The 57,671-nt window shown below is 35.0% G+C and carries 43 protein-coding genes (2 of these 43 running past the window's edge); 11 read left to right on the top strand and 32 right to left on the bottom strand.

What is annotated here, in order from left to right:
- The 4 genes in view from hutI to LNQ81_RS13830 are tightly spaced (at most 52 nt apart) and all read left to right on the top strand, a layout consistent with a single transcriptional unit that may run on beyond the window.
- Positions 1-294: the final stretch of an imidazolonepropionase gene (gene hutI / locus LNQ81_RS13845; protein ID WP_229947712.1), read on the top strand. It extends 951 nt beyond the left edge of the window; 294 of the gene's 1,245 nt are visible here — the last part of the coding sequence; its start codon lies off the left edge, out of view; the stop codon is at positions 292-294.
- 52 nt (positions 295-346) lie between these two features.
- Positions 347-1,390 carry a formimidoylglutamase gene (locus tag LNQ81_RS13840; RefSeq protein WP_229947710.1) on the top strand — a complete coding sequence of 348 codons (1,044 nt, stop codon included), beginning with the start codon at positions 347-349 and terminating at the stop codon, positions 1,388-1,390.
- A 2-nt stretch (positions 1,391-1,392) separates the two neighbouring features.
- Positions 1,393-2,067, top strand: coding sequence for a response regulator transcription factor (locus LNQ81_RS13835; RefSeq protein WP_229947708.1), 675 nt, complete (start codon positions 1,393-1,395; stop codon positions 2,065-2,067).
- A gap of 3 nt (positions 2,068-2,070) precedes the next feature.
- Positions 2,071-3,420, top strand: a complete 1,350-nt coding sequence (locus tag LNQ81_RS13830; RefSeq protein ID WP_229947706.1) for a HAMP domain-containing sensor histidine kinase — start codon at positions 2,071-2,073, stop codon at positions 3,418-3,420.
- A gap of 107 nt (positions 3,421-3,527) precedes the next feature.
- Here LNQ81_RS13830 and aroC read toward each other — a convergent pair whose 3' ends face one another.
- Positions 3,528-4,589, bottom strand: a complete 1,062-nt coding sequence (gene aroC, locus LNQ81_RS13825; RefSeq protein ID WP_229947704.1) for a chorismate synthase — start codon at positions 4,587-4,589, stop codon at positions 3,528-3,530.
- A gap of 165 nt (positions 4,590-4,754) precedes the next feature.
- Here aroC and LNQ81_RS13820 point away from each other — a divergent pair, with 165 nt between their 5' ends.
- The gene (locus LNQ81_RS13820; RefSeq protein ID WP_229947702.1) at positions 4,755-5,258 is read left to right on the top strand and encodes a GNAT family N-acetyltransferase; all 504 of its coding nucleotides are present in this window, start codon (positions 4,755-4,757) and stop codon (positions 5,256-5,258) included.
- A 358-nt stretch (positions 5,259-5,616) separates the two neighbouring features.
- Entirely contained in the window at positions 5,617-6,480 is an 864-nt protein-coding gene (locus LNQ81_RS13815; RefSeq protein WP_229947700.1) for a hypothetical protein, read from the top strand.
- Between the two features lie 90 nt (positions 6,481-6,570).
- Here the strand turns inward: LNQ81_RS13815 and LNQ81_RS13810 are convergent, their stop codons facing one another.
- The 10 genes from LNQ81_RS13810 to LNQ81_RS13765 all read right to left on the bottom strand — a co-directional run bounded on the left by LNQ81_RS13810 (position 6,571) and on the right by LNQ81_RS13765 (position 27,003).
- Positions 6,571-8,349, bottom strand: a complete 1,779-nt coding sequence (locus LNQ81_RS13810) for an aminopeptidase P family protein (RefSeq protein WP_229947698.1) — start codon at positions 8,347-8,349, stop codon at positions 6,571-6,573.
- Between the two features lie 223 nt (positions 8,350-8,572).
- Complete coding sequence (locus tag LNQ81_RS13805; RefSeq protein ID WP_229947696.1) at positions 8,573-9,700, bottom strand: hypothetical protein; 1,128 nt, start codon at positions 9,698-9,700, stop codon at positions 8,573-8,575.
- 431 nt (positions 9,701-10,131) lie between these two features.
- Positions 10,132-10,842 carry a sterol desaturase family protein gene (locus LNQ81_RS13800; protein WP_229947695.1) on the bottom strand — a complete coding sequence of 237 codons (711 nt, stop codon included), beginning with the start codon at positions 10,840-10,842 and terminating at the stop codon, positions 10,132-10,134.
- Between the two features lie 48 nt (positions 10,843-10,890).
- Positions 10,891-12,399, bottom strand: coding sequence for a S41 family peptidase (locus tag LNQ81_RS13795; protein WP_229947693.1), 1,509 nt, complete (start codon positions 12,397-12,399; stop codon positions 10,891-10,893).
- Between the two features lie 995 nt (positions 12,400-13,394).
- Positions 13,395-14,900 carry a calcineurin-like phosphoesterase C-terminal domain-containing protein gene (locus tag LNQ81_RS13790; protein ID WP_229947692.1) on the bottom strand — a complete coding sequence of 502 codons (1,506 nt, stop codon included), beginning with the start codon at positions 14,898-14,900 and terminating at the stop codon, positions 13,395-13,397.
- A 3-nt stretch (positions 14,901-14,903) separates the two neighbouring features.
- Positions 14,904-16,697: an alkaline phosphatase gene (locus LNQ81_RS13785; RefSeq protein WP_229947691.1), complete on the bottom strand. Its 1,794-nt coding sequence runs from the start codon at positions 16,695-16,697 to the stop codon at positions 14,904-14,906.
- Between the two features lie 59 nt (positions 16,698-16,756).
- Positions 16,757-18,346: a RagB/SusD family nutrient uptake outer membrane protein gene (locus LNQ81_RS13780; RefSeq protein ID WP_229947689.1), complete on the bottom strand. Its 1,590-nt coding sequence runs from the start codon at positions 18,344-18,346 to the stop codon at positions 16,757-16,759.
- A gap of 12 nt (positions 18,347-18,358) precedes the next feature.
- Positions 18,359-21,427, bottom strand: coding sequence for a SusC/RagA family TonB-linked outer membrane protein (locus tag LNQ81_RS13775; RefSeq protein ID WP_229947687.1), 3,069 nt, complete (start codon positions 21,425-21,427; stop codon positions 18,359-18,361).
- Positions 21,428-21,851: 424 nt separating this feature from the next.
- Positions 21,852-25,604, bottom strand: a complete 3,753-nt coding sequence (locus LNQ81_RS13770; protein ID WP_229947685.1) for an AraC family transcriptional regulator — start codon at positions 25,602-25,604, stop codon at positions 21,852-21,854.
- Positions 25,605-26,025: 421 nt separating this feature from the next.
- Positions 26,026-27,003, bottom strand: coding sequence for a deoxyhypusine synthase family protein (locus LNQ81_RS13765; protein ID WP_229947683.1), 978 nt, complete (start codon positions 27,001-27,003; stop codon positions 26,026-26,028).
- Between the two features lie 506 nt (positions 27,004-27,509).
- Between LNQ81_RS13765 and LNQ81_RS13760 the strand changes: the two genes are divergently transcribed.
- Positions 27,510-27,962: a PaaI family thioesterase gene (locus LNQ81_RS13760; RefSeq protein WP_229947680.1), complete on the top strand. Its 453-nt coding sequence runs from the start codon at positions 27,510-27,512 to the stop codon at positions 27,960-27,962.
- A gap of 465 nt (positions 27,963-28,427) precedes the next feature.
- Here the strand turns inward: LNQ81_RS13760 and LNQ81_RS13755 are convergent, their stop codons facing one another.
- From LNQ81_RS13755 to LNQ81_RS13745, 3 genes are all read right to left on the bottom strand, one after another.
- Complete coding sequence (locus LNQ81_RS13755; RefSeq protein WP_229947675.1) at positions 28,428-29,186, bottom strand: LytR/AlgR family response regulator transcription factor; 759 nt, start codon at positions 29,184-29,186, stop codon at positions 28,428-28,430.
- Complete coding sequence (locus tag LNQ81_RS13750) at positions 29,158-30,243, bottom strand: sensor histidine kinase (protein ID WP_229947673.1); 1,086 nt, start codon at positions 30,241-30,243, stop codon at positions 29,158-29,160. Before LNQ81_RS13750 ends, LNQ81_RS13755 begins: the two co-directional genes overlap by 29 nt.
- Positions 30,244-30,338: 95 nt before the next feature.
- Positions 30,339-30,923 carry a GNAT family N-acetyltransferase gene (locus LNQ81_RS13745; protein WP_229947672.1) on the bottom strand — a complete coding sequence of 195 codons (585 nt, stop codon included), beginning with the start codon at positions 30,921-30,923 and terminating at the stop codon, positions 30,339-30,341.
- A gap of 248 nt (positions 30,924-31,171) precedes the next feature.
- Between LNQ81_RS13745 and LNQ81_RS13740 the strand changes: the two genes are divergently transcribed.
- A complete protein-coding gene (locus LNQ81_RS13740) occupies positions 31,172-33,574 on the top strand; it encodes an outer membrane beta-barrel family protein (RefSeq protein WP_229947671.1) in 2,403 nt (800 codons plus the stop codon).
- A gap of 208 nt (positions 33,575-33,782) precedes the next feature.
- On the opposite strand, the gene LNQ81_RS13735 is transcribed toward LNQ81_RS13740, so the two are convergent.
- From LNQ81_RS13735 to LNQ81_RS13720, 4 genes are all read right to left on the bottom strand, one after another.
- Positions 33,783-34,175: a (deoxy)nucleoside triphosphate pyrophosphohydrolase gene (locus LNQ81_RS13735; RefSeq protein WP_229947670.1), complete on the bottom strand. Its 393-nt coding sequence runs from the start codon at positions 34,173-34,175 to the stop codon at positions 33,783-33,785.
- A 412-nt stretch (positions 34,176-34,587) separates the two neighbouring features.
- The gene (locus tag LNQ81_RS13730; protein WP_229947668.1) at positions 34,588-35,145 is read right to left on the bottom strand and encodes a hypothetical protein; all 558 of its coding nucleotides are present in this window, start codon (positions 35,143-35,145) and stop codon (positions 34,588-34,590) included.
- 249 nt (positions 35,146-35,394) lie between these two features.
- Positions 35,395-36,792 carry a S41 family peptidase gene (locus LNQ81_RS13725; RefSeq protein ID WP_229947666.1) on the bottom strand — a complete coding sequence of 466 codons (1,398 nt, stop codon included), beginning with the start codon at positions 36,790-36,792 and terminating at the stop codon, positions 35,395-35,397.
- A 145-nt stretch (positions 36,793-36,937) separates the two neighbouring features.
- Positions 36,938-37,201: a (2Fe-2S) ferredoxin domain-containing protein gene (locus LNQ81_RS13720; RefSeq protein ID WP_229947664.1), complete on the bottom strand. Its 264-nt coding sequence runs from the start codon at positions 37,199-37,201 to the stop codon at positions 36,938-36,940.
- A gap of 74 nt (positions 37,202-37,275) precedes the next feature.
- Between LNQ81_RS13720 and LNQ81_RS13715 the strand changes: the two genes are divergently transcribed.
- Positions 37,276-38,343 (top strand): DUF3810 domain-containing protein, encoded by a 1,068-nt coding sequence (locus LNQ81_RS13715; RefSeq protein ID WP_229947662.1) that lies wholly within the window; start codon positions 37,276-37,278, stop codon positions 38,341-38,343.
- A 76-nt stretch (positions 38,344-38,419) separates the two neighbouring features.
- Here the strand turns inward: LNQ81_RS13715 and LNQ81_RS13710 are convergent, their stop codons facing one another.
- The 4 genes from LNQ81_RS13710 to guaA form a co-directional block, all read right to left on the bottom strand.
- The gene (locus tag LNQ81_RS13710) at positions 38,420-39,709 is read right to left on the bottom strand and encodes an NAD(P)/FAD-dependent oxidoreductase (protein ID WP_229947660.1); all 1,290 of its coding nucleotides are present in this window, start codon (positions 39,707-39,709) and stop codon (positions 38,420-38,422) included.
- Between the two features lie 362 nt (positions 39,710-40,071).
- Complete coding sequence (locus LNQ81_RS13705; RefSeq protein WP_229947658.1) at positions 40,072-40,296, bottom strand: DUF3820 family protein; 225 nt, start codon at positions 40,294-40,296, stop codon at positions 40,072-40,074.
- A 1-nt stretch (position 40,297) separates the two neighbouring features.
- On the bottom strand, positions 40,298-42,340 hold the full coding sequence (locus tag LNQ81_RS13700; RefSeq protein WP_229947657.1) for a LysM peptidoglycan-binding domain-containing protein: 2,043 nt from the start codon (positions 42,338-42,340) through the stop codon (positions 40,298-40,300).
- A gap of 67 nt (positions 42,341-42,407) precedes the next feature.
- Complete coding sequence (gene guaA / locus LNQ81_RS13695) at positions 42,408-43,934, bottom strand: glutamine-hydrolyzing GMP synthase (RefSeq protein ID WP_229947655.1); 1,527 nt, start codon at positions 43,932-43,934, stop codon at positions 42,408-42,410.
- A 250-nt stretch (positions 43,935-44,184) separates the two neighbouring features.
- On the opposite strand from guaA, the gene gltS reads away from it, so the two are divergent.
- Positions 44,185-45,393: a sodium/glutamate symporter gene (gltS, locus tag LNQ81_RS13690; protein ID WP_229947653.1), complete on the top strand. Its 1,209-nt coding sequence runs from the start codon at positions 44,185-44,187 to the stop codon at positions 45,391-45,393.
- 123 nt (positions 45,394-45,516) lie between these two features.
- Here gltS and LNQ81_RS13685 read toward each other — a convergent pair whose 3' ends face one another.
- Together LNQ81_RS13685 and ettA are read right to left on the bottom strand one after the other, a co-directional pair.
- Positions 45,517-46,248 (bottom strand): MBL fold metallo-hydrolase, encoded by a 732-nt coding sequence (locus tag LNQ81_RS13685; RefSeq protein ID WP_229947651.1) that lies wholly within the window; start codon positions 46,246-46,248, stop codon positions 45,517-45,519.
- 257 nt (positions 46,249-46,505) lie between these two features.
- Positions 46,506-48,194, bottom strand: a complete 1,689-nt coding sequence (gene ettA / locus LNQ81_RS13680; RefSeq protein ID WP_229947649.1) for an energy-dependent translational throttle protein EttA — start codon at positions 48,192-48,194, stop codon at positions 46,506-46,508.
- 429 nt (positions 48,195-48,623) lie between these two features.
- On the opposite strand from ettA, the gene LNQ81_RS13675 reads away from it, so the two are divergent.
- The gene (locus LNQ81_RS13675) at positions 48,624-48,803 is read left to right on the top strand and encodes a hypothetical protein (protein ID WP_229947648.1); all 180 of its coding nucleotides are present in this window, start codon (positions 48,624-48,626) and stop codon (positions 48,801-48,803) included.
- 146 nt (positions 48,804-48,949) lie between these two features.
- Here the strand turns inward: LNQ81_RS13675 and LNQ81_RS13670 are convergent, their stop codons facing one another.
- The 8 genes from LNQ81_RS13670 to LNQ81_RS13635 form a co-directional block, all read right to left on the bottom strand.
- Positions 48,950-49,744, bottom strand: a complete 795-nt coding sequence (locus LNQ81_RS13670; protein ID WP_229947646.1) for a YoaK family protein — start codon at positions 49,742-49,744, stop codon at positions 48,950-48,952.
- A 126-nt stretch (positions 49,745-49,870) separates the two neighbouring features.
- Positions 49,871-50,041, bottom strand: a complete 171-nt coding sequence (locus LNQ81_RS13665) for a hypothetical protein (RefSeq protein WP_229947645.1) — start codon at positions 50,039-50,041, stop codon at positions 49,871-49,873.
- A 71-nt stretch (positions 50,042-50,112) separates the two neighbouring features.
- On the bottom strand, positions 50,113-51,378 hold the full coding sequence (locus LNQ81_RS13660) for an McrC family protein (RefSeq protein ID WP_229947643.1): 1,266 nt from the start codon (positions 51,376-51,378) through the stop codon (positions 50,113-50,115).
- 4 nt (positions 51,379-51,382) lie between these two features.
- Positions 51,383-54,142, bottom strand: coding sequence for an McrB family protein (locus LNQ81_RS13655; RefSeq protein ID WP_229947641.1), 2,760 nt, complete (start codon positions 54,140-54,142; stop codon positions 51,383-51,385).
- A gap of 6 nt (positions 54,143-54,148) precedes the next feature.
- Complete coding sequence (locus tag LNQ81_RS13650) at positions 54,149-55,261, bottom strand: PDDEXK-like family protein (RefSeq protein ID WP_229947639.1); 1,113 nt, start codon at positions 55,259-55,261, stop codon at positions 54,149-54,151.
- Between the two features lie 2 nt (positions 55,262-55,263).
- Positions 55,264-55,812, bottom strand: a complete 549-nt coding sequence (locus LNQ81_RS13645) for a hypothetical protein (protein ID WP_229947638.1) — start codon at positions 55,810-55,812, stop codon at positions 55,264-55,266.
- Between the two features lie 5 nt (positions 55,813-55,817).
- Positions 55,818-57,005, bottom strand: a complete 1,188-nt coding sequence (locus LNQ81_RS13640) for a hypothetical protein (protein ID WP_229947637.1) — start codon at positions 57,003-57,005, stop codon at positions 55,818-55,820.
- A protein-coding gene (locus LNQ81_RS13635) for a putative phage abortive infection protein (RefSeq protein ID WP_229947636.1) crosses the window boundary here: on the bottom strand, positions 57,005-57,671 show its 3' portion. It continues 524 nt past the right edge of the window; the window shows 667 of its 1,191 coding nt (coding positions 525-1,191); the start codon falls outside the window, past its right edge; it ends in the stop codon at positions 57,005-57,007. The genes LNQ81_RS13640 and LNQ81_RS13635 overlap by 1 nt, the downstream gene beginning before the upstream one ends.

Genomic DNA, 57,671 nt, shown 5'->3' with positions numbered 1-57,671 from the left:
CTAGCTTTAGCTTCTGATTCTAATCCGGGGACTACTCCTTCAGGTAATATGAACTTCGTAGTAGCGACAGCGTGTATTAAAATGAAAATGACTCCTGAAGAGGCTATTAATGCTGCTACAATCAATGGCGCGTATGCTATGGGAGTACAAAAAGAGTATGGAAGTATAACTAAAGGCAAAAAAGCAAGTATAATTATAACAAAACCATTACATTCGTTCTATGAACTACCTTACGCATTCGGTACTAATAATATCGATCAGGTAATTCTAAATGGAAAAGTACAAAATATATAAGACTATCATTAAAGCGACAACATAAGTAAAACAGCACAATACTCTACTGATTATGACTAAACAAAAACTCAAACTATTCAAAAAAAGTGACCTTGCTTCACTAACTAAATTTAGAAGTGGTGAAATCAAGTTTGGAGAGCGAGTACATATATTAGAATCTGATGACAACTGGCAGAATGAACTAACTACTTTAGACGCGCGTTATGTCGTAGTAGGTATTCCTGAAGATATTGGCGTTAAAGCTAACCTAGGCCGCACTGGAGCTTCGTCTGCATGGCAGTCTTTTTTAAATAGCTTTTTAAATATTCAACATAACCGCTTTTGCAAAGGAAGTTGGGTTACCCTATTAGGGCATCTTGACTTTAGTGAAGAACAAGAAGAAGCAAATAAGCTAGATCCAAACAATAGAGAGGATCGCAAAAGATTATTTGAACTTGTCTCTCTTATAGATAAGGAAGTATCACATACGATAGCAAATATCGTTAAGGCAGGTAAAATTCCTATTATAATCGGCGGTGGACATAACAACTCTTATGGCAATATCAAAGGAGTTGCTCTAGCAAAGGGCAAACCTATTAACGTAGTTAACTTTGATGCACATACAGACTTCAGACCACTAGAGGGACGTCATAGTGGAAATGGATTCTCTTACGCTTTTGAAGAAGGGTTCTTAAAGAACTACTTTATCTTCGGGCTACATGAAAACTATACTTCTAAGACAGTCTTTAGTGAAATAAAGTTAAATGCAGATCGAGTAAAGTATAATACATACGAGCAGATACGCATCCGAAAAGAGAAGTCTTTTGATACGGAATTAATTACTGCTCAAAAACACATAGACAACAATACGTACGGAATCGAAATAGATCTAGACGCAGTGCCATTAGTAGCAAGTAGCGCAATAACTCCTACAGGGTTCTCAGCAGAAAGATTGAGACAGTTTATTCACTACTTTGCCAAATCTAGATATGCAGGATATATCCACATTTGTGAAGGTGCGCCTTCTCTAGATGCAGAACAGAATACAGCATTAGTAGGTAAACTAATTGCGTACTTAGTAACCGATTTTATGAAATCAAATACAGAAAGAATTTAGCCTTGAATATATTACTTGTGGAAGACGATTCGCGTATTAGCGACTTTATCGTCAAGGGTTTAGAAGAGAACGGAATGCAAGTAGAACTTGCTTCAACTGGAGAAGAAGCCAGAGAATTAGTCTTAAATAATGATTGGGACCTTATTCTTATGGATATTATGCTACCTGGTATAGATGGTATACAGTTGACTAAAATGATCCGTTTTAAGAAGAACTATACTCCTATCTTAATGTTAAGTGCGCTTAGTGAAACATCGGATAAAATATCTGCACTAGACAGTGGTGCAGATGATTATCTGACTAAACCTTTTCACTTTAGTGAACTACTATCTCGTATTAATGCACTGACAAGACGAACTAAGTTTAATTACGAAAAGAAAGAACAAGTATATATCTGTCGCAACCTGAAAGTAGACCCTGAGAAACACTTGGTCACTCAGAATGATAAACAGATAGATCTCTCTCCACGTGAATATAAACTACTCTTATTCTTACTGGAGAATAAAGACCGCGTAGTCTCTCGTATGCAGATACTAGAGCGTGTATGGGGTATTCAGTTTGACACTAATACAAATGTGGTAGACGTCTATATCTCTTATCTGAGAAATAAGATTAATGAATCAGATGGTAAACTAATCCACACCATTAAAGGAACGGGTTATATGCTACAAGAATAACTTATGAATTTACGAACTCGTCTTACCACCTATAGCACGATTGCCTTTGGTATTGTATTTTTGGTTGCTTCTTTATTGATTTTCTTTGCCTACTTCTCGAAGACGCAAGACTCGATTAATAGATCACTTAAAAACACTACCCTGCTATCAGCTATCTATTACTTAGAACAAGACGAGTTGTCTCAAAGTGAACACTCTGTAATCAAAGAAGAATTTAGAGCTGCTATACAGTCTAAGAACGTCGCTGTCTATAACGATAATGGCGAACTAGCTTATGGCGCTTTGACAGAAGATCCCATCTTAACGAGAGAAGAATTAAATAAGGTACGAACGCTTAAGAGTTACCATTTTAAGAATAAAGAGCACTTCTATTACGGAATATATTACCCCGATAATCAAGGAGATTTTGTAGTCTTTACGAGAGAATCTACAGTTGATTTTACAGGGCAAATGAGAACCTTAATTCTTATCCTATCTGCAGTATTAATCGGAGGTTTATTAGCGATATACTTCCTGAGTAGATACATCTCTAACATCGCTTACAAGCCAATTAAAAACATCGTAAAACAGGTCAATCAAGTCAATTATTCTAACCTAGAACAGGGTATAGAGGTACCTAAATCAAATGATGAACTAGAAGAGCTTATCTCTACCTATAACAACCTCTTAACTCGCTTATCTGAGACATTCCTAATACAGAAAAACTTTATTAATTATGTCTCTCATGAGTTTAAAACACCGCTGACTGCTATCAGCGGGAACCTTGAAGTTTTTGCACAGAAAGAACGCACTCCTGAGGAGTATCAGCAGGTAGCACATGACGCTTTAGAGAACGTCTATAAAATAGAAAATATTCTAAGTAATCTATTGCTCTTATCAGGGTTAAAGAACGCGGAGAAAGACCACGGGTTGATTAGAATAGATGAACTAATTTGGAATATCTATGAAGCACTTCAAGAGAAGCTAATCGAGTTTAAAACCACGATACAAATAGATATACAAGTAGAGGATTTCTCTAAACTAGAATTTAGAGCAAATGAGACACTTATTCACTTGGCACTCTATAATATCATTGAGAACGCTGTAAAGTACTCTAATAATAACCCTATCGCTATTACTTTAACTGTCAGAGATAATCGACTACAGGTAATCGTCGCTGATAACGGAAAGGGCATCGCAGAGGACGAACTTGCGTTTATTAAGCAGACATTCTACCGAGGTAAGAATGTAGGTACGATTAAAGGCAGTGGTATAGGGCTATCCCTAGCTACGATTATCTTCGAACAACATCATATCGACTTTGATATCTCTTCTAATTTACAGTTGGGAACGGTTATTACTTTGAGTTTTTAACTCAAGAATATTCATTCTTAATCAGGGTGTTAATAACCCTACTATAAATATAAAAAAGAGTTGAAGTAAAGGCAATCAATAACCTTCATTTCAACTCTTCTTTTATATTACTTCCTTCCGAATTGTTCTATATAAAAATCTAGTAACGTGATTGCAGTCATCGCTTCCACAATAGGCACTGCACGAGGTAATACACAGGCGTCGTGTCTTCCCTTTCCTTGTACAGTTACTACTTCGTGTGCTGTATTAATAGACTGTTGATCTTTCATTAAAGTGGCTGTTGGTTTAAAGGCAACTCTAAAGTAAATATCCATACCGTTGCTAATACCCCCTACTATACCCCCTGCATTATTTGTTGTAGTACTGCCATCAGGTAAGATAGAGTCATTATGCTCGCTCCCTCTCATCTTCGTTCCTTCAAATCCTCTACCAAACTCTACTCCTTTTACAGCATTAATCCCTAGCATAGCTTTTGCCAAATCAGCATCTAAACGATCAAATACAGGTTCTCCTAACCCTACAGGCACGTTCTGTACCACACAGATAATAGTCCCTCCTATAGAATCACCATCTTTCTTTATGTCTTTAATTAGCTCCTCCATTTGCACTGCCTTTACAGGATCAGCACAGCGTACAGGGTTCAACTCTATTTGATTAAAATCTAGCTCTTGGTAAGGCTTATCTACTGTGATATCTCCTACAGAAGCTACATAAGCCGTTATATTCAAGTCTTTCAATACTTGTTTTGCGATAGCACCTGCCACTACTCTACTTGCCGTTTCACGAGCAGAGCTACGTCCTCCACCTCTGTGATCACGGTGACCGTACTTCTCATCATATACATAATCCGCATGGCTAGGGCGATAAATATCTTTAATATGGTCGTAATCCTTAGACTTCGAATTTGTATTTTCTATCATAAAGCCTATCGGAGTACCTGTTGTCTTCCCTTCAAATATCCCTGAAAGAAACTTTACTTCATCAGCTTCTTTGCGCTGTGTTACTATCTTAGACTGCCCAGGTTTACGTCTATCTAGTTCCTGTTGGATAGCCTCTAAATCTAACGTTACACCTGCTGGACAGCCGTCTATAATACCACCTATCGCTACACCGTGTGACTCACCGAATGTAGTTACTCTAAACCTATTGCCATAAGTATTACCTGCCATATTATTGTATTTTATACAAGTTTACCACTTTTCTATTTTATCCATGCCTTTATTTAGGTGTTTTTTATCTTAAAATCACAATTCCTTCAGTTAAACAAACCATTATAAACTATATTGCCATCCAATCTTATTAATTAATATCTTTGTTTTACTTAATAAGAATTTATGATAAAACTAGAACCATTTACTACTAATGACATTCCTGTTATGCTTAATTGGAATTTCTCTGATGATGAATTAGTCCAATTCGGAGGAACTGCATTCACTCATCCTTTAACAGAGCAACAAATAGTATCTTTCTTAAATACAGATAACTCAATGTTCTTTAAAGCGATAGACACAGAGAATAATGTCGTCATCGGTGTAGGTGAAATAGTACTCATGGATGATAACATAGCTAAATTAGCACGTATCGTGATAGGCGATAGAGAGAGTCGTGGTAAAGGTTACGGTCAACGCATGATGATATCTTTTGTACGATATGCTCATAAAGAACTATTGAGAGAGAATATAATACTAAACGTATTCGATTGGAATGAAGGAGCAATTAAATGCTATGAGAAGATTGGCTTCACCTTTGCAGATGTTCCCCCTCGTAGTTTCGATTTACCCAATGGCAAACTATGGTTTACCAAACAAATGAATTTTACAGGTTTTAAAAAGTATTAATTTTTAAAAGCCGATTGCTCACGTAATCGGCTTTTTTGTTTGTTTTTCTCTGTCACAAATAGGCAATAACCGCTTTCAAATGTTAAATATTTAGATGTAACAGACACTTCCTAATCCTTGCAAATTACTTCTATTTACAACCTTTCCTACTTATACCATACCCTTCTTAAAACGTGGTATTGCTGACTTTAGCACACTATCCTTATTTTAACTATAATGCAATAGAATTAAAGAATTTTATTGCTATGTATAATTTTTACATCAATACGAATAAAAGAATTAAAAAAAACTTGTTTGTTTTTATTAAAAAATTATATAAATTTCCAAAACAAAACCTAACTAATCAAACGACTTAATTATGACACTTGAATTATTTGAAGAACTCACCGATGTGTTTGGAGAGTTCATAGAGAAATTCGCAAAACTTAACATTAGTGCTAACAAGCATTCTTTAGCTTGGCAAAGATTTCATTACAACTATTTTGATTCTATGACCACCACGTTATTCGAATCGTTAATGCATATCAACTATGCTACAATTAAAGAGCATCAGCAAAATATACAATATGCTCAATCTTTCTCTTTGATCTTAGATGACAACTTTAATCAGATAAGAGAAGTTAACTTCGAGAAGATTACTCCTGACGTTAAAGAACAAATAAAGAAGGTACTATCTAGCGACTTACCTAACTTGTTCAAAAATCTAAGTAGCGATCAATACCATTATATCAAATTCAACTGCTTAAACAGACAGAATAGATTATGTGGACTAGGAGGAACATTTTTTAAAGATTCTAAACGAGGAGAGATAGTACTTAATTTGTTTTATCTAAATCTTAGCAATGAACACATTGATTCTTTATTAGATATAGACTTTTACATGAAAGATAAGGCTAAATATGTAACCTTATATAAAGAGTTAGCAGCTAATAGAGTTAATAACAAAGAGAGTTTAGTTCTTGCTTTATCAGCAAAAGGATTAACACATGAGAGCTTTAATAATGACTTCGTATATTTCTTTGGGGAAGAATATTTATCTTTCCACGAAAAGAGAAAATATATACAAAGTTTAGAAATGGTATTCTTTACAAAAAACTCATTTAAGGAGATAGCTGATACTTGTGGGTATCAATCTTCAGACTTTTTAATTAAGCAGTATCAGACATTCGAGAGCAATGGGCATGCACCTATTATTCGCTATTCAAATGTTATACACACATAATTGTTTTTTAAATTTAGTAATAAAAAAGGTTGGCTCTTAATGAACCAACCTTTTTTTATAATCTAAAGATAGAATTACAATGTAATAGCACTAAATTGCCTTTGTTTTCTCTTTTAACCACGCTGCTTCTACAGGTGATAATTTAGATTCTAACGATTCATATACCCATTGGTTATAGTTATTTAACCAGTCAATATGTACTTGCTCTAATAGAGATTTATCTACTAAATCAGTTGCAATATAACAGATTGTAATGGTCTCAAAGTCCATAAAGTCTCCGAACTGATTAGAGCTAATATCTCTAGATACCACCAAGTTTTCAATACGGATACCGTGCTTACCTTCTCTATATAGACCCGGCTCGATAGAACTCACCATACCTGTCTCAATAGCGATATCTACTGCTGCTCCATTAAAAGTATGTGGTCCTTCATGCACATTAAGAAAGAATCCTACCCCATGTCCTGTACCATGTCCATAGTTACGCATAGACGCCCAGATAGGGCGACGAGTGATAGCATCTATCTGATATCCTCTAGTTCCTTTAGTGAAGATCGCCATTGACCCTTCTATTGTACCTTTTAGCACATAAGTATAGTCTTCTTTTTCTTCTTGAGTTAGTTGACCTAAAGAGATTACACGAGTGATATCTGTAGTACCAGTCTCATACTGTCCTCCCGAATCTACTAATAATAATCCTTTTGCTTCTAATATGTAATTGCTATCTAACTCTGCTTTGTAATGAGGTAATGCTCCATGGTCTTTATACCCTGCAATAGTGTCAAAGCTGATATCTTTAAACCCTGGTTGAGCTGCACGCAAATCTCTTAAGTGATCTGCTATACTCATCTCTGATAACTGTCCTGAAGCAACATTCTCTTCAATCCATTTGAAGAACTTCGTTAAAGCTACACCATCGTTCACCATTGCCTGTCTCTCGTGGTTAAGCTCTACTTCATTCTTAACAGCTTTAAGCATCGTAGACGGATTCATATCTTCTAATATTTTTACATTAGTAGGTACTGAGTCATACGTAGCAAAACAAGTGCGCTTAGGATCTAACAAAATTGTCTCACTTGCGCTTAATGATTTAAGGTAATTTCTTACCTCTTCATAAGGCTTGATAAGAATACCATAACCTTGTAACTCTTCAGCTGTTCCTTTATCTAACTTTTTAGAGTCAATAAACAAGATTGATTTATCTTGACTAATAAAAACAAATCCAAGTGTAACAGGGTTGCACTTCACATCTGTTCCTCTTATATTTAATACCCAAGCAAGATCATCTAATGAAGAGATCAAATGCGATGTGGCTCTTTTTTCTTTTAATACTTTGCGTACAGCTGCTATTTTATCAGGAGTAGATTGTCCCGTAATAGATATTGGAAGCGTATAAGCAAGCTCTGTAGGTAGTCCAGGTCTATCTTTCCAAATCAAATCTAACAAATCTACATGTCCATCTATCTTAATATTAAGAGGCTCTAAGATTGTTTTTACCGAATTAGCTACAGCTAGTGACGCTAAGTTACCGTCAAATGCTACTGTACTCCCAGCAGATAATTTATCTCCTAACCAATTAACATACTCCGGTGCATGTTGTACTTTTAACCTTACTAGCTCAAAACCTGATCCTTTTAACTGTCCAGGCCCTTGTACGAAATAACGAGAATCTGTCCATAATCCAGCGAAGTCTTGTGTAATAACTAATGTTCCTGCAGAACCTCTAAAACCAGATGTCCAAGATATACACTTGTAATAATCTGGTAAGTATTCACTAATATGAGGATCTGACGAAGGAATAATATATCCATCTATACCCTTGCTCTTCATTAAAGAACGTATCTCTGATAGTTTTTCTAAATATGTCATTTTTGCTAATAAATTTTTCAAGCTAAAGATACAAAATGGCACTTACTACCAAAAGATAAATCTGTTAAAATAGCAAGCTCCTTTCTTTCCTCTTATTTACTATAAAAGAATGCCTTAACGCTAATCACAAATAGATATTTACAATCCCTTAGTATCCTAAACGAATAAAGCCTGCTAAATAGCAGGCTTTATTACCTTAAATGTTATCAGCAGATTTAAGGTACTATTCTAATATGTACAGTGCCTTTACAGAGGTATTAAGTACTATAATCTTTTTGTTTAATAGCTGTTCATAAGAGAAATCCTTTAAGTGTACATCTCTTCTAAATAATTCTGGATTATTCGCTAATGCCACGATAAAATCAAAGAAGATTGTATCAGGAGTGATACTCTTATCTAATACCACTCTAGCACGCGTATCTTTCTTATCTGATTTTCTCTTGTAATCAAAGATATATTGATTCGGTTTTTTCCATTCTCTCTTACCGAAAGTTTCAAAGTAGATGTCCGAGATACTCTTTCCTTTCTCTGTCTTCGTTGTTATACGCTTTTTATCAAAACCTACATTAATCATAGAAGCAGTATTCAGTGGTAATGGTACTAGTTTATCTCCTTCTTTTCTAAAAGATTGTTCATACACAGTCGTTATCCCTTTTGCTTTCTCGATGAAGACATAAGACAGTACATTGTCCTTGTCTAGTATTTTCCACATCATTCTCTCCTTATTCTCATCTAAAGAACTGTATAAAGTAGCAGCAGTAGATAATCCATCTATATTCACTTGACTCACTGTCAGATCACCATTCCACGATGTCCATTTGCCATCTACATAATCTTGTTTATATGGAAGCAACTCTCCTTCTTCTAGATTGTCAAACTGATCCCTTAGCCCATCATTTTTTTCTATTTCACTACTCGCATACATATAGAAGTGATAGTCACTATTGGTTGTATATCTAGTCACAGGTTTAAAATCTGTGTAATGCACCACTGCTAAATCCTCTGCTCCATTATCTTCTACCACTACCCCATTCTCTAACTCTCCTTTGATATACTTAGACACAAGTACTATACTATCTTTTTTACTATCTAAACTAATAAATGGCTTAAATCCTTCGTCAGTACTAGCTATATATTTTAGGCGGTTATTTAGCGGTGTATGTATGGCAGGCATTGCACTTCTCTTTTCTACAATATCTAGAGAATCATTAAGAACATATGTATCTAAAACATAAGTGACATCCCTTAGTTTCAATGTGTCTTTTGTAGAAAGATCACGTAATGCAATAGAATCTTGAGCGTAGATAACTCCGCCGATTCCTAACATCAATACAACAATACTCTTTTTCATAATAGCATTTTAATTATAATCACATTACAATAATACTATATAGTAAGGCGTGACTATCAAATTTACACATTTCAATTGATTATTTACCTATTTTTCGTTTCCAACATGCATAAAACAAGCTATATTATCTAACCATTCTAACACTTTGTTTATCATTAACTACTACATTCCAACAACTTATAGTAATACAACCAAGGATATAAAGGAGGGAAATTAAAAATAACAGTTACTTAAAAAAAAGTTTACAGCTATAAATCAACAACTTACAAGCGTATATTATTTTAAATCCGGAAACAACACTTAAAAGAGCATCAATTATACAAAACAAAGTGAAGTCAGTGTCTCAAGCAAGCTATAAAAGAGGTTTTAAAAACTCCTCAATATGATAAAAGCTAGTATCTATTGTAAATGGAAATTACTAATTTATGGTATTACTCTTTTCGGTATGTTTTAAAGCATTTATCCCAAAATAAAGTATAAAAACCGTAGTTGCTATGGGGATCTTGGTGGTGAATATTGTGAAATACCGTTAGACACAGAACATCGCGGCTGATGCGCTCAAATAAAGTTCCCTTAAAGATATCCTTATCGATATGTCCTATTGTACCCCATAATAAATTAACAATTAGGTATAATACAATAGCAATCACATCAAATGGAAATAGATATAACAACACCACTATCAAAAGACCAAAACCAATAGCTTCGATCGGATGTAGAACAAATAGACTAATTGCATTCACACTACTGTGTTCATGATGTCTTATGTGTGCTAAAGAATAAAAAAAAGGGATATGTGCTAAGCGATGAAATACATACATCAGGAAGTCCATACCTATAATTAATCCAATAGTTTGTAGGATGATAATCAATATCGTATTATCCTCACTGACATTAATGATCTCATTCTTATAAAGCCATATACCTAACAAAAACACAAGGGCATTACACACAATAGTAAACAGAGACAAACGAATATCTCTACTTGTGATAGCCTGCTGCTCTTCTTGTATATAAGTACTACACGTGTACTTTTGTAGTAGGAGATATAAACCTATAGAAAGCCCATAGAGAAAGAGGTTTAGCAATAAGCTAAAGGCAATCAATTCACTAATAGATAATGTGATAATTCTTTCTAACATATTTATATTCTCAAAGCATTTGGTGTAGACAGCACCCTCTATTCTAGTTTAATTAACGTCTATACTCTTTAACTCTACGTTCTGTGCTTGTCTTCTTAGTAAATCTAAGGCAAAGGTCAGCTCTGGATCTTGCTCATTGATTAAACTTTTATAAAATGCCTTTTCATCTACACTATAATCAGGTAGCACTCCTCGACACCCCTGTTTAGTACTAATCAAATTATTAAAGAATACTTCTGAACGAGGCAAATCTACCACTGTCTGTGTATTAGGTAATTTATAGTTAATAAACCAAGAAGCCGTTGTGAAGTTACTACATGTACGAGTCTCTTGACCAATAATAGCTCCTCTGTTATTCTCCTTAAATAGAGAAGCAAAGTATGCCGCAGCTGACACCGTATTATTATCTATTAATAACATTGTATTTCCTTCAAAGAAATAACGATCACGAGGATAATTCTCCACATAAGACTCATCTAGGCGATTATTACCATAGTAATACTCATCCCCCTCTACCGTACTCTTGTCATAACGTTGGAACATAAAGTTATTCATGTTTTTGATGTCCATATCAGAATACTGTCTACCACTAGCATCGATTAAGTTCTCACGCACATTAATTTCCACTACTTTAGTAGCATAGCGATAGCTATTCTTAAATACTTTGTCCTTAGATATAAAGGAGTAAAATAAAGGAATATTGCTCAGAAAACCTCCTCCATTGCCTCTGATATCGATGATTAAGTTCTTTACTCCATCAGCATTTAGCTTTTCAAAGAAAGTACTCAACTTCTGATAGGCAAACTCTTCTGAGAAAGCAAATGTCTTAATTGTTAAATAATAAGTCTCATCTGTAATCTTGCGTCCATAAATCCCATAAGAATAACTAATAACATCTACAGGTAATATTGCCTTCTGCACATTATAGTAATTACGAGAATAGTCAACAGACTTCATTACTACTTCCTTGTGCTCTGGAGCATTCAATGTATCTTGATAAGCAATCTTAAACTCCTCTACACCTGGGTTCATAAGTGATACATAGAATGAGAAATCCTTCGCATCATTGGCAACTATCTGCCCATCTGTAGTCACATTTATTTTATCTAAATAGGCTTTAGATTTAATATCATTAACAGCTGTAATAACACTACCAGCAGGTAGAACAGGGTTATGTTGATTCACAAATACCTTACCATCATACACAATTGTATTCACTGGAAAGAATGTAGACTCTTTAGTAAAATCCTCAAATATCGTACTATCTGTACTTAGAGAAGAATGAGCATCGTGAATTAGCGGAATAGGATTAGACAACAAAAAGTTCCCATAAGAAGGATTCTTCTCAAGGTTACTTCTAATCTCAGCCACCTTCTTGTCAAATTCTTTCGCAGTAATACTACGGAATGGATTAGGGTGTTGGTTTTTTATAATATTTATAAGAATATCAAAATCATGTAAATAATCTTCTTTCGTTAGTTCTGAGTACTTCTTCTGTCCTATAACAACGGAGCTACTCAATAGTAAGGCAATTAATAATAAACCTCTTTTAATCATTCCTTTTCTCGATTTAATTATTTTAAAAATAAAGAATCTTTAGCATTAAAAAACATAAAACTAAAACATATTCTCTAATGAAACCTTATTTTTCAGTCTACAAAGATAAAACATAGCTCTCATCTTCACAACCATTCACTAGTATGTATATTATAACACATAAAAAGATATTTTATTATTTTGAAAGCGTTAAACTTGCAAAATAATTACCTACACTATTGACAAGGCGAAATTCAAATCTTTTTATACTCCTTTATCTTCAGTTTATTAACTGTGGTTCTGCAGATAATAACACGCTCTAGTACAGCTAAAAACATCAGTAAAAACAGACCTACTCACAGGATGTAAATACTGAAATTTTACAAACTAACAGGAAAAAAAACAAACATTGGACAATTATAACACTTAATAAACAACTTCCCGAGAACTATACCCTTACTTTTTCTTCCAAAATACAAGAGAGTAGGATTCTCCAGCAATGGTCAAGCCACTATCAAGTACCTAAATATCATTCCCCTTAAAGAAAAGTCCCCTGCCTACCCAGTAAACTTTAAAAGCAAACCAGTCGTACTACCATTTTTCTTATTCTCTGAGTAAGTTAAGAGTAGTAGTCATTAACAGTAATCCATAAGATAAAATTCATAAACCACGTCCAAAAGTCACATCTAACACAGTACGGGTAGGTTAGAGCGTTAAAAAAGTGTCCTATGGATAGTTTTAGCCAATGGGACAGGCAACGAAAGGCTAAATACGCCCCGCAATACTGGCACACAATCCTAATCCACACTGTACCGACAGAACCTGATTAGTATTATCTATTAATCTTACGAACTCTGCTTAACCAAAATTATCCAATCCATTTTTAAAATATTTCCCTTTTAATCTTTCAATAAAAATACAGCGTCTTAAAAACAGAAAGGTAGCCCACGATGGGCTACCTCTCAATACAAACACTACTAATCTAAAAAGTTGACACCTCAACTCCTTATATAAAGCTAATTTGGGGTCCACAGGACACGGTTCTCCACATGATTAAGACCGTATCGTATGTCAATAGCTTTTACTTTAATCAACTCAGGTCCTTCTTGAAGCCCCTCAGGAATTGGCATACGCCATAAATGTTTACTTACTCTTTTGGCATCGACGGCAGAAGAGGTATTCATATTTTTAAATCTACCTTGTTTTTGTAACTCAATTAATCTTGTATAATGAGGATCTACTCCCTGATAATAATCCATCGATTGCCACGTAGTACCATCAAAACTGATTTGCACTTTAGTATCTTGATCCCCTGCGAAGACGTTTGCGTAGATATAGCCATCATTTAGATGCTCTAGACTCTTGTCCCACTCTTTTACCTCAGGTGCCCAAACTTGTATCTGTTTATCGGCAGCTCTACCTGACACTTTGTATGATAACGTATAATCTTTGGGAGATGAGTTCAAATGCCAATATCCCTTCCAAGTACCATCGTACATCATCGCAAATGGTATTCCCTCGATATCGTGAGGTCCTTGCCACCAAGCTCCACATACTGCTCCTGCTACTAACTCGTGAATAGGCGCATTAGTCTTTCTAGAGTAATGATTGTGATATTGGGTGTGAGTATGCCCTACCCCAACAAATACTTGCTTATAACTGTCAAATAAGCTTACAAACTCCTGCTTATCCTTCATAAATTCGATAGGAATATGCATCATTACTTTTACCTTTTGATGCGTGGGTGCATAATGACTTAGAATATTCTTTAGAAAGATTTTTTGTACCTCATCTATCTTGCCGATATATCCCTTCTCATCAATAGGCAAGATATTATTAAGCACGATAATTAGCTCATCTCCATACTCTAAGGCATAATACGAAGGCCCAAAGACCTTCTTATAACTAATATCTCTGTCCTTAACCTTCTTGTCCTTACCGAAGTCTAGATCGTGATTTCCAACCACATAATATATCGGGCTTCCAATCAATCCCAATGATTTAGACAAAGGGTCAAATACTTCCAATCGATCAAATACCAAATCCCCTAAAGGAAAGATTAGATCAGGCGGTGTCTTTGACAATTCGCTGACTACTAACTTCTCTACGTGATGAATATCATCTAATACATCAGACTGTAAATCACCTAGAAGTACTGCATTTAAAGGCTTTGACTCGTCTTGTTTATACAAGGCAAAATCATATGTACTCACTTTTCCTAAATCAGCATAAGGCAGGTAAAAGTTCACCTTATTCTCTTTAGACAAAGAAGACTGATAACCATTAGGCTTTACAATAAACACCTGCATATCTGCCATCGTATTTATCTTATATTCTCCTTTTTGATTTGTCTTTACAAGGTCTTGACCATTGCTGATCAAAACATTTTTTAGCAGCGGTTCTCCTTTATCGTATTGCCCATTTTTATTGACATCTTCAAATACCTTACCGCTAATATTTTTATTTTGGGCATAAAGACTAGTCCCCATTACAGCCATCAGATAGACTACTAATCGCTTCATGGTTTACTTCTTTAGATTTAAAAGCTTAACTATCTTATGGAATACTTCATTATTCTCATACACTCCTCTAAACTCGCCTGATTTAGGCCCGTAAGCGAAGATAGGAATCATCGTTCCTGTATGGTCATTAGAGATAAAATCTCCCTCTATTATTCCCTTCTTAACATCCCCTTGTGGTATTGCAAAACCACTTGTCTCGTGGTCCGCAGTGATAATCACTAATGTCTGCCCATCCTTATCTGCAAACTTCAATGCTTCTGTAATCGCTCTATCAAAGTCAATACCTTCAGTCACGATACCTCCCGTATTATTAAAGTGACCATAAGAGTCTATTTTCGCACCTTCGACCATTAAGAAAAAAGGTTGTTTATCTTTAGATAGGAAGTCTAAACTATGCTTAGTTGCCTGAGCTAACACATCATCTCTACCATCTATAATTCCCTTTAATCCTCCGTCAGCTAAGAACATTCCTACCTTAGATTCTTTTGAATTACCAAGCTCTTTTAGGTCGTTAACTAATGTAAACTTTTTCTTTAAGTCAATGTCGTTAAATGTCTTTTTACCAGCAGCTACAAACAATGACAAATTACTACTTAGCAAATCCTTTGCTATTAATTTATCATCATCTCTATCTAACTGATGTGCGTAAAATGAAGAAGGCGTTGCCCCAGTCAATTCATCTGTACTGATCACTCCTGTTTTATATTTAAAGGGTGCTAGATACTCTGTGATATTCATTAATGGCGTTCTTTGCATACTCATCCCGATAGAGCGATTATACGTCTTCTCACCTGTTGCTAAAGCTGTACCACCTGCCGCAGAATCCGTCGTAAAATCATCTCCTGCTTGTGTCTTTAAGAACCCTACACTTTTTAATTGCAGCAAACTTAAATCACCGCCATTTGCCAATGCAGCAGCAGATATTTGTGACAATCCATTACCATCTCCTATTAGCAGAATAACGTTCTTAATAGGTATATTTTTATCATCATTTGCAAAGGTTGGTTTATATACCTTAGACACTTCTTTATTGGTATAAACAGTCTTGTGTAGATTTGACAAATACGCATTAGCCAAATAAGGATTGTCAGTATTAATAACATCTATTCCCATATCTGCAAAAGCCTTAAAAGCAGTCTTCCCATCAGGAGTTCCCCAGAATCGAATAGCCTTCCCTTGGCTGTGAACTAGATCAATCACTTGCTGCAACTTCACTTTCTCAGCTTCCACGATACGCCCTTTACCATTCCAAACAGAATACTCTCTAAAGTTTAGACTAACCATCGCAACTCTACTCCAAACTGCTTGATCTGCAATAGGTGTAAGTGATTGATGATCTAGCTGTATGTAAGCAGGACACTTCTTAAATGTCGCATCATCAGGCTTGTTACCTGAGATAACGAAGATTACTTGTTGTTCTTTAATTAGCTGCTCATATTTCTTTAGCACAGGTAATAGCAATTCTAATGACTGATTTGCATTCGACTTTAGGTCAAGTAAGAAGTTAAGCCCTTTGGGCTGTCCTATATTTAGTTTAACCGCTTGGGCTAATGGGTCTAGATACAAGCTCTCAATTGTTTTGTTTTTATCAATACTCTTTTGCTCGTGCGCTACGTATAACGCCCCTTTATCAAGTACTAAGTCTATCTCAATAGACTGACTCGCATTAGTATACGCTGTCCAGAATGGCGTAGCTTGCTGATAGTCGTTATGAGAGTGTATTTTATATGTTTTTGATTGCGCATTAGCAGTGAATACACTTGCTAGCAGTGCTATCGATAGAAAGAATCTTTTCATGTTTTGTGTGTAAAAAGAGGGGCATAGAGCTTACGCCCCTCTGAATCTTGAAAATAATATTACCAACCTACATTTTGTTTGATACCTGATGATTGTACTGCTCTATTAGGAATAGGCCATACGTGCATTTTACTTGTATCAAAGTTTCTTGCCTTCCATACTTCTGATACTGTGTATGGTGAATCAGGGTTAGAACGGTCCTTGTGAACACGTCCATAAAGTGGCTTGCCATAAGCCTCCTTAGCATCACCCCATCTCACTAAGTCAAAGTGCCTATTTGCAAACTCCCCTGCTAACTCTACTCGTCTTTCGTGTTTTAAATCAGCCATAGTAGCTCCAGTTTTAGTTGGTAGCCCTGCACGTACACGCACTTGGTTTAACGCATCATCCCCACTCTGTCCAGACATAATCTGTGCTTCTGCCTTTATTAATAAGATCTCCGCATAACGCATTAAAGGCACATTATACGTCGTTGTTGGTTTATCCCCATTGGTATTGATAAACTTCCCTAGAGCATCTTCTGTAGCATACTCTGCCATATACTTATTAAACTGAAGTCCTGATAATGAATTCTCTGATGCATATCTTCTTGTTTTTCCAAAGTAAGAAAACTCATCTCCGAAAGTCAATAAAGTTACCTTTCTACGTGCATCCCCTTTCTCAAATTCTTGGAATAACCCTTCTGTTGGTGTATAATATCCCCAACCGTTATAAGCACCCCATCCTTTATTCTCAAGCATACATCCTGGCAAGATACTTCCTCCTTCGATACCTGAGTTCACAGACCAGATATACTCACTTTTCCAGTTGTTTTTATAACTGTGCAGTTCTCTGTAATCTTTCGCAGGATTACCTGTATTCACTAAAGCTCTATTAGATCCAGAATTAGTAACTGCATCTGCATACTTAATTACTTCAGCATATCTAGATTTGTCATACTGTGCCCAGTATAAGTTAGTCTTAGCGATATAAGCAAGGGCTGCATCTTTATGTGCTCTACCATAATTATCAGCAGAATAAGACGTAAACAATGGCAATAATTCCGCTGCTTTAGTCAAGTCCTTAACGATATGATCATAGTTCTCCACTACACTAGCAGGTCTTTTAAAACTACCCGCAGGCTGAGACATATTAGCCTCTGTAATAATAGGCACTCCACCATTCTGTCCATTATCTCCATAAGTGTGCGCTAACCAGAAATAAAAGAACCCTCTCATAAAATACGCTTCCCCTAGAATCCTAGTTTTAAGAGACTCACTTATTTTCATCCCAGGAACATTCACGATAATGTCATTCGCTCTGCGGATTACTTTATATGCATTCTGATAAATACCATTGACATAGTTTTCATCCCCATTCATATTAAAGTTCTTGATATTATCAGCAGTTGCATTTAGACGTCCTGTCACCATATCATCAGAAGCATTAATATACCAGAAGAACCCTCTACCGAACATTTCGTCCTGATTCATCATTTGGTATAAGCTATTGGCTGCTTCTACTGCATCTTGCTCACTTTTCCAATAGTTCTCATACGATGTACTTCCCTTTGGATCTAATTCTGTAAAATCAGAACTACACGCGCCTAGTGATAAAATAGTCGAAAAACCTAATACTAGACTATATTTAGATAAGTTGTATTTTTTCATAATTGTCTTGGATTAAAAAGTAAATAAGAAACCACCTGATATGGTACGAGAGATAGGATATGTTGCTACATCTAGACCTATTCCACCTACTTCAGGATCTAAACCTTTATATCCTGTAATAGTAAATAAGTTATCTCCTGACATAAAGATTCTCAAGCTAGACTTAGTAGATAAGGCATTCATAATACTCTTTGGTAAAGTGTATCCTATCGTTAAGTTCTTTAAGCGCAAATATGACGCATCCTCTAAATACCAGCTAGAAGTAGTACCGTAGTTTTGGTTGTCATCTTTAGTAGATAATCTAGCGATATTCGTATTTGTATTCTCAGGTGTCCATGCATTCTGTACTCTACTATCTAAGTTGTACCCTTGTAATGACGCGTTATAAGCAGTGAACTTATATCCGTTAAATACCTTCACATCACCTACACCTTGGAAGAACATACTCACATCCCAATTCTTATACTCTAGGTTTAAACCAAAGCTATAAGTGATCTTAGGCATATAAGCGTCCATAAACTCTTTATCATTATTATCTATCTTACCATCCCCATTAGAATCAGCAAACTTGAAGTCACCTGGTTTAGCGTTAGGTTGGATTAAATTACCGTTCTTTCCTCTGTAAGCGTCTACTTCAGCTTGTGATTGGAAGATTCCTAAATACGGAACCAAGTGAGTTGAATAAAGTGATTTGCCCACTACTGAACGATAAGGGTTAAGTATACCTCTTACGTTATCTGTGTGTGCGATATAATCAATTCCACTCTGATTATATCCGTTCAAATTCACTAATTCGTTCTTTAAGAAACTCACGTTACCAAACAACTTATAGTTAAGATCACCGATATTATCATTATAACTTAATGACAACTCTAATCCTTTATTTAATACTTCTCCACCGTTAACATCTGCTGCTGCAGTACCGTGGTGCGCGTCTTCTAATCCAGGAATAATCATCCCTTTTGTACGCTTACTAAAGTAATCCGCTACCAAGTTTAAACGCCCGTTAAAGAATGCCGCATCTACTCCGATATCCACAGACTCTGATGTTTCCCATTTAAGGTTAGGGTTAGACTGTCTATTAATATAAGTTCCCTTACCTGTTAGCATACCATCTTCTCCCATAATGATATCTGTAGTACTCAATGGCACGTCAAAAGAGTAATACCCCACTGAGTTAACGTTACCTATCTGTCCCCAAGACGCTCTTAGTTTTAACTCACTAATCGCAGGTACATTAAAGAAATTCTCTTGTGAAATTCTCCATCCCACAGAAGCAGAAGGAAATACTTCAGACTGATTATTCTTAGCTAAACGAGAAGTAGTATCTTTACGCAAACTCCCTGATACGAAGTATTTATCGTCAAAGTTATACATCACACGTCCGATGATAGAAGTCAATGCGTCTTCGTATGTTTCTGTAACAGGCTTACGCATAATAGAGGCGTTCCCCATATATTGATTAAAAGACTCTTCACTACTAAAGCCTTCCCCTTGTATAGAATAGAAGTCATAGTTCGTTTTTTGAGCAGAGTGAATAGCTGTAGCATTAATGTCGTGCTTGCCAAAAGTCTTGTGATACGTTATTTGGTTATCCCAAATCCAATGTGTCTTCTCGTAATTACTTTCAAATAAGTAGTTGTTTAAGTTTGTTCTTCCTAACTCAGGTGCTTTAGGTGTAAACTTCTTGTATTTGTTACTTGTATAATCAAAGCTATAAGATGTTTTGAACGATAGTCCATCTACGATTTCGTAGTTTAAATATACATTGGCATTTAGGAAATTAGTAGGATTAGACGTTGTAGGTCTTAATAACAACGCAACCGGATTAAATACATCTCCATATGCTCCTGCGAACTGAGCTAACTCGTGAGGTACTACCCCTCCAAACTTTCCATCTGCATCATATACAGGCGCTGCAGAAGGCATATATAAAGCGCTAATCACACTTCCTGAGTAAGAACTACTTGTATTAGTCCCTATGGCATTGGTATTAGAGTAATATACATTCTCTCCTATTGTGACTTTATCTGTAAGTTTCGTATCTGTCTTTACTCTGAAATTATAACGCTCTGCGAAAGTCCCTATCAGTGTTCCCTCTTTCTTATTATAACCAAATGATACTAAGTAATTACTTTTATCTGTAGCTCCAGAGATACTAGCATCAGCGTTATACATTGCCGCTGTTCTAAATATTTCATCCATCCAATTGGTTCTAGTTTCTTGACCCCAAGGATTAAGTGCTGCGTTATGAGCAGACTGTCTAGGTGCACCAGAGTTGTCAGCAGCGGTATTATACGCCCAAGCCTGACCTTTAGCATCTAATGGTGTAGGTAGATTAGTAGCATTAGAGAAACCTGTATACATATTCAATGTAACACTAGGGTCACCCTTTACTCCTTTCTTAGTTGTAATCACGATTACCCCAGAAGCAGCTTGTGCTCCATAGATAGCAGCTGCAGCTGCATCTTTTAAGATCGATACAGACTCTATATCATTTGGGCTAATCGCAGGACCATAATAAGGAACCCCATCTACTACAGTAAGCGGCGTCTCATTAGCTAATGAACCTGAACCACGAATAACCATCTTACTTGTACCTGATGGATCTCCACCTTGTTGTGTAACGGTCACCCCTGCTACTTGTCCTTGTAAGAAATCACTTAAATTAGACACAGGTCTAGAAGCTAGCTTATCGATATTATCCACTGTAGCGATAGATGTGGTAATGTCTTTCTTCTTAGAAGCTCCATAACCGATTAGTACTACCTCATCTAAGATATTGCTATCTTGCTCAAGTACGATACTTACTAGTTGTGCACCTTTATAGTTAATTGTTTTAGGCTGATATCCTAAATACTCTACAGCTAAGGTACCTGCATCAGCTTTTAGCTCTAACATAAAATTACCATCGGCATCTGTTGTTGCCCAAGTAGAATTATCCTTATTAGCGATTACTGTAGCAAAAGAAACTGGTAAGCCATCGCTTTTACCTGTTACTTTTCCTTTTACTATTACTTGTGCATGTAGGAATGTGCTGCCTCCTATACATAGCATCCAGACTAAGAAATGTCTTTTCATAAGTTTAATTACATTGATATTTCACTTTCGAAAGTACTTCCACTTGATAAAAACTAGGGGTGTTAATCTTTCAGAGAAGTAGACATTTCTTTCATTTATCCCCTAATCTTGTATCAGAATAGTGTCTATTTTGTACAATAACCTTTAGTTAACACTGGCGTGATGTTGTAATGTTATTTTTTTTGTGATTTTGTGGAGTTGTGATGTTGTTTGTTTGTGATGTCGTGAAGTCGTTAAGCAAATTAGCTTCTAAAAGACTATTTTCTCTAATAAAAGCAGAATACTCTTCACCTCATGCCTGAAAGACAAAACAAAAAACCGAAAAACCAAAATCACAAAAAAACCAGTCAGTGCGTCTGTACCTTATATCGATTGCGAAATAGATATCCCCCTAATGCCGAAGGCACAGATTCCTAATTCCTAATTATAGCTCAGTGCCTTCACTTCTAAAATAAGAAGGACTGCACTCATAGCGTTTCTTGAACGATTTACTAAAGTACTTAGGGTCGTTAAATCCACATTCAAAACCAACCTCTGATATCGTCAAGTCTCCTTTTTCTATAAGTAAGCGGGCTTTCTGTAATCGCATTTCGATTAATATTTCTAACGGTGATTGGTCTAAGAACTCCTTAAATAATCTATAGCACTTCATTTTTGAAATTCCCAAATCAGAGGTCAACTGCTCGATGCCAAAACTCGCATCACTAAACTGTGCATTCATAATTTCCATCCCCTTTCTAAACAGTTTCTCATTAGGAGATAGATGTGCAGCGATATCGTCAGATAAATTTGTCTTCCACAAGACAGTATTGCTCTCTTTGTTTTGTTTATCGTATCCAATGCGTTTATATATCTTATTCTCTAGAGTAGATTTGCTCACAGGTAGATGGATAAAATCACTTACTCCTAGTTGACTTAGTTGCTCTTGAAGGAAATAATCTACCTCTTCAGCTATATAGAAGATAATCAGACGTTGCTTATGAGCATACTTCTTAATCTGTGAGAACAGAGATAAAGAGCGATCTGACAAAGAAGTGTTATACAGCACTAGTGCATCATACTTATAATGCTCTATATTCCCTACTACCCTACTAACACTGTGATTATACACGATATTAGCCTCTTGATTAAACCCTATTAATTGTTTAACGATAGGCTTATCTTCTTCTTTCGAATACACTAATATGTTCATTTTGTCTTTTGGCAAGACTTGAAGTTCTTCTAAAAACTCGTTCCAATTTGCCTCTTTACCCTGCTTGCTTTCATTAGAAGAACACAGCACAGGTATCGTCAGCCCAAGATCAAAAGTATCTACCTCATTCCCTTCAATAGTTCCTTTTAGACTTTGCAATAGAGAATCAAAGGCTCTGTAATAAGGACTAAAGCTTCTGTTATCATTCCAGAACGTCAATAGTGTCTTACTATCAGACTGAATATCTATACATACTAGGCTTTCTCTGATAGAGAATCGCACATTTATTACCTGATTTATATCCATATATTTACAGCATTCAAATAGCAAATAGCGCAATAGTAACTTAATGCGTAGTAGATCTACCTCTACCCATTTAGATACTAAGTCATTCTCTATATTTAAGGTAATACCAAACTTCTCCCTCACTGTAGACCACTCTTCTTTTAGATATTCTATAAAGACAAACAAATCAACACTTACTAGCTCACCGCTATCAAAGTCGTTAACCTGCTCGATATAATCCCATTCTCTTACTAGATCATAGACTTTAACCAATTCCTCTTTCTTACTCGCATCTACATTTAGCTCTTCTAAAGTGGCAAGTGTATTGACAATGGGTTTCTTAATACGAGAAAGCAAAAATATCCTGAAGTTCTCCATCTCGATATCTTCATTCTTTAGCTTGCTGTGTAATGCTAACAATTCCTCTTGCTGTTGTTTAATCGCTTGATTTAACTCGCTTAATTGGCTATTCTTATTGGCTAAGTTAGTCTTCTGCGCTTCTACCTCACGGGTGCGATCTCGAACTTGCTTCTTTAACTCCACCTCACGTTTGCGCATTGCTCGTTGTTTCACACGCACACGCCATAGAATAAGGAGCCCTAATAAGACTACAAAAGCAATAATAAAGTAAGGTTGTAAGAAATAAGGCTTCTCTATGTCAAAAGACAAGGTATAAATAACCTTATTCTCACTATCTACAGTATCCCTTATCTCTATTCGGTAAAACTTGTGATCCAAATCATCTAGGTGAATATCCTTCTGTGGTAAAGCTCTCCAATCATCAAATAGACCAACAATTCTATACTCAAACTGATTAATCGGATATTGATTAAAACCAATGGGATATAAAGCCAATTGTAATTTATTCTCTTCGGGATTAAAGCGAACGATATGCTCGTTAGACACACTCATCCCATTAAATAATACCTTAAACTGTGGGATGTTATCATACTGATTGATTTGTGTAGGGTCAATGATATTCAATCCCTTGTTCCCTCCATAAAGTAGCAAGCCTGCCTTGTTTTGACTATATGCCCCTTCAGAGAACTCTAATCCTTGCCAACCTATATAATTACTATAGTTGAGCACATCAAAGGTCTTCTTATTTATTGTCGCAATTCCCTTCGTGGTACTAATCCAAATATCTTCTCTAAAGGGAGTCAAACTATAAATCAAATGGCTTGGCAAACCATCTTGTTCTTTAATCTGTTGTTTTAACTTATTATCTGTGTCAAATACCGATATCCCACCTAATGTCGCTACCCACAAGTCTCCTGTAAAAGCATCTGCATAAGTAGAGAACACACTATTACCAAGTAATCCATTGGTTTGGTTTAGTGTATTTATCTCTCCCGATAGACAGTTATAAAAGACTACGCCATGCTCCTCTGTTGATAAGATTAATTGATTATTTAGAATAGAAATATGTCTAATGTGATACTTGCTCAGTTTATCTTGATTGATAATCGGCTCAAAGGTATGGGTTAACATATTAAACTTGCTCACGCCTCCCCAACTCCCCATCCATAAGGCGTGATTAGCATCTTCTGCAAAGGTATACGTTCTATTTTTGTAAAAACAAGGAGTGATTCCCTCTTGGAAAAACTCTTGTTTATCCCCGTTAATTCTAACCACACCACCATAAGTTCCTACCCAAAGAGCTCCTTGCGTATCGGCGTAAATACTACGAACTCGTTTCCAATCTTCGTTCTCCTGTTGCTTGCGAATGACGATAGGTTTAAATGGGCTGTTTTTGTCCTTTTGGTAATACAATCCTTGCGTGTAAAACCCTAGCCACTTACCTCCTAACTGATCTACAGCGATAGCTCTAATAGTTTCGTAAGGCAGATGAGGTTGTTTTGATGGATGTGCATAGATATAATCTACACTTGCATTAATACGTGGTAAAATAGATACCCCACCATCTTTAGTCCCCACCCAGATATTGCCATATTGATCGTTGTGCAAAACCATAACCTCGTTACTCAATAGACTAAACGGGTTTTGTGGATCTACTTTATGATGCTCTATAATACTATACGACTGACCTATCTTCTTCACAAGATAAATACCCTGTGTTTTCGTTCCTATCCAGATATTACCATTGTCTTCAGTGGTTATCGCATTGATGGTTAACTCCTTAAAATAGTCTCTTACATGTCCTAAGAATACAGCATTATCAGCGTGTTGAGGTGATTTCTTACGCGCATCAGACACTAAGAATTTAGACACTTCACCCGCTTGTTTTTGGTGAGCAACAATAAAGCGTTCCCCATCATACCTATACCACTGTTTTGTATCTAACTGCACGAGAATATTTCCCTTTGCATCTATACTTAAAACCTGCGGAGTTCCTTTAAACCTGAAGTTCTCAAACGTATTATCATCTAAATAAAGACTCAATTGTTTACCATCTGTTAATACCCATAAGCGGTCTTGCTTGTCTCTTAATAAGGCATAAATATCATTCCCACCAATAGAGTTATTATCCTGAGGATTATGTTTAAACACCCTTATCTGTTTGCCGTCATAGAGATTTAACCCATCCCACGTACCTAGCCATACAGATCCGTCTGTGTGATTAGCAATACAGTTAATAGAATTATTAGACAGACCGTCTCGTGTAGTAATCGTTTTAAAGTGAACGCTTTGTCCCAATGATAAAAAAGGAACGAATAATAAGAGTAATAACCAACGCATGTATAATATATAAACTTGTATATGCCTGTAAAAGTACTCTCATTACATCCACTCAATTATAAGCCTAAGTTAAATTATAGTTACGGAAATGTTGTTAAGTTGGTTTTTTTCGGTTTTTTGCTTTGCTTACAACATCATCACAACTCTCCAACTTCGCAATCCAAATCTACCACGGTACGGGCAGGACAGAGCGTTAAAAAAGTGTCCTATGGACAGTTTTAGCGAATGGGACAGGCGGCGCAAAGGCTAAATACGCCCCACACAGTAACCACAATCCAAATCCACAGGTCACATCTACCGCGGTACAGGTATATTACTATACACCCTGCAAATCACATCCACACTATGCCGACAGAGCGTGATTAACATTGTGACTGCAACACCATCCCACAAAAAAAAGAGCCCTAAAGCTCTTTCTTATTTATTGTTTTAATACCCACGAGAATATTAATGGTGCAACGATAGTAGCGTCTGATTCAATTACGTAACTAGGAGTGTCTACATCTAATTTTCCCCAAGTGATTTTCTCATTAGGAATACATCCTGAGTATGATCCAAAAGAAGTAGTCGAGTCAGTGATCTGACAGTAGTATCTCCATCTTAATACTGAGTCATCCTCTAAATCCTGTGCCCACATCGGTGCTACACACATTGCGAAATCTCCTGCGATTCCCCCTCCGATTTGGAAGAAACCAACTCCGTGGTCTACTGCATTGTTCTTATACCAGTCAGCAAGCCAAACCATATAATCGATACCGCTATTTACTGTTCTTGATTTTAGTTCTCCCTTGATTACATACGAAGCGAAGATATTCCCCATCGTAGAGTCTTCCCAACCCGGAACTACGATTGGTAAGTTTTTTTCGGCAGCAGCAAGCATCCAAGAGTTCTTTGGATCAATCTCGTAATGCTCTTCTAACACTCCGCTTAATAATAACTTATACATATATTCGTGTGGAAAATAGCTCTCACCTGCCGCTTCACTGTCTTTCCAAATCTTCTCAATATGGCTCTGTATTCTTCTGAATGCTTCTTCTTCAGGAATACAAGTATCTGTCACACGGTTATATTTATTCTCTAGTAATTCTAACTCATCCTGTGGGGTCAAATCTCTATAATTAGGTATTCTCTTATAGTGAGAATGCGCTACTAAGTTCATAATATCCTCTTCTAAGTTCGCTCCTGTACACGAGATAATAGCCACTTTATCTTGTCTAATCATCTCTGCTAATGAGATCCCTAACTCAGCAGTACTCATCGCACCTGCAAGAGAAATAAGCATCTTCCCTCCTTCATCTAAAAACTTTTCAAATCCCTGAGCGGCATCTACTACTGTCGCTGCATTGAAATGGCGGTAGTTATGCGCCATAAATTGAGAAATAGGTCCTCTATTTTCCATTTTATCTGTATTTATTAATTATATTTGGTATTCGTTATCGTCCTATTTTTAGGATGCAAAGATTGGGATATAGAAAAGGTATTTTTTTATCATATGATAAAAAATTCTTCGCATTTTAGCTTATGAAATAGGCTACTTACCCCAATTATTCTTTGGTTGAGAATATCAGTTATGGTCTTTTATTATTCTCAAAATGTTAGTTCTGCAACTACCGAACTTCCTCCTATCCTAGTTTTGAAGAACGCTAATTTTGCTGTTATAGAATTCTACTTCGTTCTTTGACATCTTACTCTTTGGTAGCCCAATGATAGTACTATACTTGAGGTATTGGTACTGAAAAACCCCTCCTGAGGTAGAACACTGCTGACATACCGCAAGGATTAGGCACTGTATAGCAAGAATGGAAGAGGCATCTTGATTCAGATTAGAAAAGTATTATAGAGCTATATTATTTGACTTCCTCATTAAATTTAGGTTTATTTGTATATAACCAATCAATTACTATTATGACAAAAGCAATTCAAGACTTATACCCTGAGAGTTTAGCGCACTGCTATGGTTGTGGTAAGAACAACCCTGATGGGCATCAATTAAAAACATACTTAGAGGGTGATAAGACTATCGCTTACTTCACTCCTGATGCTAAGTATACTGCTATTGCGGGTAGTGTGTATGGTGGACTAGTGGCATCACTACTAGACTGCCACGGTACAGGATCTGCAGCGGCATTCTTATGTAAACATAATGAGATACCACTAGAAGGCACTATCCCTGTGAGATGTGTGACTGCATCACTTAAGGTAGACTTTAAGGCTTCTACTCCTATGGGAGAGGAACTAACGCTTAAAGGAAGACTTCGCAGTATCGAAGGACGCAAAGTATGGGTGGATATGACGCTAGAAGCTAATGGTGTGGTCTGTGCTACTGGTGAAATATTAGCGATACAGCTGAAGGAATAAAGAAATTAAGAATTTTTTGCCTTCTGCAAGAGGGGATGTGGATTGTGGCTACTGTATGGAAATACATGGTAGGGATTGTAGAGTTCCTGATGAGATTCTTCTCATATACTCTGCTTTGGCAGACTTCCTCAAGAGGGCGTAGTAGCTGAAAAACACCCTTCTAAAGCGTTAAAAGATGTCTTAAGAAACAGTATTACATCTAATTATTGTATATTTTTGTATTACATATAAATACATTTATATACTTATGAATACTAAAGAAACGAAAAAAGCAGGCTCTTTCAGACTTGACAGAGGGCTTTATAATCACTAGGCACACACTCAGAATTGTTTAGATAAAGACACCATGATGGTGTGAGCAAATACAGGGGACAGATAGTTTTACCATCGCGATGGCTGTCCCTATTGCCCGAAGGGCAAAAAATTCCTAACTCCTAATTTATAACTCCTAACTCCCTGAAGGGCCTAGGTGTCTAGCCATTGCTTTATAGCTCTTGTGCGTTCTCTACTTAGATCAACTTCTACATTGTTATTTAGGATAATACTGACCTTGCTATTAAGGTTGTTTTGTATTGTTTTGATGCTTTCATAGCTGACTAGATATTGTCTAGAGGCTCTGAAGAATCGCTTTGGATCAAGTTCGGTTTCTAGCTCTTCCATTGTGAAGGGTAGCACGTGTTCTGATTTGTCGAACATCACTGCTTTTGACAAGCGAAACTCTGTATAGATATAAGCGACATCTTGAGTTTGGATAACTTTATAACGATCGTTATTACTCAAGAGGAAGCGCATTCTATAGTTTTCTTTTTTGCCGAGCATTACTTCACTCAGATTGTTTAAGATACTCTTGTCGAAGGCTTGTAGTTTATGTAGTTTCTTGTACTTGTCTATGCTTTGTGCCAAGGCAACTTTCTTGATGGGTTTTAGCAAATAATCTATACTATTAACTTGGAATACCTGTAAGGCATATTGATCATACGCAGTAGTGAATACAATAGGTATCTCTACCTCTATTGCATCAAATATCTCGAAGCACACACCGTCACACAGCCTGATATCCATAAAGATAAGATCTATGTTATGATCAGTCTCTAAGCGTTCTATACAGTCTTCTACCCCTTCTATCACAGCGACTATCTCTATAGTAGGGTCTATCTCACTTAACAGCCCTATTAGGTGCTGCGCATTATACTGTTCATCTTCTACTATTAATGCTCTTATCATAATCTTGTAACAAAGGGATTCTTACTCTAAATACTGATTCTGTCTGTTCTATCACCACTTCTCTATCTTCGACGAGTTGGTATCTCTTCCTTATATTAGTCAGTCCTAATTTAGAAGAATGAGGAAGGTTATTTAGTAGTTGCAAATTATTCTCAATCACTAAATATTCTTCTTCCCCATAAATCTTGATATTGAGGGGACTTTTCTTAGTTGCTTTATTATATTTTATGGCATTCTCTAGCAATAGTTGTAAGGTCATCGGCGGTATCTTCATCCCCAATAATTCGGGTTTGACACTTACATCAACTTGTATACTATCACCGAAGCGTATCTTCATCAGGTAAAAATAGTCTATTAAGAACTGTATTTCTTTGGCTAAGCTGACCAAGTCGTGTTCTAGATTACTAAGTAAGTAACGGTGTACATCCGATAATCGTTCTAAGAATTGGCTTGCTTTCTCACTGTCTTCTTTGATTAGACTTCCTAGCACACTATAGTTGTTAAACATAAAGTGAGGATCTAGCTGTGCTTTTAGAGAAGCTACTTGACATTGTAACATAATCTCTTTCATCTGTGAGTTTTCATAAACAGAGTCTTTCCATAGCCTGATAAGTTTTCTCCCGTTGTGGATAACCATAATAATAATCATTAGACAAACACCAATAAATAAAAACTGTCTAACCTCTACCCAATCATCTTTAGCTACATAATCTGCATCGATTAGATAATAGTCCGTTATAATCACTAATGACAAGAAGATAAGTACGCCTATAAGTATCTGTAACGTCCATAAGCGCGCTAGTTCTTTAATAGAATAGGTCTTCATCGGTAACTTATCAGATATAAATATCCCCAGTGTAGTCACTACCCAACTTATAACGATGAACCATATCACATCTGCAGTGAATGTATATCCACTCTCAAAGGATACAATCTGATACTGATCTGCTGTACTGACGATATACAAGGAAAAAATAAAGAATAGCGCCACAAATAGGGTTAGCCAAGCTCTGTATTTCCAATTCTTGTGCTCTTGTTTACTCACTTCACTCATCATTCAAAGGTAATAATGTACTGATTAGTAATTTAAACAAAAAACTTCAAGTGACAAAATACTATTCTCATTCTACACTAAGCTAAACTGAAGTATAGTTAAACCAACTTCATCATATAGTAATACCCTGAGAAACCTAGTCTATCACTTGACTTAGTATCAAGCTCTTCATATTTCACCTCTACGAAACCTACTTTCTCATAAAGTTCTTTTGCACGAGTATTTTCTTTGACCACATCTAGAGAGACAAAACTGAGGTTCTCCTCTATGGTTATTTTTTCTATTTCTTTAAGCAGAAGTTGCCCTACTCCCTGTCCCCTAAAGCGAGCATCTACAGCTAAGGCATCTACATAGAGTGTAGAAATATCTCGCTTAGTCGGAAAATGAGTGAATAGCATAAACATCTTTTGTATTCCCCTCCAGAATCCGTAGACTTCAATCATCGTACTCAGGGTGATATCAAGGGTAAACTTGCCATTATACTGATAAGCTGCCACACCGATAAGTTCCCCTTCACTAGATCGAGCTACCACTATATGCTTAGCATCTATCGACTGTAAGATCACTTTATATAACTGCTCTTCTGTTCCTAATATTCCTAATAATTTATTCTTAAAAGCTTGTACTAAGATCATCGCCGCAGTAGAGCGATACCCTTTATTCAAATATCTATTAATTCTCATAACTCCTCTATTTGGTGCAAATGTAATGCAGTGGAGTTCTTCGATATATAGATAGATACATCAACTGACATTTTTTGCACACGAAGTGTTTATACAGTAATTATAGGTGCTTTTCTCCCTGAACAACACTATAGTCGCATTTTAAATAGCTTTAGTATAAAAATATGTTACTTGATGTAAAACCAAAAAAAAAGAGTGGATGTTCAGTATACATTTGCCTTTGAAATAACCGCTAATACTATTTCAAGATGAAAAAGATATTAATTATACTTCTGTGTATAATCAGCATACCTCTATGGGCACAGTCTCAGTTAAAAGGTATGCTTAAGGATAGTCAATCTGCTCCTATCGGCTGGGCGACTCTAGTACTACAAGCTACTAATAATGCAAAAGAAGAATACTTCATCACGAGTGAAGAAGATGGCAGTTTTAGCTTTGATGCTATTAAATCAACGGGAAATTACAAGCTAACTAGTAGTTTCATAGGTTATAAAGATCTAATACTAAAGGTGGATATCTCAAGGGTCAATACTCCTCTAAATTTAGTAATGACTCCTGATGAGAATATCTTAGACGAGGTGATGATCACAAGCCACAGAAAGGCGTTAAAAGTAACTCCCGGTAAGGCTACTTTAAACATCGAGCAGAGTAGTCTAGCCAATACACAGTCTGCTTATGATGTGCTCAAAACACTACCTGGGGTAACAATCAGTCAAAGCGGGGAACTTAAGATTAAGGGAAAGTCTGGAGTGACGGTCTTAATGGATGGACAACCTACGCAACTGTCTGCTGAACAACTTAAGACAATATTGAAAGGTACTCCTGGTGCTACGCTAGAGTCTATTGAGATTATGAATATACCTCCTGCGAATATAGATGCGTCTGGTACAGGCGGAGTGATTAACATTATCTCTAAAAAGAAGCTAGTACAAGGGTTCTATGGAACGGTGAACTCTACTGTGGGAGTGAGTAAAAAAGTAAGTACAGATCATTCGTTAAGTCTTGGGTATGGAAATGAGCATTGGAACTATAACTTTCTTTACTCTTTTAGTTATGCACCTGATAGACTACGAGAAAATTATGAGAAGAAAGAGCTTACTACATTAGATAAACAATGGCTTAACCAATCTCAACGCACTTTCGTTAACAGTAGATCACACTTAGTCAAACTAGGCGTTGACAGAACATTTGACAACGGTAATATGCTTAGTCTAAAAACGTCAGTTGATTATAACGATACGCCAAGTACAGTGAACACAGCTATTGACTTTGGAGCAATAGGTACTGCTACTCAACAGTCAATTCAGAAGAATCAAAGCAAGAGCAAACTAACCAATTTTACAGCAGATTTAACCTATAAGGTAAAAGTAGCAGAGAAAGAGAATTGGACTACTTCAGTGGGAACTGTTTATGTCAAGGCAGATGTAAATGATTACATCTTTGGGAACAATGGCAATACCTTGCGTCCAAATGCGCTGCTAGCCAAACAACACAATACCTACCCTACTGATCGAAAAGAGTTTAACTTTAAATCAGATTACCAAAAACATCTTTGGGAACAAGAGAATACGAGTGGTAAAATAGAGTTTGGCGTCAAGAGCAATTACACTGTTCTCCAAACAGATGAACGTCTAAGAACACTTATCAATAATGGCAATGCGGTAAATAATATAAGAAAGAGTGAGTTTGAATATAAAACAGGGGTTCACGCTTTCTATGGTTCGTTAGATATGAACTTTGACAGATGGGCTATCACAGCAGGATTAAGAGGAGAATATACACATATATCTGGTGATACACTAAATCACAAGAAGTTAGTAAAACAAGATTACTTCTCGCTATTCCCTACTGTACAGGTAACTTATACCGCTAATGATAACTATGCTGTGATGGCATCTTACTCTAGACGAATAGAAAGACCTGAATTTGATAAGCTTAACCCTGCGGTGCGATACCTAAACAGTACCACGACTTCTATGGGTAACCCTAATCTACAGCCTGAATATTCTAATAATATAGAGGTCAATCAGCAGTTTCTAGGTTTTATTGATTTGAGTTTAGGATATAGTAGAATAACTGATCCGATGCTATACAGCTATTTTAATGAAGGGCTTAACAAGGCTTACTTCACGAGTATAAATGGCAAAAGTAGAAGTGAGTGGCAAGCTTCTTTATCAATGCCTATACCTACTATTAATTGGTGGGAGAACTACCACGGGGTATATTACTACAATACTAGATATGATAACAACCTTGTGAATGAGAACAAAAATAGTATAGGTGTATTCACGTATAACAACTTCAAGCTACCTCAGAATATCAGCATCGAGCTAACGGCTTGGTACCAAAACGGAGGGATAGATTCTAACTTTAAATATCGCTCTTTAGCAGAGGTAAACCTTGGGGTAAGTAAGAAGTTCTTAGATGAGAAGTTCACTGCTACACTAGCAGTAAGTGATTTGTTTAAGACAGGAGGAGTACGCACTACTGTCTTAGAAAATCCTAATCAGTTGACTAATTTCACTGTGAAGAACGATATGCGTGTATTCAAATTTGGAATTACTTATAACTTCGGAGGAAAGAATAAAAAAGAGCAACAAGAAGATACAACGATCAACAAGGGGCATACTCCTATTAAAATCATAAAATAACCATCAATAACTATGTTTCAATAGGTCGATGAGGTATGTTTATTCTTTTAACATATAGTAATTGACCGCAAAGGGGGGTGTCTGTATAGATGCCCTTTTTTGTTGAAATATGATATGGGATATGGTTACTGTGGGAAATACACGGCACGGATTATGGCTACTGGATAGGGCGTATCTATCCCTAATGCTGCCTAAAAGGCAAGCATTGTTAATTAGAATATAGCGATAGCGAATATTCTTTTGCGATAGGGATATCAGCTTCTGCCCAATCATACCTCATTAACACTTTAGGGTTTACCCATAGTACTTGTGCGTGTTCTGTATTCTCAAACACTTGTGTATTGGCTTGACAAACAAAGGGAATTAATTCTAAGGAGAAAGTATCATAATGATGTGTTACTGGTGTAAGTCGATCTAATACTGTAATATCTAGATTTAGCTCTTCCTTAATCTCTCTGATAATACAGTCGTGATCGCTCTCTCCTACTTCAACTTTTCCACCTGGAAACTCCCATTTAAGCGGTAATAGCATTTTATCACTTCGTTGAGCGATTAAAACTTTCTCATCACACTCTATTATGGCACATATAACTCTTAACATCACTATTGTTTTTTAACATTTATAAATACACCAACCAAATATATAATTTACACAATCCAAAGACAACAACAACTAAATCACCTTATAAAACACTACAAACAAACAACTTATATTAAAAAAATATAATTATAAGCAGTTTTACAACCTAATTTTATGTTATACAAAAGGTATACTTTATGTTAATATGGAGTTCTAACAATTGCACCATTTGAGATATACCTCTACATTTGCCATGCTTTTAACCACTAAATATTCTTTGATTCCTTTTTGCAGGATGTAAGAACAAAGGTATAAAGCCTATCCAAATTTGAAACAATAATTGCCCCACAATTAAAAATAAATTAAATTGCTATGAAGAAAAAAGCCTCAAAAGAGAAATCTGATGAGGCTTTTTTCGTTTATATCCTTAATTTTACCAAGGCATCTTATCTGTCACCACAGGCGTTGACAAGTCAAAAGATACACTGAAGAAGCTAGTCTTATCCACTCTCTTTAGATTGTAAGTATAAATATTATCACTGATAGTTACCCACCATACATTACCTGCTATAGAGCTCATCATATCAACAGTCTGCTGATCAGAAGGGAAGAATTGCATATCTGCAAAACCTGTATTAGTAGCTGTACCACCATACATCGTGATCTGATCAGGTGTACCATCTTGAAGTCTGTGATCGTGCTTCAGCTTTACTTTTCCATCCACTAGTGTATAGATCCACGTGCGAGACAGATCTTCTCCTACAAAGAATGAGATCTTTACTTCGTCTGCTTTACACGAGATAACTTTCATTAGTAATTCTTTGTCGTTAAAGTCTGCAGGTACATTAGGAGATACTACTTGTCCTTTATATGCTTTACCACAATGTGCACTTAATGACGCTAAGAACTTCTCTGGGTTAGTAGGTTCTTTTTGGGCAAAAGAGCTAATTGTAAATAATAAAGCGGTTGCCAAAACAATGATGTTTTTCATAAATAGGGTTAGATTAGTTTTAAGAGCCTAAACATAGGCATTATCTGTCTTAATCACAAAAGTAAAGGAGATAGATGTCAAATATTTGAGATAATTAGCCGAAAGTCGAGAGACTTTGCAGCGATAATTAGGTTTAAGAGGACACTTCATTTTATCACTTCGTAAGAATATTAGTCTTTTAAACGCAGAGTTAAAACTGTAAACCCTAAAAAAACAAGGCTATCTAGTATAACTAAATAGCCTTGTTTCTTAATTCTTCTTTGCATAATCTAATGCATTAATTGCATTGATTCTTATATCAGGTACTACACCATGTGAATCTGTTTCTTTTGATCCAACAGTATAGAACTTCTTAGTAGAAATAGCAAAATTCCAATTAGTTACAGGTAAATTAATACTTATCAAATCCCCAAATGAAACCAAATACCCTCCTGTTTCTTCCCCAACTATCTCACCCAACTTATAATATTTAAAAGCTTGTGCTAAGTTCATAGCAGAAGAAAAAGTTCTTCTACTAGTCAGCAAATAAACTTTTCCTTGGAAACGATCTTCTGCTAGATGAGGTATAACCAAATCTTTTACAGTTAAGATCTCTAGTTCTCCATTTTGCTTTGTATTGATATAGTTATACAAATCGCAATTTTGCTGATTATTCTGGCAGCGATTAGCATAAATCTCCTTTTGTAATTGACTATACTTCACTACTGTTCGATCAAATTGTCTAAAAGGTGTAGGTGATAAATATTTTAACAACTCATCACCTAATAAAGAATTTCCACCACCATTCTCTCGAATATCAATCACAATCTTTTTAATTTTAGCTTCATTAATAGTTTTAAAGCTCTCTTTTAAAAATTGTTCAAACTCCTTCTTTTCTCCCAAATAACGGATATCTAAAATAGCAGTGCTTTTTTCAGGTATTAACGATAAAGTATAATTAGTTATAGCAATAGAACTAACTGGATCAGCTTTTCTATTTTTAGCAATATTCATTAATCTTTGTAAAGTAACTGTAGGAACCTTTTTACTAATCGACTCACCTTCATAAATATAATCAACATAGACTTGCTCTTCTAAATCATAGAAAGTCCCAAAAACAAAAGCAAACATATTAAAATCTGCTCCCATTTTTAATCTGTACTCCTTACTCTCTCCACTGGTATTATCTATTATCTTCTGAATGATTTGTTCAGAAGAGATACCTCCTATTTTTAATATTTCAGCACCAACAGGAATTTGAACAAACTCATTATCAATATTTTCTGTAACCTTTAAAAAAGGACTATCAATACTTGCTTTAATAATATAAGGAAACAGATTATCTTCTGAATGCAACAACTTCCGACCTGGGAAAGCTAATCTAGTATGTCCATCATTTAAGGACGCAACAAATGGAGCTATCACTCTATAATACTCTTTCGTTGTTAAAGAATCTTTAAAGCTCTCCTTAATAGTTACTGTTTGTTGTACAAACTCCTTTTCAGATATTGTCTGATAAGGATTTGGATGAGTATTTTTTATTGCCTCTACTAGAAAATCAAATTCTTTATTTAAATCCTCTCTAGAAATATAATCTATTCCATTTTGAGCATAGATTATATTAAACATAAATACGTACAATATCGTAAGTAAGACCTTTATTCTCATTAATTAATTGGTTTGTGATAACGACCAAATATACTTAAATATTGGACATTTTTATTGACACACAATTTAATAAAAAAAACAAGGCTATCTAGTATAACTAAATAGCCTTGTTTCTCTGTTATAGAATATTACGGTAATACTATAATTAAGCGATTATGTATTCCTGGAAAATCTTCTTTGCTTTCTTGGCTCCGACTTCTTTTTTATACTTGTCGTGGCTAGAGATATACACCACAGGAGCGCTTTTACACATTCCTTGGCATTTCATCTTACACACAGAGTAATCGTCAGAAAGTCCGCTTTCTTCTAATAAGGCTTTAAAGCAACTCTTAGTCTCTTCATTATATCTACAGCATTTTTTTCCATCGCAAACGAAGATAGTTCTCTCACCTTTCTTAACTTTACTCATAGTTTTAGAATTTGATACAAATATATCTATTTTTATCTATTCTAAATTAATTAAACGAATTTTATCACAGTTTTATGAAATTAAAGTATTGGTTACTCTTGTTTGTTTTTTCTATCGTTGCGTTCAATATAATTACCTCTTATCCACAGTGGATAGAGACCAACTACACGACAGGGTTTTACTACTATCTCTGTAAAATATTTAATACGGTTACCTCCCTTCTTCCCTTTTCTTTAGGTGATGTACTGTATCTAGTAGTCGGGGTATTTCTTATCTATAAACTATACAAGGCAATTAAAGAGAATAAAGGTTGGAAGAAGATTAGTATGGCTTGTGGTAGTCTTGCTTTAAAGTTCATTACTGTGTTTTACATTCTATTTAACTTAGGTTGGGGATTAAATAACTACCGTCCTAGCCTAGAAAGCCAATTAGAGATAGAAACAGGGTATGATGAAGATCAACTTATCACACTAACAAATAAGTTGATTAAAAAGGCTAATTTACTGCAATTAGCTATCACTAAAGATACCCTAGTAGGTGTATACCTAAAACAGGATATCAACACAATCCTAAAAGACAGCAAAAAGGGTGTGGAGCAAGTAAGCTTCTTGCACAATATAGATCATACTAAAACACTGGCAATTAAAGAGTCTTTATTTAGCTTACCCCTAACGTATATGGGATTTTCGGGATATATAAATCCGTTTACACTAGAGGCTCAGGTCAATAGTAAAGTACCTACTCTTACCTTAATCGTAACGGCATCTCACGAACTGTCGCATCAACTAGGCTTCGCTAAAGAAAGCGATGCGAACTTCATAGGCTTTATGGCGTCTTATAATCAGCAGGACTTAGCATATCAATACGCTGCCATCATTTACGCACTTAGATACTGTATTTCCAATATCAACGATATAGAGTCTTCTGAGGTACAAGATCTTTTAAAAACAATACGACCTGGCGTAAAGCAGAATCTGAATGAGAATATTGTCTTCTGGAGTGAATATAAAAATTTTACTGATACTTTCTTTAAGGTGTTTTACAATAGTTTCCTGAAGCTTAACAACCAAAAAGAAGGTTTGCAATCTTATAACAAGTTCGTTGATCTTCTGATTAATTATGATTTAAAGAATCCTATTTAACTCCACAAAAAAAGCCTACAATCTTATAACAAGTTTGTAGGCTTTTTTTTATACTTTAATCAGTGTCTTATCTAGACTATTCGCGTTGATTTTCTTTATTCTTAAATGGGCGAATGATAAGACGTGCCTGTCTATCAAACATCATATAGTTATATAACCAGTTCCAAAACACAACTAATTTATTTCTAAATCCGATTAGAGACATTAAATGTACGAACATCCACACGAACCAAGCGAAGAACCCACTAAACTGAAACTTCGGTAAGTCTACCACTGCTTTGTTACGTCCGATAGTCGCCATAGATCCTTTATCTACATAAGTAAATGACTTTAGAGGTTGTCCTTCTCTGAGTCTGATCAAGTTGTTCGCTAACAATTCCCCTTGTTGAATAGCTGGTTGAGCCATCATAGGGTGTCCCATAGGTGTCTTTTCAGTCATCATAGTTGCGACATCACCGATAGCAAATATATCTGTGAAGCCTTCTACTTGATTGAACTCGTTTACTTTGATTCTATTACCTCGTTGAATAACTGTAGTGTCAAAACCATCTACAGCGGCTCCCATCACCCCAGCAGTCCATATCATCGTCTCTGCAGCAAACTGCATACCTGACTTAGTATGCACTACTTTATCTTGATAATCTGTAACGATCTCTCCTAAATATACCTTCACTCCTAGTTTCTCAAGGAATTCTTGTGCCTTTTTAGAAGACTTCTCACTCATGGCATCCAAGACCTTATTGGCTCCTTGCACTACGTGAATTTGCATCTTATTAAAATCTAAGTCTGGATAATCCTTTGGCAATACATGGTTTTTCATCTCTGCTAAAGCTCCTGCTAGCTCTACTCCTGTTGGTCCTGCACCTACGATAACGAAGTTCATTAACGCCTTTTGCTCTTGATCATCAGTAGTCAGAAGAGCTGCTTCGAAGTTCTCTAATACTAAACTACGGATATCTAGAGACTCAGGAATAGTCTTCATCGCCATACTGTTCTTGGTAATATTCTCATTACCAAAGAAGTTCGTCTTAGATCCTGTAGCGATTACTACATAATCATAAAAAATCGTACCAATATCTGCTATAACCTTTTTATTCTCTGTATCTATACGCTGTACATTAGCGACTCTAAAGAAGATCTGATCATAGTTTTGTACTACCTTACGGATAGGGTAAGCAATAGATCCCGACTCTAATCCTCCTGTTGCTACTTGATATAACAACGGTTGAAAAGTATGGTAGTTATGCTTATCTAAAAGTACAACTTGAAAGTTTTTATTCTTTAGTTTCTTAGCAAGCGCTAATCCCCCAAAACCACCGCCGATAATAACAACACGTGGTCGATCTGAAGTAGGAATATTCATCATAATCACTCGATTTTTACCTTGCAAATTTACAATAATTAATTTGCATTAAACCTCTTTTGAGTTTCCTAAACAACATCAAAAAAACCCCTCTCTATTACCACATACGAGGTTATCAGTACTTTTTTTTATCAATTTGATAATCCTAACTAACCTCATTATAGAACTTATACTTCTAATGCCAAAAAACTAATAATACAATTATTTTAATAAATACTAAGGTTATCTATACTTTTAGAAAAATATAACAGCTTTCTTTTGTGTACAATTTATTTTCGTAAATTCAACTGCATAAAGACCTGTCTCTAACTAAACAAAAAAAGGACAGATTATTACGATAACCTGTCCTTTTTTCTATATTTTAATTATTTAAAATTGTTTCGAATATTTCTGATCAATTGTTCTAGACCATTTAGCTTCAACTCGTAGATTAAAGCTAGCTGCTCTCCTAGCTTCCCCTTAGGAAATCCCTTATTATGGTACCAAACGACGTAATACTCTGGCAAATCTATTAGATACCACCCTTCATATTTGCCATATGGCATTTTAGTATGTGCTAACTCTACTAGATACTTTTCATTATTGATCATACTAATTAATCACCTTTACATTTAAATCACTGTCGTACTGTAATAAATAAACACCTGTATTACGCACTGTGCCTTCAGGATTTCTACCATAGACGAATCGGTTCTCTATCTCTTGTGATTTCTTTGCCGAAGTCTGAAGAAATTCCTCTTGTTGGAACATTCTCAAGATTACATCTAGTGTCACATCAAAACCTCTTGTTGCAAAGCGGTTAGGATATACGTTATATTTATTTTTATACTCTTGTGCAAATAGTGATTCTGACTTAGACTCACCCGCATCTCTTGTTACAGAAGGGAAAGTGTACTTTAAGTCAACTAAAGTCTGTATTTTGATTTCGTTATAATCGAATATATCAGATTTATCAAAAGAGGCAATCTGTATATCATAATCCTTCACTTTATTCTTTAATCTATCTGTAAACAATAAAGCAGAAGCGATACTATTGGAATCTAAGATAAATACATTCTTTTTATCTTTAACTAATGTCTTGTCTAATTCGCTAATTTGAGATGTACTGACTACTTTAATATCAGAGAAATGCTTTTGCATAAACTGCTTTGTTGATTGTTTTTTATCATCAACCACTACAGTTATCTTCGCACCTGAGTTTTTAAAGTAATCTATCAATTGCTTTTTAAGCACATCACTATAAGGCATTGTTTGCACTAAACGATTAGATGATGTTGCTTTTTCATTAGACAATGGAGATACTAGAATCACTTTATCATTAGGCAAATTCTTCACTGCTTCGTCCACATTACTTTGATAAAAAGGTCCTATGATAACATCCGTATCGTTAAAGTCTTTATTTTTAAATATATCCTTCACACCACTGCTAGACTTGGTCTCATTAGAGTCATATACATTCACTGTCAATGGCAAGTTTAAACTCTCTGCATATTCTACTGCTAACTTAGCACCAGAATAGAAGTCTAAAGTCATATTTAAAAAGGCATCAGACCCAAGTTTTGCGTCTGCATCTGCTCCTACTTTATCAATATTAAACGGCAGTAATAAGGCTAATTCTTTGCGTTCAGATCGAGTAATAGAGTCACTTAAATCAACAAAACCACCAGTTGCTTCTGGAAGAGTAATATTACCATGTGTTACCTCCTGTATTACTTCTTTACCAGTACTTGGCACTAATAGTTCCATGCCACTTTTCAACCCGTCTTGTAAGCTTGGATTAAGTTTAATCAATTCCTTGACTGGTACGTCATATTTACGACTAATGCTATAAAGTGTTTGTTGGGGTTCAACTATTAGCTTTATAAACTTAGTTTGGCTAGGTTTAGGAGTTACCTCTACTACTTTAGCTTTAGATTGGAATCCATAAGCAGGAACCTTGATAGACTGTCCGCTTTTTAATCCATCCTTAAGTTCAGGATTAAGTTCCAACAGACGTTGTACAGACGTATTATATACCACTGCTAAGCTATACAAAGTAGCTTGTGGTTCTACATCTATAGTTCTATAGTAAATATTATTAATATCTTTTATTGTATCGGCTGATGACGAGGGTAATGTAGCAGGTATTTTTTTTGGAATATTTTGGTCAAAACTAGTTACATCAGTAGAACTATTCTTCTTGTAATTAGGTGCAACAATAATTTCGCTATCAGCTAATAGTCCTGTCGTTTTTAACGTAGGATTCCACGCGTGTAGATTATCTACTGTCACTCCATACTTTTTGCTAATACTGTATAGAGTTTCCTTAGGTTGTACCATGTGTAAACCCTTGCTAGTAGAAGTATTATTTGCTTTTGCGCTATCTTTCTCCTTTAATAGAGGATTAGCACTCTTATTCTTTTCTTTTGCTATAAAGTCTTTGGTAGGAATTAGCAGAAAACTATTCTCGTTAATTCCATTTTTCGCATCAGGATTATACTTAAGGATTTCTCCCACAGGAATATCATAATCCCTAGAGACTTTACTCACTGTATCCCCCTTATTAACTCGATATTGAATAAATGACCCAGCTTGGGCAAAAACAGAGGATGTAAAAACAAATGCCGTTAAGGCTATAAATAACTTCTTTTTCATTAGCGTCGAATTATAAAAGCGAAAAGTCGCTATAACAAAGTTACAGCGACTTATTCAATTATTTAAATTATTCCCACTCAATTGTTGCAGGCGGTTTAGAACTAATATCGTAAACCACTCTGTTTACACCTTTTACGCGGTTAATTATTTTATTTGATATTTCCATTAAGAACTCATAAGGTAAGTGTACCCAGTCAGCTGTCATACCATCAGTAGAAGCTACAGCTCTAAGAGCTACTACCTTCTCATAGGTACGCTCATCTCCCATAACACCTACACTATTAACAGGTAAAAGGATTGCTCCTGCCTGCCATACTGAGTTATAAAGACCATGCTCTTTTAGTCCTTCGATAAAGATAGCATCTACTTCTTGTAATAGACGTACTTTCTCTTGTGTGATATCACCTAAGATTCTAATCGCTAATCCAGGTCCTGGGAAAGGGTGTCTTCCTAATAACTCAGGATCAATACCTAAAGAAGCTCCTACTCTACGTACTTCATCTTTAAATAACATGCGCAAAGGCTCTACTATTTTCAACTTCATAAAGTCAGGTAATCCCCCTACGTTATGGTGAGATTTGATAGTTGCAGAAGGTCCTTTAACAGAAATAGACTCTATGACGTCAGGATAGATAGTACCTTGACCTAAGAATGTAGCATCGTCTATTAATTTTGATTCATCATCAAATACATCAATAAATGATTTACCGATAGCTTTACGTTTTAATTCTGGATCTTCTAGACCAGCTAAAGCTTCCATAAAGCGATCTGTAGCGTCTACACCTTTTACGTTTAATCCCATTCCGTTGTATTGATCTAATACGTTTTGGAACTCGTTTTTACGCAATAGTCCATTATTAACGAAAATACAGTATAGGTTCTCTCCGATAGCTTTGTGTAATAATACAGCAGCTACTGTTGAATCTACACCTCCAGATAAAGCTAATACTACTTTTTCTGTTCCGATTTTATTTCTTAAATCCGCGATTGTTTCTTCTACGAAAGCACTTGGAGTAAAGTCTTGATTAACTCCTGCGATATCTACTAAGAAGTTTTTCAACAGCTGTGCTCCGTCTGTAGAGTGATAAACTTCTGGGTGAAACTGAATAGCATAAGTTTGTTCTGCTTCTACTTTATAAGCAGCGTTCTTCACATCCTTAGTACTTGCTAAAAGTACACCATTAGTAGGTAATTGTTTGATTGTATCACTGTGGCTCATCCACACTTGACTATTATGAGGAATCCCCTTAAAGAAATCATCCTCTGCGATGAAGTCTAGATTAGCTCTACCATACTCACGAGTATCTGATGGTGCTACTTCTCCACCGAAGAAATGAGCCAAATACTGTGCACCATAGCACACTGCTAATAAAGGCATTTTTCCTTTAATGTTTGATAAATCTGGGTGTAACGCTTCTTCTGAGCGAACTGAATAAGGACTACCTGATAAGATAACAGCTTTATATTCTGTCAAATCTTTAGGCATATCATTGTAAGGAAAGATTTCGCAGAATATGTTTAACTCGCGAACTCTTCTCGCAATCAACTGAGTGTATTGCGATCCAAAATCTAAAATAAGTACATTGTGTTGCATGCGCAAAAGTAATTATTTATATACTAATCTCAAAGTAAGATATTCAAATTTCTTTACTGTGATTGTAATTAAACTGACAATCAAACTACATCTCACTCATTACCATGGCAGAATACAAATAACAATTCAATAACCTTAACACAATAAAACTAACTTTTTCGCGATACTCCATCCTAGTTTATTTATATTTGCGACCGAGAGTACTCAAATACTCTATTTTTTTATAGTAATTTAAATAAAACAGACTTATATGGATTTTGGAATTTATGAAACATTAATGCTTGCTTGCTTTGTGCTTTTATTAGGGCACTTTGTAGTTCAAAAAGTAAACTTTTTTCAAAAATTCAATATCCCCGAACCTGTTGTAGGTGGTTTTATCGTTGCTATGGTATCATGGGCTGCTTATTCTATCTCAGGTAAAGTATTCACTATCAATGAAGATATTCAACAGGGGATGATGTATGTGTTTTTCTCTTCTATTGGATTAAATGCAGATTTTAGAACACTACTTAAAGGAGGAAAAAGCTTAATTATATTTCTAGTGGTAGCAGCTGTTTTTATTATTTGTCAAAACTTCTTAGGAGTCACCTTAGCTTATTTGTTAGAGCTTGACCCTCGATTTGGATTAATTGCTGGTTCGATTACCCTTACAGGTGGTCATGGTACTGCAGGAGGTTGGGCTGACACATTTATGGCGAGTGCTAACCCTTTAGTAGGAGCTAGAGATATCGGTATGGCATGTGCTACTTTTGGACTGATATTAGGAGGAACTATCGGTGGACCATTAGCGTATAAACTACTGCGCAAGAACAATTACAAGGAATTATCTCCAGAGCAAATAGAAGAAAATGATGAGACACATGAAATCTCTGTTCCATCTGTAGTGACAGACAAAAAGGTCAACTATAAGAGCATAATGATGACTATCACGTTTCTTTCGATTTGTCTAGTTGTGGGACAATATCTAGCAGACTGGAATGCCCAATACGCATTTAAACTACCTACTTTCGTATGGTGTTTATTCATAGGGGTTGTCATCAGAAATGTACTTCCTCACCTGTTTAAAGTAAAGATGCACGATGAATCTATAGAGATACTGGGTAATGCTGGTTTATCAATCTTCTTAGCATGTGCCTTAATGTCTCTAAAGATGTGGACTATCACAGAGCTTGCTTTACCTGTATTACTTATCTTAGTGGTGCAAGTAGTGATGATGTTATTCTTTGCTTACTTTATAACGTATAGAGCCATGGGGAAAGACTATGATGCTATCGTGCTAAGTGCAGGACACTGTGGATTCGGACTAGGAGCTACTGCAACTGCTGTAGCGAATATACAAGCAGTGACAAGCCGTTTCGGGCCATCTCCTAAAGCATTCCTTATCATTCCGATGGTAGGTGCATTCTTTATTGATATCTTAAACGCATTAATCTTAAATGTCTTTGTTACATTTATATAGGAAATAGAAAACAAAATATAAAGAGAAAGGCTACTTAAACTTGATTTAAGTAGCCTTTCTCTTTTTTGTTTAGACGCAATGTAATCGTCCCTACTCTGCTGGTGCGGATTTGTAATCCGTTCCTTAACTATATCTCTTAATCAATCGCTCTAACTTCCTATCAATATCTTGCTCTACTACCCCACCGTGATAGCAAATAATACGACTAGGCTTAAGTACCTTGATCTTCTCTACAGATGCTAGTGCAGCCTCCATATCTAAAGTAAACTGAGCATTAGCTATATTGAACTCACCATTCTCTACCACGATTGCATCAGCTGCTATAAGCGTCTTGCTTTCCGTATCAAAGAAAGAAATATGCCCTTTAGTATGTCCTGGCGTAGCTATAACTTGTAATGTATCTTTAAATAGCTGTCCATCCTGTAAAGTACTATCTACCTCAAAGTGCTTAACAGCTTCTAAATCTACTATAAAGCCCTCTACCCAAGCTTTCATCTCTATAGGCACATGTGCTAAACTCTCTCTAACCTGTACTAATCGCTGGGAATCTACCTTACCCGATACAGAATCGGCCTCTAGAGCACTAGTAATTACCTCCAGAGCTACATACTCTTCTTTAAAACAATGCAATCCTTCTGTGTGGTCTATATCATCATGAGATATAATAATCCCCTTTAGATCTGCTATCATTAGCCCTAAACTAACTAGCTCTTGCTTAAACTCCTTAAAATTATAGGTAAATCCACAATCTATCAAATAGGAAGTTCCATCAGCAAACCCAACTACTACTGGATTAAAGATAGCTGGTTGCCCCTCTGCTGATTTGGCGTTAATCGTTAATATATCTATGTTCATTTTGTTATGTTTTTTTTGTGATGGTGTGATGTTGTGATGTCCCCTCTCGCACCGGCTGGCTCCATCACTAAGAATGTCTACTAGACATTTTCTAGACGTTTGCCCCTGTGATGATGTGATGGTGTTTTTTAAAGCTTAATTAACTATTAAAAGAATGATACCCTCTGCAAAAAAACGAAAAAACGAAATCACAAAAAAACAAAACAACAACCAAAAAAGCCTAACTAGATAACTAATTAGGCTTTTTAGAATTTTAATTAGCGAACTAATTTTTTATATCTCAAACGAGTAGGAGCTACATCACCTAAACGTTTCTTACGATTCTCTTCATAGTCTGAGAACGATCCTTCGAAGAAATAAACTTGAGAATCTCCCTCAAAAGCCAATATATGTGTACATATACGGTCAAGGAACCAACGGTCATGGGAAATAACTACTGCACATCCAGCGAAGCTCTCTAGACCTTCTTCTAATGCACGAAGTGTATTAACGTCCAAGTCATTTGTAGGCTCATCCAGAAGTAATACGTTACCTTCTTCTCTTAATGTCATTGCCAAGTGTAAACGGTTACGCTCACCTCCTGATAATGTAGATACTTTCTTATTCTGATCAGAACCACCAAAGTTGAATCTACTCAAATACGCACGAGAATTCACTTGACGACCTCCCATCATGATCAACTCTTGACCATCACAGAAGTTCTCCCAGATTGATTTCTCAGGATCTATATTAGAGTGTGCTTGATCCACATAAGCGATTTTTACAGTATCTCCGATAGCGAATGTACCAGCATCAGGCTGCTGCTCTGCCATAATCATACGGAAGATAGTAGACTTACCAGCACCGTTAGGTCCGATAATTCCTACGATACCTGCTTGAGGTAATGTAAAGTTTAAATCATCATATAATAACTTATCTCCAAAAGCTTTAGCCACACCCTTAGCCTCGATAACATTAGTACCTAGACGAGGTCCATTAGGGATGTAGATCTCTAATTTCTCTTCAAGCTCTTTTTGATCTTCGTTTAATAATTTATCGTAGTTCTGTAACCTTGCTTTTTGTTTGGTCTGACGACCTTTAGCCCCCTGACGTACCCAGTCAAGCTCACGCTCTAAGTTCTTACGACGCTTAGAGGCTACTTTCTCCTCTTGTGCTAGTCTGGTAGACTTTTGGTCTAACCAAGAAGAATAGTTTCCTTTCCAAGGGATACCCTCACCTCTATCTAACTCAAGAATCCAACCAGCTACGTTATCTAAGAAATAACGGTCGTGGGTTACAGCGATTACTGTACCAGCATATTGTTGTAAGTGTTGTTCTAACCAGTGTACAGACTCAGCATCTAAGTGGTTAGTAGGCTCATCTAATAATAGTACATCTGGATTTTGAAGTAGTAAACGACATAAAGCAACTCTACGACGCTCACCTCCTGATAGGATATTAATAGGCGTATCAGGATCTGGAGTACGCAAAGCATCCATAGCGATAGCTAACTTTGTGTCAAGTTCCCATCCGCCTACAGCATCTATTTTATCTTGTAGTTCAGCCTGTCTATCCATCAGTTTCTGCATCTTATCTGCATCTTCATAAACCTCTGGCAAACCAAACATATCATTAATCTGATTAAACTCATCTAAAATAGCCACAGTCTCTGCTGCACCTTCTTTAACGATTTCGATTACAGTTTTGGTTTCGTCTAACAAAGGTTCTTGTTCTAAGTAACCTACTGTATATCCAGGTGCAAATACCACATCCCCTTGATAATTCTTATCCACTCCAGCGATAATCTTTAATAAAGAAGATTTACCTGAACCATTAAGACCTAAAATACCAATTTTAGCTCCGTAAAAGAAACTTAAATAAATATCTTTTAATACCGTTTTGTTTGTCGATGAGTAAGTTTTACTCACTTTTGACATCGAAAAAATTACCTTTTTATCGTCTGACATAAAGTAAAATATATTGAATTTATTGATTACTAAGCTATAAGCATTCTATAGCGAATTAGCCAAAAATAAGATTAATAAAGCAGATAAAGAAACTTTTTTATAGTGGTTTGAATTTTTTCATATTAGTGATAGGTTTTAAATCTTTGGCATTGAAGCTGGAATTGTTCTGTGGTATTTGAGTAATGAGTAATTTGGGTTAAATCTCTTATTGATAACAATATTCTATTGGCTAATCATAACTAAAATAATATCCAAATAGTCTATAGACTAAAAAAATTAAACATTTTGTACTCTTTAATAGTATTATACAGATAAAAAAACATTGTTTTAGAAAATTTTAACAACATAAATACACACTTAATCTCATAAGTGTTTGTTTTTTATACTTAAAAGCTCTATCTTAGAGACAACTTTAAAAAACTCACATATATGAATGAAAATTTACATTTTACAAATAGTGATAATTGTGAAAACAATCACGAAAACCACTACTACGACCCATCTATAGATGCGTATGTTTGCGCTCATTGCAGTGCTATATCACCAGCTAATTCTTTTAATGCTGAAGACACTATAGAAGACGAATATGAATTGCATATCGGAATCTAAGGTCGTGATTAGAATCTTGTGATTAAATCTATGTGAGAAGATTTAATTACAAGATTTTTTAGTTTTATAATGTTGTGTTTGTGTTTTGCAGCTATTAAACGCACAGTATTGGCTCCACAGTTAGGCGTAAAGTATTGGTATCTTTATTATTTATTTCTCTTCCAGATACGATATATTCTATAGTCCCGAGTAACAGTTCGCTTACTCCAGTCCACAATATGTTTTCCCTCTTCTAGTACTCTCATCATTTTAACCACTAGATAATCATAAACAATCGTAAATAAGATTACCCCAACGCCAATATACAAGGTACGCAAATGTAGATACTCAAAAGAGAACGCTGCTGTAATCCCACCTAATCCAAAAGAAATAACAATTGCTACTTTAAGCCCAATATGAGAGAATAATACACGGCGTACATTGGCGTTTCTAAAGTAGAAAAACAGCCTTGCTGTCTCAATACCTAAATCAGTTACAATACCTGTGATATGCGTTGTTCTTACTACCGCCTTAGAGATAAAAGTCACTAGTGAATTCTGAAGTCCCATTGCAAACAGCAATACATAGGCAATCTTCATGGGATATTGACTTAAAACATCTCCTTCTAAAAACGCAACTACTCCTAACAATACTGCTTCCAAAATCAAAGGCACTGTAAAGAAAACCTTATTCCAAATCATCTTTTGTAACTGAAGAATAACGTGGGAAGTAAAAGATCCCAAAAAGAAAGCTACTAAGAGCAACACTGACTTTAGAATAGCTGTTCTATCAAATGTCAATACCTCTTGTGCAAAGTTGGATAAATACCCCGTCACATTCGTTGTCATCAGTTTTAACGCTAAAAAACCACTTACATTCACTACTCCTCCCACAAATGACAACAAGACTGCTAAACGCAAATTCTGCATGAAACTCCTCTCCTTACCTCTGTGTGATAACATAGTTTACCTTTTTTAGTATAATATAACAAATTTACTGATTAATAAGAATCTATCCCTTGTTGTTCACTTATTAATTATAATAGAAATAATAAAGCCCACTTAGATTAAGTGGACTTTATGGTTATCTTAGAAATCAAGTTTAATAAAATACTTTCTTCCTATTGTATATTCTATAAGCTTTTTTTTCTGCAAACGACCAATAATCATAGCTGGGTGTGTATTAAATTTTTTAGCAAAGGCTACTATATCCTCATCATTTAAGTGCTTTTTAGCAAGTATTTCTTTCTCCTCGTCCACAGATAAAGTCCACTTAATCGCAAAAGCATCGGCATACCTAGTCTAATATTTCCCTCAATCAAAAAGATAATCTATTGCACAGACTCTGCTATCCACCTTTTTACAGCAGTATTTATTTGTAATTCGAAGTCTTGAGTACTATTGCTCACTCCCAAATGAATCAAATAACACATATCATTCTCTCTATCATTTAAATAAGTTCCTTTATGCTCATTAGACTCTTGACTTGGATAGACTAATGCTACCCTATTAGCTTGATAAAAGTGGTGATACACATACATCTGTCTCAAATCTTCTACAGAAGGATATGGCTTACCTTCTAAGTTCTTCCATTTCGTATCAAGGACAACTGTCTTAGAAACATCATTTCTATCCGTTATCACGATATCAGCACACATCATCACACTGCGGTTACTTTCAGTATGTGACTTCCAAAAACGTTGTTGGACCTGTTCTCTAACCTCATGAGATTCCCTTAAATGCTTCTTTAACGTCACAAAAACAAAGCGTTCCCATAATACATTCATATCAAATAACAACGCCAATACATCACTACTACCTCCTCTAATATCAGGATGATAATTTAGCAATATCAGTTTGGCTATAGCTAAAGCTGTCTCATAAGAAGTTGTTTTTCTATTTATTAGTACCTTGTCAAATGTAGCGTCAGTTACCTTTATATCCTCCATCTCAGGAAAACTAAATAACAACTGATTGATCTCACTTTCTAAAACCGTATTCATATTAATAGACTTTAATAACCTCAATGCCTTATATAGAAGCTGATGCACCAAATGTTGATCATCATATACACTGTGACGAGTATAGAAACGCTCTTGATGAACTAAGTTCTGTTGAATGTGTTTACTAAACATCAAACTTCCCTTAAGAGCTAAAGTATTCCCTTCTTCTTGTCTATATTTCTTGATCAACCCCAAATGAAGCAATCGTTTAACCTCTTGCAAGTACATCACTATATATACATCTAAGATAGCATTTGCTTTTAAAGAAAGGTTACTCGATGTAGGCGCATGCGTTTTGAATACTCCTACACGCCAAATCATCTCAATCAATAACTTACGCCAAGTATCCTTTTCTTCTCCATTATTATCTACCTTAGGCAATACCTCTATAGTCAAGTTACCCAACTGTAGAACGCCTACATATTGGTTAAACTTCACCCCTTTGTGAATCAAAGAATAATAAGGAACACCTTCTGATCCGTAGAACGCTTCTAATAGATTCAAATGCCTTTCTTCAAACACTTTACCTTCAGATATAACATCCCCTATTCTTAACTTATTATGTTCAAAAACTGTAATCTTTAGCTTACTCACTTCCTTAAACTTTTATTCCCAACAACTTACTTATAGCTTCCCTAAACTCACCTTCTTCCCATGTACTTTTTAAATTATAAATACTCTTCTCACTATACATATCGCTATCATAGTCAAATGAAGCAAAGACAACCTTATCACCCTCTTTCTTAGTTACAAACCCTTCACCAAGTAACAATCCCATCTTTCCATAATCCCCATAGAAATACTCTTGCAACAGCGGAATAATATTATCCCTAAATCTCGATTGTAGTGTTTCAAGAGAATCTACATGTAAGAAGTAACTATGTCCTATCAAGTGATCTCTATCTAACAATACCTCTATACGGTCATTAATAGTTCTTAATAATTTACTCAAATCAATTCCAAAGCTGTTCTCTGTCTTAATTACATCATAATTAGGCATCATCTCCTCGAAGGTAAATCGACGTCTAAGCGCAGTATCCAGAGCCTCTACACTTCTATCAGCCGTATTCATCGTCCCAATAATATGCAGATTATTTGGCACACCAAACTTCTCTTTTGAGTATGGCAAGGTAACTTCTAATGCCTCCTCATTCCCTAACCGTTTACTCTCTTCTATCAAGGTAATCAACTCCCCGAAGATGGCAGATACATTCCCACGGTTGATTTCGTCTATGAACAAAGCGTATCTATTCTCAGGGTCTTTTTGTGCTTTTTTACAAATAGTCTTAAACACTCCATCTTTTATTCGATACTTAATTTCACCGCCTGTATTATCCTCTAAATCAGGTTTAATCCCCTCAATAAAATCTTCATAAGTAAAAGATTGATGAAAAGTTACAAATTCATAATTCTTAATTGTCACACTTCTTTCTGGAGTGTAATTATTTACTCTTTCCTGAATATCTATAATCTCACTATATGATGACTCTAAATCTTCTTTTTCAATAGACCAATTTGAATTTTCGTCCTTCCAAAAATATAAAGGTTCCTGTCTCTTCTCAACATTTACATTTGGACATTTTAATAATGTATGTGCTTGTAATTGCCCCCAAATTGTTGGCACTACAGTTTTAGACTTACTGAATTGTTCTTTTACTTTTATATATTCATGTTCATAAATATCATTTACTTTTCCCTTTTTAATCTCTAACACTACTAGGGTAATTACTTGCCACCAACTTAATTCCTGTATAATACTTTTTACATATTCTTCCTTAGTAATTGTAATTTCTCTTTTAGTAAAAGTATCGAAAAACTTATTCTGTAGTGTATACGTCTTCCCAGTTCCAGGAGGTCCGTATAGTATTTGGTTTAGTGGGTGGTTCATGTTTTTTTCTGCTACATAATTAATTGCTATTTCTTCTTTTACCTGATTATTCTTGATCAGAAACTCGCGTATATCATCGCCAATAATATCATCTAAGTCCACAAAACTTTGAATCATTTCACTAATACTTTGTTCTTCAAGAATATCCTCTTCATCTAAAGAAAATGCCTTATAGAATCTTATAGATTGAATGTAGTCTTTACTATTAGTCTCTTTGACCCAATCTATCCAAGACACCAACTCAGAATCATACTTTTTATTCAATAAATGAATATATAGTTCCTTTAAAAGCAAGGTTATTTCTTTAGATTGTGCTTCATCTTCCAAATGCAAGTCTATATAGATAGAAGACTTATCACAATACAATTCATAGTGGATATACTCATTTCCTATAATACCATATTTATCTTGTACCCATTGAAAATCCTTCCCATTGCGTTCTTTATAAGTAATAGAAGAATTCTCTAAGCTTTTTAATTTATCATTAAAGAGTTTTTTAACCTTTTTAAACTGATCATAATAATCATTACTCTTTTCTAACATAGTATAAAGGAAATCCTGTGTCAAAAGATTATAATTAGGATCATCATAACTCCCTTCTGGTAAATATTGTTTTACCAATGATAACAATTCAGTATCTGTTTTAATAAAACTATCTCTAATTTCTTCTGCTATTTCAAGGTAATCTAAATACTTTTCTCCTTTATCAAGGGATTCCATTTCAAGAAGATTACATAGCTTTTGGTAAAACGAGTTCTTAAACAATAAATACTTCTCAGGATATTTAAAACTTAGCAAAGTAGATATAGTTCTTTCATCATGATGGTGCTGAAGTTTTGTTTCTACCTCTCGATAAAGACTTTCAATCCCCCCACTAAACTGCTTTATTCTTTCTTCAATGTCTATATTCTCATCATATAGCCCTAATAATAAATCAGAATATTGATCTTTCCTATCTTTATTTAAATGCTTCATTGTCGAAATAGCACTATAATATAATAGGTTCACAAACTTTATACTAAGCAACTCATCTACAATAGTACTTTTTTGTAATGAAGGCATTCCTTTCTGAGACGTAAATAACAACCATTTATACTCTTCATACTTTAGAGCACCTGACTTTATTTGCTTTTTATAATCTTCTATTAGTTTTTTTATAACATCTGATTGCTCTCTTATACAACTACTAATAAATGACTCCTTCTTACTAATAACTTCTGCTCCGTTATTAGCTAAAAAAACATTTAAGCGCTCTCCATTATTAGCTGAACTTGGCACTATTAGCTTTACTTTTTTCTTGTGGAAATACTTCTCTACATAGTGTAAAACTTTCTTATTAGGATATTCTTTTCCTTCATTTACTACAAAATAATACCTCCCATTATTCTTAGCCATCCAACCTTTCTTATCTAATTCAGTAAACGCATATTGCAATGCTTCTTCCCAAATTTTCTTATTTCCTTCTTCCATCAATGATCATTTTACTATGTACTTGTTAATCTCGTCTACGATTCTACTAATTAACATCTTAGTTATATCTTCATTTATAAGATCAAATGTTTCCCTAATACTGAAATCATTAAAGTTATATTTACCTTCAAAGAGAACTTTATATTCTTTTTGGCAATTATCTCCAACACAACCAATAGTAAATCCCTTATTATCATTGCACACATAGTATGTAGTGTCTTCATATAAAAAAGCTATTACAACTTTAGCCTTTACGCTATTTCTATGAGTACAAGCTGTAATATGATCTTCATTTAGCCTTGAAACCTCTGTATTAAACTTACTCGTGATAGTAATATACAATGTATTCATAAACTCATGTACAGTATGCCATTTTACATGCTTAAACTGATCTTGTACTATGTGATTATTAATATCTTTATCAATAATCCAATACTTATATCCAGATTCTAAATCTTTAGCTGTTTCCTCTTTTAACGCAACAGCTAATTCAAAGTCATTTGTTATTTCTTTTACTATACTTAAATACTGTAGTATACTACTTCGCAAATCACTATTTGATATAGTTTGTTCTAAACACTGTTCTAACCATTTAGTAATAAAACCAATATAATCAAGTCTAATTAACTCAGGCTGTATATCTTTAAACTGTTCATAAAACGAAGGTTCTTTTCCATTTAAAGTCAGATAGACTAAAGTAATATCACTAAACTCAATTTTCTTTTTATCATAATAGTTTAGAAGCTGAGCTTTAATTGTTTCTCCTTCTTTTTTATTACTATCTCCAGCAAATATCTTATTTTCTATAATAATAGCTTGTCCTTTACTATTCTGAATGAATATATCGATATTCTCATCTTCTTTCTTTTCTACTTCATGTGGATAGACGGACACTTCTTGTAATTCAAAAGACTTAATAGATGTGTTATTTAAAAACAATTCTAAAAACTTTGTCCCTTGTTCATGACTTCCGTTAGGATTTAATAAGAAAGTTATAAACCTTGAATGCAGACGTCTTTCATCTGTAAGATGATGCATCACCTTCAACAAATTAAAACTACTGTATTCATTTAGCTTATACTTATTACAAAACCTATTTACCTTTTCATTAAAATCCATAATTATATTTTCTTTTCGATATATTCAATAAAACCATAATATGATTTTCTACTATTTTCATTCAAACATTCTTTATCAAATAACTCTTTAACTTTAGGTATTTTTAAATTAGCTATAATGCCTTGTTCCCATGCATTCCAAACCTCGGGTAATAATCTTCCTCGGATATGCCAAAGATATTCCTCACTACAAAGATTAAAATAATCTATTACTAAAAGTCTTTCTTCTTTTGTCAACTCACGCTGATCATCTTTTTCCTCACGTAACTCATTAAAAAGATCATTTAAATCATTATCATATCGACTATTAAAATGAAGAAACAATTCCTGAAACAACTTATCATCATCTAAATTTTGCTTAACTAACCCTAAGTATATAGCTATTATTCCAGCCATAGTTGCCGTCACAAGAGTAAGAACATTTTTCTCATCACGCAGTTTACTCTCAGGTAATATACTATACACAATTATAACGATTACAACTATAAGGGCTCCCCCAATACATAACCTCCATTGATTCATTTTCCAATAACTATGCAGTCTTTCCTTCATTTCCTTTATTTTAAAACTCCAACTCCCTTTTTATCTAATCCCAATCCTAAATAAACGCTTTTATTCCATGATAATTTTAAGAAATCTAACCTATTACTATACTTAATAATAAAATCCTCATTCCATTGTAAAAACTCATTGAAAGAAAGAGAAACCCAATATATCACATCTTCATACTCTTCTACAAACCTGAGATCTAAATTTAAACGAGCAAAATTTCTGTTAGATATATCAAACAATGAGATGTTTTTTCTAATAAAATCAAGACTAATAGTAGTACTACTCTTCATCAAAAAACTATTATTAGTAAAATCTATTTTATCCTTGTATTGCTCAAGCAAATTCTCAGGAAGTGCTACTCCGTTGCTATTGTTAAAAACACTCCATGAAATATAGCTAATCGATTTTGAATTTATGATAGATGTTAACTTATCTCCTCTTAATAAACAGATATTAATAAACTTCCTTTTTATACTTTCATTATTAGCCAACTTCAAATTTTCTTTATAATTCTTATACAAGAACTCTGCGTCCTTCTCTAATGAAAAACCATGATTTAAAAGTACACTATTCCATTTCCAAGTTAAAGCCTGTGGGTTCTTGCGAATTAAGTCAGCGTAAGCAATATTGCCTGATATACTTCTCTCATCTAAACGTGTTCTATAATGAAGTAAAATAAAGTCTACATCATTTATTTTATTATTCTTAGATAATTCATTCCAATCAATATAGTTTTCATACTGTACTATACTGATGTAAGGTAACGCAATACTTCTTGAAAACACTTTCCAATTAATAACCTCCTCATACTCTGCTAACACATAAGGAATTATTTCCTCATTCATATTTAAAAATAATAGAGCATTATCACTTCCCCAAGAATATCTATCCAAAAAGTCCTTATGGATTTGATTAGAAAACACAACGTTACATATCCCTACAGTTTTAAAATCAATATAGTCAATAAATCGATCTATAAAAGAAATATCCACCTTTAAGGATTTCAACTTAAACAATGCTGCCCAATCAATCTTATCTTTAAGAAGGTTTACTAATTCGATGTTCCATTCAACATGCTCATTCATCATAAGATGATACTCATCAAAATTCAATCTATCTATATTAGTTTTAACCTCATCTATAGATAATGGATAAAATCGAGACACCAAATCTATTTTTAATTTATCTAGCATTACTCTGTTTTTTTCTCTTGAGTTGATATAAAACCTTCTATAACCTCAAATAATTCTTTATCCCTATTATTTAAATACTTAAAATCTAATCTATTCTCAAATTTACTTCCAATAATTCCCTCCCAATTAAAAGAAGAATCTTCTATAACATCTGTATTGATATTATGTATCATACGATACTCAGTAAAAAACTTATTACCATCCTTACTATCTTCTTCCCATTGACTTCCTATACCACTATACCAATTCAAAAAAAGTAGAAATTGTTCATGTGGTGTCAATTGTGCTCTCAGAATACGTAAATAATTTCTCTCTTCTCCATAAGTCAATCCTATTTTATTACCTACTATATGTTTTACTATTAAGATTAAGTTTCTATAATAATGACCATATCGAGATAAATGACCTGAATAAGGTTTATATTTAAAATACATTTTCACTTCGGATATCTTAGAGCAACTATATCTACCAGTTCCTGCGTTCTTATGTCTGTCCTGAAAAGCACTGATACAATTTACCATTTGTGTGAGGCATTTCTTTTTATCCTCTTTAATAGTTTTTTTAGTTATTGGATTCCAATTATTTTCTATATGTCTTTTAAAAGAATCCAATCCAAAAAAGAAGATATAATACGCAATAGCAATCACATATCTATCATTTAACACA

The organism is Myroides oncorhynchi, assembly GCF_020905415.1.
GTDB lineage: Bacteria > Bacteroidota > Bacteroidia > Flavobacteriales > Flavobacteriaceae > Flavobacterium > Flavobacterium oncorhynchi_A.
The sequence above is the reverse complement of the archived record's forward strand: the minus strand, read 5'-3'. Positions and strand labels throughout refer to the sequence as shown.

Coding starts and splice junctions, on each gene's coding strand:
- LNQ81_RS13840 (WP_229947710.1), top strand. CDS start 347: ATGACTAAACAAAAACTCAAACTATTCAAAAAAAGTGACCTTGCTTCA.
- LNQ81_RS13830 (WP_229947706.1), top strand. CDS start 2,071: ATGAATTTACGAACTCGTCTTACCACCTATAGCACGATTGCCTTTGGT.
- aroC (WP_229947704.1), bottom strand. CDS start 4,589: ATGGCAGGTAATACTTATGGCAATAGGTTTAGAGTAACTACATTCGGT.
- LNQ81_RS13820 (WP_229947702.1), top strand. CDS start 4,755: ATGATAAAACTAGAACCATTTACTACTAATGACATTCCTGTTATGCTT.
- LNQ81_RS13815 (WP_229947700.1), top strand. CDS start 5,617: ATGACACTTGAATTATTTGAAGAACTCACCGATGTGTTTGGAGAGTTC.
- LNQ81_RS13810 (WP_229947698.1), bottom strand. CDS start 8,349: ATGACATATTTAGAAAAACTATCAGAGATACGTTCTTTAATGAAGAGC.
- LNQ81_RS13805 (WP_229947696.1), bottom strand. CDS start 9,700: ATGAAAAAGAGTATTGTTGTATTGATGTTAGGAATCGGCGGAGTTATC.
- LNQ81_RS13800 (WP_229947695.1), bottom strand. CDS start 10,842: ATGTTAGAAAGAATTATCACATTATCTATTAGTGAATTGATTGCCTTT.
- LNQ81_RS13795 (WP_229947693.1), bottom strand. CDS start 12,399: ATGATTAAAAGAGGTTTATTATTAATTGCCTTACTATTGAGTAGCTCC.
- LNQ81_RS13790 (WP_229947692.1), bottom strand. CDS start 14,900: ATGAAGCGATTAGTAGTCTATCTGATGGCTGTAATGGGGACTAGTCTT.
- LNQ81_RS13785 (WP_229947691.1), bottom strand. CDS start 16,697: ATGAAAAGATTCTTTCTATCGATAGCACTGCTAGCAAGTGTATTCACT.
- LNQ81_RS13780 (WP_229947689.1), bottom strand. CDS start 18,346: ATGAAAAAATACAACTTATCTAAATATAGTCTAGTATTAGGTTTTTCG.
- LNQ81_RS13775 (WP_229947687.1), bottom strand. CDS start 21,427: ATGAAAAGACATTTCTTAGTCTGGATGCTATGTATAGGAGGCAGCACA.
- LNQ81_RS13770 (WP_229947685.1), bottom strand. CDS start 25,604: ATGCGTTGGTTATTACTCTTATTATTCGTTCCTTTTTTATCATTGGGA.
- LNQ81_RS13765 (WP_229947683.1), bottom strand. CDS start 27,003: ATGGAAAATAGAGGACCTATTTCTCAATTTATGGCGCATAACTACCGC.
- LNQ81_RS13760 (WP_229947680.1), top strand. CDS start 27,510: ATGACAAAAGCAATTCAAGACTTATACCCTGAGAGTTTAGCGCACTGC.
- LNQ81_RS13755 (WP_229947675.1), bottom strand. CDS start 29,186: ATGATAAGAGCATTAATAGTAGAAGATGAACAGTATAATGCGCAGCAC.
- LNQ81_RS13750 (WP_229947673.1), bottom strand. CDS start 30,243: ATGATGAGTGAAGTGAGTAAACAAGAGCACAAGAATTGGAAATACAGA.
- LNQ81_RS13745 (WP_229947672.1), bottom strand. CDS start 30,923: ATGAGAATTAATAGATATTTGAATAAAGGGTATCGCTCTACTGCGGCG.
- LNQ81_RS13740 (WP_229947671.1), top strand. CDS start 31,172: ATGAAAAAGATATTAATTATACTTCTGTGTATAATCAGCATACCTCTA.
- LNQ81_RS13735 (WP_229947670.1), bottom strand. CDS start 34,175: ATGTTAAGAGTTATATGTGCCATAATAGAGTGTGATGAGAAAGTTTTA.
- LNQ81_RS13730 (WP_229947668.1), bottom strand. CDS start 35,145: ATGAAAAACATCATTGTTTTGGCAACCGCTTTATTATTTACAATTAGC.
- LNQ81_RS13725 (WP_229947666.1), bottom strand. CDS start 36,792: ATGAGAATAAAGGTCTTACTTACGATATTGTACGTATTTATGTTTAAT.
- LNQ81_RS13720 (WP_229947664.1), bottom strand. CDS start 37,201: ATGAGTAAAGTTAAGAAAGGTGAGAGAACTATCTTCGTTTGCGATGGA.
- LNQ81_RS13715 (WP_229947662.1), top strand. CDS start 37,276: ATGAAATTAAAGTATTGGTTACTCTTGTTTGTTTTTTCTATCGTTGCG.
- LNQ81_RS13710 (WP_229947660.1), bottom strand. CDS start 39,709: ATGATGAATATTCCTACTTCAGATCGACCACGTGTTGTTATTATCGGC.
- LNQ81_RS13705 (WP_229947658.1), bottom strand. CDS start 40,296: ATGATCAATAATGAAAAGTATCTAGTAGAGTTAGCACATACTAAAATG.
- LNQ81_RS13700 (WP_229947657.1), bottom strand. CDS start 42,340: ATGAAAAAGAAGTTATTTATAGCCTTAACGGCATTTGTTTTTACATCC.
- guaA (WP_229947655.1), bottom strand. CDS start 43,934: ATGCAACACAATGTACTTATTTTAGATTTTGGATCGCAATACACTCAG.
- gltS (WP_229947653.1), top strand. CDS start 44,185: ATGGATTTTGGAATTTATGAAACATTAATGCTTGCTTGCTTTGTGCTT.
- LNQ81_RS13685 (WP_229947651.1), bottom strand. CDS start 46,248: ATGAACATAGATATATTAACGATTAACGCCAAATCAGCAGAGGGGCAA.
- ettA (WP_229947649.1), bottom strand. CDS start 48,194: ATGTCAGACGATAAAAAGGTAATTTTTTCGATGTCAAAAGTGAGTAAA.
- LNQ81_RS13675 (WP_229947648.1), top strand. CDS start 48,624: ATGAATGAAAATTTACATTTTACAAATAGTGATAATTGTGAAAACAAT.
- LNQ81_RS13670 (WP_229947646.1), bottom strand. CDS start 49,744: ATGTTATCACACAGAGGTAAGGAGAGGAGTTTCATGCAGAATTTGCGT.
- LNQ81_RS13655 (WP_229947641.1), bottom strand. CDS start 54,142: ATGGAAGAAGGAAATAAGAAAATTTGGGAAGAAGCATTGCAATATGCG.
- LNQ81_RS13650 (WP_229947639.1), bottom strand. CDS start 55,261: ATGGATTTTAATGAAAAGGTAAATAGGTTTTGTAATAAGTATAAGCTA.
- LNQ81_RS13645 (WP_229947638.1), bottom strand. CDS start 55,812: ATGAAGGAAAGACTGCATAGTTATTGGAAAATGAATCAATGGAGGTTA.
- LNQ81_RS13640 (WP_229947637.1), bottom strand. CDS start 57,005: ATGCTAGATAAATTAAAAATAGATTTGGTGTCTCGATTTTATCCATTA.